Raw genomic sequence first — 57,671 nt, 5'->3', positions numbered from 1 at the left:
GCAGCCATAATTTTATAAATCCGTTCTTGCCTTTCGAGCGAAATCTGACCAATATATTCATTTAGGTGTAACCTTAAGGCCTTTTCCTCTTCGGATAAATCCACAGCTTGAATATCTGATATAAATGGATGTCTATTAATTAGGGCAGCGATCTCAACATCTCCTAGAAATTCAAAAACTAAGGGGAGTTCTTCTTTGTTTAACTGCCCGTCAAACAGTACGTCTTCCAAATCGTCAAAGGATTTTACCCTTTCCTTTATAAGGACCAGCTTATCGGATGAATATCGGCATAATAGCAACTCATCGATCAATTTTCTGTAGTCTGAATCGTCCATTTTCACACCGGAAGAAAACATGATCTTAGGCTCTAAATCCGGATTAATCTGAGAGACAAATACTTTTTCCAGGTTGTTCATTTTTATTGCATGTACAAGATTAGTTGTTATTCTTGGCAAGCTTTTATCAATGTATTTTCGGAGGGAAGAACTTGTTATATTCAGCTCCTCAATAAGTTTTTCTGATGCTTGATAAATTAATAAATCCAATGTATGGGTAGCATATCCTGCTATATCCTTATACAAATCATGAATTTCCTTAGGAGAAATAGCTAATTTCTCAGGGTTGCGATGGGTAAGCACACAGCCCAATGCGGTGGTCAATACCTGTTCAAAAATATTAATCAGCAGTTCCTGATAGCTCTCATCATAGCCACAAAGCAGATAGTGAATATCTTTTGCTGAAAATTTTGAGCAAAATTCATTTTCAAGATACAAATTTTTAAGATATTGCAGAATAAATTCTACTCCCACCAAATCCGAAACAGGGTTACACAGTTGATAATCAATTGATGCCGGGAATTCATGGGCTTCGTACTCAGGATCATATGCTTTGAAAAAGATCCCAATACCTTTATCGCTAAGCGTTGCATTATAGGTGTAATTTTTGGTGATTAATTTATTGCTTTGGTTTAATTTATAGAAATGTTTTGCAGCTTTAACTTTGTTATCAACTAATTTTCTGCCCTTTTGATATATATCAGTAATACTCCCTTTTTGAAGCTCATTAACCGCACACTCTGTATCCGGTAATGATTTTAAGTAGGTACCAATTGTGTAAAGGTTTGATTTCATTATGCTTTCGGCAACATCCACCTTTATGGAGCTGCTTTCACCGTTATTGTATCTCTCACATTTATATGCTAAAAAGTTAAGGCATTGCAACTGGATTTTTTCCATTTCAGAGTCGGATATAAGTCCACAGCTATAGGCCTCTTGTAAAAGTGAAGTAAAATAGGCTTGGCTGCTCAGATTATTGTTGTTAATAATCTGTCGTTTTTCAATATTCACCATCATTGTCCTCCTCCTCCTCTGCCATATTATCAGAATAATCCATGGAGTAACCATAGCGTAAATTACGAGCCATATTAGCCAATTCTCTTCCTGCAAGCAATTCCAGTGACCCCTGACATTTTCCGTCAAAATTTGTTTTCATGAATTTTATTAATTCTTCGTCACTCAACAAATCAAGGGTTTCATTTTTATAAAAATAAAACATTTCAATGAGCTCGTGCAGTGTTTCAGCGTAGTTGTGCTTTGAAACATAGGGGGAATGGCAAAATTCCTTGATAATTTTATTGGTGACACCACCGCCAAATTCAATTCTTCCGTTACTTTGCAAAGCTAATGACCGTGTTTCAACAAGTTCAATGGCTTCCTGATGCGACAGGGTTAACCCAAATTGACTGGTATAGGAGTTGCATTTTTCAATCTCTGTCACGGCCTGCTTTAATATTAAGGATGGGGATATACCCATGATTGCAAATGACAATATTGCTCACCTCCACGATAAATAATTTTAGTTTTTAATCACATAACTCCTTGACATAAGTGTTTTTTTGTGATATATTAATTATGTGTGAGTTTATTTATTTATTTTTTGGTTTAATATTTATATTATCATTAATAACCTCAAAAAGCAATATGATAAATTTTGAAATTTAAACGAACAAATTGTTCGTTTTTCTTTTTAGGGTTAACTAATCAAAAAGACTTGCCTAAAGGCTTGTAGTATTAAAACACATTGATATACTGAATATAGCGGCGCCGTAAATAAAATGATAGGAGATTTATTTATGGTACAAATTAATCTCAAATCAATTGGTAAAGTTTGTGTAGATGACCAGGGAATGCGATTAATATTAGATAAAGAATATATCCCAGCCCTTACAAATCTTGAGGATTTCAGTTATATTAATGTGCTCTGGTGGTTTAGTAAGTGCGATAACTTGGAATCCCGGTCAAAACTTACCGAGAAAAGTCCTTACAAAAATTCCCCAGGGATATTAGGGACTTTTGCAACACGTTCTCCAGAACGCCCAAACCCCATTGCTTTAACAACTAGTTATGTAACCTACATCGATTCCCAAAATGGTATTATTGGTTTAGCCTACATCGACGCTGATGACGGAACCCCTATTCTGGATATTAAACCCTACACTCCTAGTCTCGATAGAGTAGAAAATCCATCAGTGCCAAAATGGTGCCTCAATTGGCCAAGAAGCGTGGAAGAATCCGGTGACTTTGACTGGACTACAGTCTTTAGCTTCTAATCCTAAAATAAATATAGGGATGTGCTGAAACTTAACGTTTCGGCACATCCCTGAACCTTTAATTACTATCAGTAATTATTACTACAAATATGTATAAAAAAGTTCCCTCGAATCATTGGACCGAGGGAACATATAACTAATATAGGATAGATATTGCCACAAGAACTAAGTTCATGCCTATGCTGGGCGCACAGGCTTAAGCGGAACAAGAACTTTTTCTACTCCGTTCCTGCTTTTAACGCCTCGCTCATGGAAACTGCGTTCACCTTCTTTGCACACAGCAGCTTGCTGAACTGATAAGTCAGCATAATTACTACAAAACAAACAACCACATAAAGGGGGCTAATAATGGTTGGCAGCACTAAGTTAATCATAGTGCCAAGATAGCCATACATTGCACCCATTGACGCCGCCATAACAGGAATGCTGATTATAAATGCGGCCATTATGACAAAGGTCGAGCTGTCCAATATCAGTGACCTGATTTCACGGGGTCTGTAGCCAAATATCTTAAAAAGCGAAATGGTGTTTTTATTTTCCTCGATAATCAGCGAAGTTACTAGATATAGGATAATCACTGCCACGACACTGGAGACGAGAGTCATCCCTGCCACCATGGAAATCATCGACCCCAGCAGTTCATCCATGGCGTTCGGCATCTCACTCAGCGACTTTGTTCCTGAAAGCTGCCCGTCGGGAATATCAAGCTTCTTTGTGCTCCAAAGCCCCATGTAGCTGTTTTCGGGAAGCCCGAGCTGTGCGTTAAACTCGTCAATCGGCATAAAGATAAACTGCTCCGCGTAGGAGTCGGCGACAGCGTCAATATGAAAGGTGTACAACTTCCCATCCTGCTTGTTTATGAAGCTTACGCTGTCGCCCGCCCTAATGCCCAATCGGTTTGCCAAAGGCTCTGTAATATTTGTCTGATCATTGGGAAGGGGATTACCCTTGCTATTGTTCAGCGTCAAAATTGTCGACCCAGGCTCTACGCCGGTTATATAAAACTCAATTCCCTCGTTATTTTCAGGATAAAACCTTCCGGCAGAGAAAACCTCCGCCCCTTCCGGTGCTTTACCGTACTGCAGATCCTTAAAGGCATATTCATATTCAAACCGGTAAGTTTCCGTGATGCTGTTATTGAATACATAGTTCATAGAGTTCATAACCGTGAAGCCAAAAAGCATGAGCACAGACGCGCTGGTAACACCCAAGAACAGAAACAAAAGACGTGAAATGCTTCTCAGTTGCTCCCGCAACTTAAATTTTGTACTGAACTTAAACCTTTCCAGTTTAAGCGCGCGCTCTAAGGCGTTAACCTTGGTTTTTTGTTCGTCACCCTTCATAAGCTCCGCCGGAGATCGTTTCAGCTCCGAACGTATAACAAGATAACTGCCGAGACCCAAAAATAGTATTGGTGTCAGTATTCCGATTAAGACATTCAAAAAGCTCAGTTCAATGTCAATGACGGGAACATTATAGTATGAAACCATAGCCATAACCGACGGCGCGATGGACGGCAGCGCCAACAAACTTCCTATCACTCCGCCCGCAAAGGCCAGCAACAAAGGAATGGCCATATAGTGGCGCATTAACTCACGCCGCCGGTAGCCTTGGGCGTAGAGTGTTCCTATAATCACCGATTCATGGCGAATCATACGCCAGATCATGATGCTGATAATTAAGCAGCACAGGAGAAACATTGCCGCTGGTAGCGGTACGCTCATCGTTTTCAAACCTGTTATGGAAGCCCAAGCCATTCTTGCGCGTTTGTTGTTCATAATGTCAATCCAGTCAGACTCTGTTATGCCTTCTGCGTGTAAACGCTCCCGAAATTGCGTCGCCTGTTTATTGAGGCTCTGGGTTCTGTCATTAAACCTAACGGAATAAATGCTGGCAGCATTGTCTATATCCGCAAATTCCTCGCGATTTATAACTCCCACACCAAAATTATCGGGCAGTACCATGATATCGTATACATTTTTTAATGGATAGATATAATGGGGCAGGGACACAAAACCCACGACAGTGAAGTTTTTACCTGCTGCGCTGATACTGCTTCCTACAGGATAGCCATTCGCTTTGGCAAAGGCCGGATCAAGCAGTATTTCTCCCGGGCCGGAAAGTGCCTGACCCTCTATAACAGCCGGTATGTTCAGCTTTTCTGTTTTACTGAGCAGCCGCAGGGTAAGCGAGTCGGACAGGGTGGCGTCAAAGCTCATGTACTCCTCGATGATGGCATCAGACGCTTTCTCTAATTTCGCGCTGTCAGAAATAGCCTTGTCGGTTGAAAAGGACAGATCCTCCTGCATATGTTCTTCTGTAAAAGTGGTGACCAGGACAGCAAGATTCTGAGAAATCCCCGCCGCCACAATAAAGCTATAGCTTCCAAGGATTATAAGCAAAAGAACGCCAAGGTATCGCAGCAGGTTTTCTTTCAATATCCGAAAAACTCTCTTGTTCAGCGCCATTACCACTCAATCCTTTCTGCCGGAACAGTCACCTCATTAACCGTTGCCTCTACGATTTCCCCACTTCTCACCTTAAACACTCTATTGGCCATAGCGGCGATGGCAGCATTGTGGGTTATCATCAAAATGGTTGTTCCGTATTTTTTGTTTACTTGCTGTAAGAGCCTCAAGATACTGCGGGAAGTCTGATAATCCAGTGCGCCGGTTGGCTCGTCGCAGAGGAGCAACTTCGGATTCTTGACAATCGCCCTGGCAATGGAGACTCGTTGTTGCTCACCGCCGCTCAGTTCCCTGGGGAAACGACGTTTTTTATCCTGCAGTCCTACCGCCGCTAAAACCTCGTCGATATTTAGAGGTGATTTGCTGATGTTGGAAACAACTTCAATGTTTTCTCCCACTGTAAGGTTAGGAACCAGATTATAGAACTGGAATATGAAACCGATATCCTCACGCCTGTACTCGGTCAACAGATCACTACTTAAATTGTTTATCTCTACCCCGTCAACGACAACCTTTCCGCTATCGCCACTGTCAATGCCCCCAATGATATTCATCAATGTGGATTTTCCTGAACCCGATGGTCCAAGGATAACACCGATTTCCCCCTTCTCCAGCTTCATTCCGATCCCTTTTAATACTTCCGTTTTAACCAGTCCTGATGAGTAGCTCTTCTTCAAACTGGATATATCAATAAACATATTATTGTTCCTCCTTTTTATAGAAACACCGTTTCAATATATCAAAATACTCATCCCATTCCCCAAGTACTTCCAAGTTGATATCTTCAAAGGAATTTACTTTATCCCTTTGCTGCTCGGAAAAACTCAGTATCGTCCAGGTAATAATATTCATCGCTTTTTCAATATCAATATCTTTACGGAATTTTGAGAAATCTATATTTTTATAACCTCTTTCTAAGCCGCTTGAAATGAGATACTTACCTATTTTATCGATTTCACTTTTCACTTCGGCAGCATCCTCGTGGGCAACAGTCTTTAGAAAATTAAATGCTTGTGGATACTTTTTATAAATCTTAAATTTAGCTAACCCAATCACTTTCATCCTTTTAAATAAATCTGTTTCTTTCCAATCTACTTCATCATAGATTTTATCGATAACCTCAACAACATAGTCAAATAAGAATAAATACAGTTCCTTTTTATTGTTAAAATATTTGAATAATGATCCTTTAGATATTTCTGCTTCTTTTACAATCTCGTTTGTAGATGCCTTATCATAGCCACTTCTTGCAAACTCTTTAAGAGCTGCGTTAATAATACGTTCTTGTTTCTCCTGTTCTAAACTATAAAATTTCGGATAGATAATATTCACCCCGTTTATGCTTAATAACCAACACAATGACCACAGCGGTCACCTCAATTATATTGAAAGTGACCACTGTGGTCAAGTTCTTGATACGTTAATATAAACTAGTAAAAAAAGGGGCTGTTGTCAAACGAACCTAATTGTCTCGTAGCAATACCCAATGATTTTGCCAAATCAGTAGTTGTGGTCGGTGGGGGGCCAGGCGGACTTGAGGTAGCATGGGTTGCAGCGGCGCCTCCTCCCTGAAATGTCGCGGTGTCGCGGGTGTCGCGGGGACGCTTTGTTTGACATGTTGTGGTGTCGCGGTCGCGGGGACGCTTTGTTTGACATGTTGTTATTTAGCATTCTGAATAATGCTCCTGCCAATACCCAGAGCTCTCTCTAATTGTCGGATACTGGCTCCTGTTTCTTTTTTTATTCTTTTTATCATACTATCCCTTTCTTTAGTCTCCATAAACTGCAATTTTTGTATTTCTACTATGCCTTTTATTTCTTTTTTTAATTCTTCATCTGTATATCTCTTCTTCTCTTCATAACCTAAACAACTATCGGTATTATCTTGATTATGAAATTCTTTAAATTTTTCCGTATTGTTAAAAAACCCCATTGCAATATCCTGGTCGGTTATTCTGCTCTGAAGTTTCAAGTAATCTAAATAGCTACTCCATTTATAATCACCTATAACCTTAACAATACCTGCTTTTATTGGATTTTGATGAATATATCGTAATACAGTTAAAAGATATTTCTCATCATTTACTGGCTCACTATTATATCTGTTTTGAAAGAGATGTCCAGTTCTTCCATATTTTCTGTTATGATATTGGGCATAACCAACACTTATCCTTTTAATAGAGTCTCCTATTTGTTCCTTGCCCTCTTTTATAAGTAAATGCAGATGATTTGTCATTAAACAATAAGCTAATAGGGTTATACCACTTTTTTCCTTAGCCTTTTCAATATAATGTAAAAACTTTTCATAATCATCATCCTTTATAAAAATGTCCCTCTTATCTATCCCTCTCATCATTATATGATATATTCCTGTCTCGCTTCTTTCTCTGGCATATCTTGGCATTTTATCACCCATCATAATCTTACCACTTTCAATGTTACCCGTCAAACAAAGCGTCCCTTTGACACCTTTCGGAAATGAAAAAGCGCTATGAGTTAAACTTATAGCGCTCTTATCAATAGTCTGCTTTTATGGCAGCAATGATTTTGGGAAATTATCCGCCCTTTTGTACCGTAGCAAGCTGATACAAGGGCCGTAAAGCCTTTTACATTATAATCCTGTTCCATCGTCTGTATTTACCCATATTACCCTGCGAAATAGCCGGCTACAAAAACATCAAGATCATTCACATTTACCGAACAGATACCTTCTGCATAGGAACCACTTCCTCCGTTTCCGTTAGTACCATATTTGAACAATAGGTCTCCTGTAGATTTATCTACTAATATCTCATAGGGTCCTTTCAGTATCCAGTATCCAGCCAGTTCATCCTTATATTCTATATCGTCTATTTTTTGTCTTATTTCATTCAATACTATATTTGAGGTATCACTACCATCCACATATCTATTATTTTTTAAAAATGTTTTATATGCTCGTTCCATGGCATCACTAGCTAACTTCACAGCCTCTTCCTTTGTCACCTTTTTTGTCCTAGTATCTATAGAAATCAAAGGATTGCCAAATGGCATAATATCTATATTGTAACTAATGTCCGCTCGAAAAATCTCTGCCAGTGCCCTCAAAGGCGCATTCATTCTGTCATCAATCATTTGTACAGCTATGGGTAAAACTACTACTCTATCGTTAATGACAGCATTTTTATCCCCAGTACTCATTTTAATTTTATTGTTTTTATATTCTATAGATGCTGTATTTTTCTGTTCATCCCATTCCACCTGTCCTCCTAATTCTTCAACAATTATTCTGACAGGGGCAAGAGAATATCCATATTCATTCTGAATATCCACATTAGGAATAAAATTATTGTTTTTCATAATAAACGAAAATTTATCTACTGGATTGATAGTAGTCGTTTCACCATTTTTATAGGTAATTTTTTGTATCCAATATTTTCCGTTATCAAAGTCTGTAAGATTTGAATCAATAGTACAGTTATAACAATTATTATTTTTAATTTCTCCGAAAACTTTAGCTGGAGCAAACACTACTAACAGGCCGCATAAAATAAGTAATATAAATTTGTTTTTCATAAGGTCCCCTTTGCATCACTAATTTCCACTTATTTTTATTATATGCGTATGATTGACTAAGGACAATTTATATCTGATACCGCTGAACTTGATGTCAGTACAGGAATTAACCCAATTTGAATCCGCGTCTTTTGACTTGGTTACTTCAGCGTACTGCCTGCACGATATGGATAATGGCTATAGGTTTGATGATTTGGAATAAATGCAACGGGTGGCCTGTTTATTTGTGAAGTATAAAATATTGAACATCTTTTTATCTATTCTCTTATTTCAGCCATATAAAAAAATTTATCCTCATAGTCCTTCACAAAATGCCTTTTACCCTTTTGAATTATTGTGTGACCTTCCATCTCAAGATGAAGTTTTTGTCCATCAATACCTTCCGGATATTTTTCATTAAGTTCGCCGTCTTTTTTAAGTGTTCTCCAATAAGGTGTTTCATCATCTTTTCTCTCGGCAGAGGCATTGGCTGCAATATTTATAAATATTCCGGCAGTAAGCTGGCAGGTGTAATCCGCACCATGCTTTTTAGCTAAATAGCTTCTTATATAGTCTGATGTTGTTACTTTTCCCTGTGGTACTTTTTTCATGATTTCATCATAGGCAAGTGGAGGAGCAATAAGCATTTTAGTCCCACCATACCTAAAAATTGCCTTTTGGTCAGTAACCTCAACGATCTTTGGCATATTTTTATTGTCATGCAATTTCTCGTTAAATGATTTCCTTGCCATAAAACATATTCTCCTATCTTTAAAAGTAACCCTATACTAACTATTATTTTCAAAAACAAAGCACTTTTAGTCAATTCCTTAATAAAAGCAATCATTTAAAGAGAAAATCAGTATTTTCCGCAAATAAAGCAGACTGGAAGTGTGAACTAATTCTGCTCCTCGACTTCTGTTTTCAGCTCTAAAAAAATCCGGCTTACTCCTATCCACCACTGTGTATCCTCAGCGTACATCCGGTTAATCCAGGCAACTGGGTGTACGTCCTCTGGCCTGTCCTTGCTCAAAACAGCCACCGTCTCCGCGGCAATCCTTGCTGAGTCCCGGATGTTCGTGTTGTATTTTTTCCAACTGTGATGTACATTAAAGGGGTTATTGGCAATAACTCGGGCATCCTTGTCTGTACTAGGAACAAAAGACTGCTCTTGACCAGTGATGGCGATTAGGAAAAGGGGATTCACGTTAAATTCCTCACCAGCCTGGATCAGCGCCGAAAGGTATGGTTCTCCGGCAAGGACAGAATTTCTTTTTCTCAGTGAACTCTCCAGTTTCGCCGGGTCAATGTCCCTGTAAAACAAGTCGACCGGCAGGATGGTCTCGCTGTATTTACCCATTTCATCTACTTTCGCTGCTGGCTTCTCCCCGGACCTGCCTGAAATTGCTGGAGCAATGGACGTGTAAAAAAGGTCTTGCGGCAGTTGAAACAGCAAGATAACCATTATAATGAGGAAAGCAGTCAGCAGCCGGGAGGTAGTCTTATGACGAACTTCAGCTGTAGACCATGAGACGGCGGCAGCTGACGCCACAGTTTCAAAATTCGTTCCCTGATTGATAGGGACTTCCGCCGAATCGTTTGTTGTCAACCGTCCTTCTACTATTACTGTCGAAACAGGCACCTGCTTTTCAGCAAGACAACTCAAAACCGCGGGGTCCTCCACCGCACTGTGGCAAAACTCGTGCGTTAAACTACGGAGTATCTCCCCGGTTACCGGGACCCCCTGCAAACGGCTCACCCACCGGGCAAGGGATTCCATGTCCTGGCGGTCATTATCACGTACTTCAAGGCAGGCACGGAAAACCGCATCCGCGTATATATTATAGTTGTTTTCCAAAACGGCGTTACGGAGAACATCTGTCCTGATCCGGTCCCTTTGTTTTTCCTCAAATTCCTGGATGTGCCCGTCAATGATTTTATGAATGGCCCGGGCAAAAATGATAGCCCTTTCTCTCTGGCTTTTAGCAGAAAATTTCTTCTGAATATTATCCCTTATTGCAAAGACATGTTCATGTTTCAGTATCGGTTTAGTTTCCAAATCCCGGAGAATAACCTGCATTTCTTTCCCGTCCCTCTGTCTTCTTAGTAAATTCTACCATAAGATGATTTGTTCCGGGAGAGAAAAATTGTATAGATACCCCATTATCCGACCGAAGAGATAATCCCTAATAACCTTGATGTTCTTTGCTTGCATAGCTTTTCTCAAATGCAGGGCCATAGCAAAGTCAACTATAGCCTTGAAACGTCATTCTTTAGTTCGTTTGTAAAGTAATATAGCTCACCTTTAAATAAAATTTGATTGGAGCCTTCCTGAATATGAATCCAAAAGTTTCGAAAAGGGAACTGATCTGAAAAGTATGATTCAACCTTAGCCCCATAACTGCCATTTAATACCTTTTCAGTAGAGAAATCAGGCCATTGTGCTAAGTAACGTCGTTCCTCTTTCGAAAAGGTTTTATCAGGTAGGGCCAGGTGCAATATAAACATAGCAAGTATAAACAAAAGTGGAAACATACACATTATATTCTGTATAATAGTGCAGTTTTTGTTGTTATTTATCCGCATATCAATCCTCCATGTTAAAATCGAAAATAGATAAATGGGTTGTAGGTTGAACTAACCATATATGTTGTTAAAAAAAACATTAGTACAGAATAGTACACGTTTACTGCTAATCTGTAAATATTGCAATGAATTCTTTTAAATAATAATGCCAGCATCTTCGGCCAAGGCGAAGCGGCAATGATACAAACAATATATAAGACGGCATAGGCTTTTAGCTTCACAATTGCTTGATTATCAATAAGCCCGTTGCCTCCCACTCCGAACATGATCCATAGAAAACCCAACCCATCAGTCAGGTTGGAAAATTCAAAAAACACCCAGCCTATAACAACAAACAGCAATAAATATACATGATGGACAATCTTTGGCCATCGTGTCATGCTTTTCTGCAAAAACAATTTTTCTATTAATATTAAAGTTCCAAAATAAAGGCCCCATAAAACAAAATTCCAGCTTGCACCATGCCAGAGCCCTGTGAGAAACCATACCATGAACAGGTTCCGTATCAGTTTCCACTTACCGACACGGCTCCCGCCGAGGGGAATATATACATATTCCTTAAACCATGATCCGAGGGAGATATGCCACCTCCGCCAAAATTCCGAGATACTTTGCGAAGTATATGGATACCGGAAATTTTCCTTGAAACGGAACCCAAACATTTTTCCCAATCCGATGGCCATATCTGAATACCCGCTAAAATCGAAATAAATCTGTAATGTAAAGGCAATAATCCCGGCCCAAGCCATGAGCACTGAAATTTCCGTACCGGGCATGGCTTTTACTTCGGACCATAGCAGACCTATATTATTGGCAAGAAGTACTTTTTTCGCCAGACCACACAGGAATCGCTGCATTCCGGAGTAAAATTTTTTGAAATTTATGCTCCTGTCAGCTAACTGTGATTCAATGTCTCCATAGTTCACAATAGGCCCGGCCACCAACTGCGGGAACATAGTAATATAAAGAGCAAAGAGAATCAGGCTTTTCTGCGGCCTTATTTTTCCCCTGTATACATCAATCACATAGGAAAGTATCTGAAAGGTGTAAAACGAAATTCCTATGGGAAGCGCCGGTGTTCCCGCATTCAAATTCCAACCGCCAATTGGTGCTATTGTATTTATGATCATACCAAAGTATTTAAAATAAGCGAGACAGCCTAAATTGAACACCAGGCTTATTATTAAAAAAAACTTCCTTTTTTGTCTGCTGGCATCATCTCTAACTAAGAGAGTACCTATACAGTAATTAATCATTATGGAACTGCACATCAATAACACATAGACAGGTTCTCCCCAGGCATAGAAAAACAGGCTTGCAGTAAGCAGGACAATATTCCTCAATTGCTTTCCTAACGAATAATATAGAATTAATGTAGCCGGCAAAAAAGCAAATATAAAAAACAGACTGCTGAAAACCATGTGTCCTCTCCGCTACATTAATTTTGAAAGCCTCTCCAGCCAAAGCCAATAAAATTCTTTTTTGAAATGAATGCCATCTTCAGCATATAAATCTGGGTTCTCCTGTGCCAATGTCCCTATGTCTACATAGTTGACTGACAATTTATCCGCTAATTCCTTCAAAAGCTGGTTATATTCCTCTATTCCTTTGTAACGGGGCTCTTCTTTTAACGCACTCTGTGTCACAGGTGTAACAGACAGGAGATATATTTTACTGTCAGGCAGCCCTTCCATTATCTTGTGAATCAGTTTCTTTAAATCATTTCTGAATAACTCTTTGGGGTCATCGACCGGCATCAAAAGGTCGCATGATCCCAACATAATAAAGATTTTATCAGGCTTTTTCTCAACCAAAGCATCAATGTTAGCATAAATAAAACCGGCTGTGGCTCCCGCTCCAGCTATTACACATTCTTTCGGCAGTATTTCATTAACGGCAAAACCTTCGGTAATGGAATCTCCCATAAATACACTGTTCTTAAAATTAGCTGTAACATCTTTTGCAGCTGTTGTATTCCCGCAGGCAGTCATACCTAACAGAAGGATACCTATCAGGAAACTGAATATTAATTTTTTCATAAAAATACCTCTTTTCTTTATTTGATACACAGATATTACAGCAGCAAAATGCAGAACAGGTGCAGATGAGATAAAAGTTCGGATATTATTTTGGTTCTAATTTTTTGCAAAATAAAAAGCCATGAAGTATCCTTCATAGCTGTTTCACCGGTAAAATATTAAATTATTTGAATAAGAGTATCTCAAACAAGGCATATATCTTTCTCTGAAAATATAACTAATGCTTTATGGTTGTACAGGCAGCGAAAAGAAAAAGCGGACGCCATCTTTCGTATTTTCTACACCATAAATTGCATGATGAAGCTCCAGTATTTCCCTGGATATGGAAAGTCCAATACCCGTACCTGCTTTGGATGTCCGTGCCTCGACACGGTAGAATTGGTCCCATATCTTTTTTCTGTCTTCCTCTGATATCGGGTTCCCCTGATTTTCTACGCTGATTTCCGCCGTCTGTTCATTGCACCTTACAGCAATTACGATTGCATGTCCATCCTCCGTATGCCGGATTGCATTACTGAGGAAATTAATAATAACGCGACTGATTAGACCCTTATGCCCCACTACCATTTGAGAACAAAGTCTTAATATAACAGAGAGATTTTTCTCTTGCATTTGCTCAGCCAGCGACCTGCATACTTCGGTAATCACTTTATCTATTTTAAAAGGAGCCATTTCAGGTTTATAAGTACCAGATTCAAATTTAGCCAGATCCAGCATATTAACAACCAGCAAGTCCATCCGTTGTATTTCGTCTTCCATCGCCTGAAAATAATGTTCCCTTTTTTCAGCTGCGATTCCGTCTTTTAAAATAGATAGACAACTTTTCATAACGGCAAGAGGCGTTTTCAGCTCATGAGATACCCCTGCAATAAATTCCTTCCTTGTATTTTCCAGTTGCCTCTCCTTATCAAGATCCTGCTTCAGTTGACCAATATACGCTTCCATCTGGTTCGACAGGTAATTGATATTTTGGGATAGCTGACCAATTTCATCGGCGGAACGCACCGGTAACTTTTCCGTAAAATCCATGTTAGCTATTTTTCCGGTGAGCCGGTTGATGGATATCAGCGGTTTCGCCAGCCACTTAGAAAAAATAAATGCCAAAAATATAACACATATAAAGGCAAATCCAAAAAAGTAAGGATAGAATTGCCGTATGACCGATATTGCTTCATCTACCGGCTGAAGAGAAGTCATGGCAAAAATATATCCCGCTACCCCGTTTTCAATAACCGGCTCAATGATTATCCTATATTCCGCAAAATTTTCTGTTGCACTAAGTTCTTCTGTACGTTGAAGAGGTTTAGCATTATCAGCTAGCAGACCGGCTTGAAATTCTTTTACCTGTTCTAAAAAAAATCGTTCCCGGTAAGGAAACGAAATACCCTCCGCCCGTTCCGTAAATACAGTTTTCGTTATAGTTCCCCTGGATAAGCCGGTTACAAGGTGACTATAAGCATTATCGGCATGAGGACCGTGCAGCTTGTTTGCAATGTTTAAATTTACGACCCCCGTCGCATTAGTCTGAATCAGATAGGGTATCCTTTCATCTGCAATATTTACTGTATCAATAATTACCTCATCGCCGACTTTTAATGAAGAGCTTACATCGGAAGAAAATTGTCCTTCAAAGGAATACATTGGAATTCGCAAATTATCCTGGGATTCATTTTTCAATTTCACTTCGATATAGTAATTTTCTACATCGCAGATTCGTCCATATTCATCTAATTTTGTAATCCAAATATGGTTATTTTTATATAGTTCTCCCGCTGCTGCTTCCACTCCCTTTTTCTCTGCCATCTCTGAGTATTCGTTCATATACACTTTGAGAGCATCCGATTTCTTATTAATGTAATATTTCTCAAAAAAGTAATTTTGCGTGATTCCAATGAATAAAAACATCGTTGAGAATATCAAAACTGTCAGCACAAACCATTTAAATACAATGCTTTTTTTCATAGCTGCTCCTCTTCGAATTTATATCCAGAACGGATAACCGTAACAATGCAGCTACCTTTACTACCCAACTTAGCACGCAGATTTCTGATATGGCTGTTCACTGTCTTTTCATCACCATAAAAATCATACCCCCATATCTTAGAGATTAATCGCTCTCTGGTAATTACATTTCCTTTATTTTGCATTAAGTAAGCGAGAATTTCAAATTCTGTATGAGTCAGATTAATCGTATTACCATTTACAGAAACAAGTCTTGATCCCATATTTAAAACGATATCGCCAACTGATACCAGCATTCCGTCCACATTACCTGAGTATTTTTCAAGAAACCGTTTCACTTTTGCCATTAAAACGCGAGGACTATATGGTTTGATCAGGTAATCATCCGCTCCCAGCTCATATCCCAGAAGAGAATCGTCCTCATCTGAACGAGCAGTTAAAATGATTATAGGGATACTGGATTTTTTCCGTATTCTGCGGCATACTGACCAACCGTCAACCTTTGGCAGAACAATGTCTAATATAGCCAAATCAACAGAATTTAATTGAAACAGTTCTAAAGCTTTTTCACCATCTGCAGCCTCTAATACCTGATATCCATCCTCGATTAGATAGTCAATTATCACTTCACGTAAAATATCTTCATCTTCAACAACCAATATTTTATTCATCTCATACCTCCATCTTTGTCCTTATAAACTTAATTAGAGTTAATAATCATAAATAGTAGTTTCAAGGTTTGCTATTTACATTTCAAGTATGCCTTTACAAGTAAAATCTTTTGTATTTACACATATATATAGATACTCAATGGAAGAGAAATATTTATTAACGGCATACAAAGCCAAGTAATCACTTGAAAAAAAAATCCCTCTTGAATTCAAGGGGGTTATTGAATGTAGGTTAGATTTAAAGATATTATTCTGTCAATGATCTAAAACCAAATTCTGATGTTTACTTTTCAAGATTATTAAATATCTTCTCTGCATCCCAATTCCACCATTTAAGCTTTAGCACTAATTCTAGGAACGGAGCCTAAGGGTGTGGGGTAAGTGAAAATCGAATCCGCTAGGTATTCCTACCGCTCAAGCATTTTCTTTAAGTATCCAATATTCAATAAATGTACCGTTTCGAATTTATCACCGTAAAATACAGCCCAATTATTGAAAACGCACGGGATCGATTTTGCCTTTTCCAATGTATCAACTGCTATTAAGGTGAGTGGTATATTATTGGCTTTGCAATAGCCTTCAATTTGTTCGATACAATTCGGAATATAAGGACACTGCACACTATAGTAAATAGTCAAGCCGTCTCCTTTGATTGTTTGCTTTTTTACATCTTCTGCAAATCGCGGCGTTGTTCCATCAAACGACATAGCCATTAAAATGTATTCCTCGCCAATCTTATCAACAGTGTCAAAACCGAACAACTCCATAAACCTCTTATCGGACAGAAACGGCTTTTTCTTTTTTGAACTAATAATACAAACACCTGACTTGCCCTGTGCTTTCGCGTCGGCGATACAGTATTCGATCAACTCTTTTCCATAACCTTTCCCTTTAAAACTTCCCGAAACCCATAAGCAATATATGTAAATGTAATTATCGCCGAGAACAGGTGCCCAAGCCTTATCTAGAGGCGCGTACTCTATGAAAACCTTGCCTTTCTCATTCAATTTTCGGAATACATGTCCTTCGCTGATTCTTTCTTTCAGCCAAGCTTTTTTAACGTCAACCCCGTATTGATGTTTTTTATCGGCGATGGCGCAACACAAATGCTCACACTCCAGATTGTCTACTGTCAGGTTTACATATTTAGCTCCCAAGCCTTTATCTCCTCTGTTTAAATTTACGACTTATTACAACTCTCTAAAAGAAAATAGTGGTAAAATCATCAAAGGTAATTTTTTCATTAGATCTTATCATAAAAATGTACTTACCTTCTGTTACACTATCAATCGGATATATTTCCATAGGGTAATCTTCTATCCTTCTATCTGTAATCCCTAAGTAAATACTTGAGGAATGTATCATTCCTGACCTCGTATATAATTCACTCCCCTCAAAAACTACTCCATTTTGGATGTTTTCATCATCGTTATAATAACCATAGTTACGAAAAAAACCTTCAACAAAAGTCATATTATTAGGGTCAACTATATATTTTCTTTCTACATATGGTATATGCGCCATATTAAAAGGTGCTATGGCTTTACCTTTAACGGTACAAAAATTTACAAAAGATTCATCAAGGTATACAATATATCTTTCATCTTTAGGAAAATTCGCATTTCCAAATACACTAAAGATTATTTCATCACTGCCTATTTTATTTACTAATATTTTCTCATAATACATATTTGTCATAACACATATCAGCATGTATACTGTTATTATAATTACAATGTTCTTTCTTATATTAACCTTTAACATGCAAATACTCCCTTTTACAATTGGTTTTAGTAAGTTCCTTGTATTGTAGATATTTCAATAAAATATGGTATATTAACTGATTTGGGTTCTGCCCTCAATACGATATCTTAGTGTTCCAATTCTAAATGTTTCTCTCATAATATCATTATTATGGTATCCTGTCGCTAGTCTATTAACATCAGCATAATAACCTTTCCCTTTAAAACTTCCCGAAACCCATAAGCAATATATGTAAATGTAATTATCGCCGAGAACAGGTGCCCAAGCCTTATCTAGAGTGCTTTAAAATCAAATTTAGCAATAAAATCGGAAGATAATTTAACTACCAATGATGGCTATCCGCCTCTGGTGAAACGTTCCCACTATTACAGAGATCGGTTAGCTCAAGCAATATAGAGACTTTGACTGTACTACCATCTTTAGCTTCTAGTCCTAAAAATAAATATAGGGATGTGCTGAAACTTAACATTTCGGCACACCCCTGAACCATTCTTAATAAAAACTCTTAATAAAAACAGGTTCTTGATAAATCCTTTTCGAAATTTTTATCAAACCGGAAGTGAGAATCAATAAAGATGTCCATCTGCTTTTGACACTAAAGTTTAACCAATTTCTCATCACTCAATCTCATTCAAAAAATCTATCATTATTTGAATAAATTCATTCGGCCTTTCATCATGAACTCCATGCCCGGACTCAATATTTATCAGTATATTATTTTTGATAAGTGAATGGGCCCTTTCTGCATCAGCACCATCCATTGCAGCTAAAAGAATACCATTGTCATCATAACTCCAGCTTGCATGTATTAAAACAGAGGGACAGTTTATCCTTGACAAGGTTTCTGCGTGGTCAAAGTTTTCCATCCATGAGCAATCATAAAAAGTATCACCGAATCTAGGATCATAAGACTCCATATAATGAAATATCTTATTGATGGAAGGAGGAAGGAAAAAAAACTCCAACTTCTCATTTGGATGTTTCTCCCGATAGGAGGCAGCATAATTGATAATACCTTCTTTACCATTGCCAAAGTAGTTTACCCAATAACTATTTTTTAAATAGTAAAGGGTATAGTCCTTCTCCTCACTCTGTCTCAAAAATCTATGAATAGGTTCGAATGAATCAACCCATGCAAAGGTTTTCTCAGCCCTAGAAGTCTCTGAAGAAAAAAATGGTGGATCTTCTAATACAATACCGAGAATATTTTCAGGTGAATTCGCTGCAAGCCACGCAGCTAACAACCCTCCGGAAGAATGTCCTGAAACAACCACCGGCTCTCCTACCACTTTTTTTAAAAACCATACAAAGTCTTTTCCCATTTCTTCTGCACTATATTTTTCTGGATTTTTGCTGGATTTTCCATGTCCGTGGCAATCAACGGCAAAAATATGATAATATTCTGAGAGCTCCGGTAGTACTACTGAATAGTTTTCCCATGTCACCCCCTGTCCGTGAATCAACAAAAGGGCAGGGCCGTTATCAGGGCCTTCAGCATAATTCAGTGTTGTTCCATCCTCCAGAGTTGCCCGTTTTTCTTCAAAGCCTGCTTTAATCGTTTCCCGCAGGGGAGTCTTGTAATAATTCAGATTATTGTACACATAACCACTAGCAACAACTAGCAGTACACACATAAGGGTGCCTATTACTATCAGTAGTCTTCTCATATCTTTTTTCCTTTGAATAGTTTAGTAATTATTAGCATTATAGATTCTTAATTTATCTTAATTATTAATTAGGTTTTCCTTAATACTATATAATTACAATCTAAGTATACGCAGAAAATATTGCCTCGAGCTATTTGTCCGGTGGTAATATTTATATCACTAATGATAAATGCTATACCATAACCTATTTTTTGAATTGAGAGGTGCTGTAAATTGTTTGCAAATGTTTTAAGCAAGGGAAAAATCGGAAGTTTAGAGCTAAGAAATAGATTCATCATGCCTGCCATGGGTTCAAGCCATGGTGAGTCCGATGGAAAAGTCGGCCAAGAGTTGATAGACTACTATGCCGCCCGATCACGTGGTGGTTTTGGATTAATCATTACTGAATTTGCATGTATAGATCTACCGGGTAAAGCATTACCAGGGCAGTTGATGATTGATTCTGACGAATTTATTCCAGGTTTAACAAAATTAGCAGAAGTGATTCACAAAGAAGGCGGAAAGATAGTAGTTCAAATCCAGCATTCCGGGCGCCAGACAACTAGCTCCATTACCGGCGTGCAACCAGTTGCCCCATCACCAATCCCCTGTCCAGTTAACCGTGATCTACCAAAAGAACTATCAATCGAAGACACATATCAATTAATAGAGAAATTCGGTGATGCAGCACTAAGGGCTAAAAAGGCTGGCTATGATGGCGTGGAAATACATGGTGCCCATGGCTACCTAGTGGCACAATTTTTATCCAGTTACACTAATCGACGTGTTGATGAGTTTGGTGGGGATTTAGCCGGAAGAATGCGCTTTGCCATTGAATTAATTAAAAACATTAAGTACAAATGTGGAAAGGATTTTCCTCTTATATTTAGGATTAGCGGAGACGAACGGGTAGAAGGCGGCAGAAAAATTGATGAGACTGTTATAATATCAAGGGCACTTGCCGAAGCAGGCGCCGATGCAATTCATGTATCCACAGGAGTTTATGCGAGTATGCCCTGGATGGTGGCCCCCTATAATGTTCAGAACGGCTATCTTCTTAATGCCGCTGCAGCAGTTAAAAATGCTGTTAATGTACCTGTCATCGCAGTTGGCCGCATTAATGATCCCACTATGGCCGAAGAAGTTGTGGCCAGAGGAATCGCTGACTTTGTTTCATTAGGTCGTGGGTCCCTTGCTGACCCAGAATTTCCCAATAAAGTTGCAGAGAATAGAATACACGAGATTTCCCCTTGTGTAGCCTGTATGACAAGATGTCAGGGCACACCGGGTATTATCCCCGGCGATCGGGGTGTATCCTGTATGATAAACCCCTTTACAGGTCATGAAAGTACAATGAAAATCACACAAACAGGACATCCCAAATCAGTAGTTGTGGTCGGCGGCGGTCCAGGTGGGCTTGAGGCGGCATGGGTTGCAGCGGCAAGAGGCCATAAAGTCACCTTGTTAGAAAAGAATAATAAGCTTGGAGGCCAGTTCATACCAGCAGCAGTGCCTCCCGGAAAGCATGAACTTGCTCGAGGTATTCGATATTACATTGAAATGTGTAAAAAATATGGGGTAGATATTAGGCTTGGTATTGAGGCTAATGCTGATCAAATAACGACATTAAACCCCGACATTGTTATTTTAGCAACAGGTGCAGTTCCAATAGAAGCCCAAATACCAAACGAGGGAATTCCAATCGTACAAGCAGTAGATGTATTGTCCGGTAAAGTAATGTTAGGACAAAATATACTTATTGTGGGTGGAGGTTTAGTCGGCCTTGAGACATGTGAACATGTGCTCAGTCAAAACCGTAGAGCAGCCATTGTAGAAATGCAAGATTCTGTAGGTAAAGATATTCATCCAAGTATAAAGTATTTTATTTCAAAATCACTGGCCGAAAACCACGTTGAAATATTAACCAATACAAAGGTAGAGAGTTTTAAAATGGATGGAGCAATATGTACCAATCAGTCTGGCCAAATTAAATTATCAGGCTTTGATATGGTTTTATTGGCACTTGGTGCTAAATCTTATAACCCCTTAGAAAAGGATTTGGAAGGTAAGGTTAAGTCCTTACACGTAATTGGTGATGCAGTAAAACCACGCAGTGCTGTAGTAGCAATTGAGGAAGGAGCAAGACTGGCACTGGGGTTGTAAGCAGCACCCACATAGATCAATAAATCCCACCTTGACGTGTCAGGAGTGTGTCATAATGAAGGGGGTTTCGTCACAATATACTCTTTGTGCATAACAAAGGGACGGTTCTAATCCTTGTCACTGGAACCGTCCCCCAAGCCTCTGTAACTATTCAATTAGGGAAAATAGTTTCTTTTTTCAAAGTTCATGCTATAATTTATATGCATTATTTTCCTGGGAGGTATCTCTTGTGGATAAAAACAAATTAGTTCAATACTGCTTATCTAAAAAAGGCTCATTTGAAGACTACCCCTTTGGCTTTGACGTTTTAGTAATTAAGGTTGGTTCAAAAATGTTTGCTTTGATTTCTGAACGGGGTGATAAGCTTAATATCTCTCTGAAATGTGATCCCTTCTTAGTAGATGTATTAAGGCAACAATACCCTGCAGTAACACCAGGCTATCATTTAAATAAGAGACATTGGAATACCGTTGAAGTAGGCGATTCTATCCCTGAAGAGAAAATAATTTGGATGATTGACCATTCTTATGATTTAGTTTTTAAGAGTCTGACCAAGTCTGAAAAGCAATTAATCACTTCGAAATAATAGTATCGGCACTTTTCCCTTTTCATTTTAAATTCACCCACTATCAACTACCACGTCAACTCAATACCTTCCTCAGTAATCTTAACTGCCCCTTCTTTTAGTAGTCTCCCAACGGCCCTTTTAAAGGCACGTTTGCTAATATTAAGCTCATTCTTTATATGTTCAGGAGAGCTATTGTCATTGATCGAAAGAATACCACCGCCTAATTTTAAGCGTTCCATTATCATTTGAGCATCATTTTCTATTTCATTGTAAGCCGCTTCTCTCATACTTAATTCAAGCTTGCCATCATCCCTTACTTTTTTAACTCTAACCTCTATTTGGTCGCCTTCCTTATAATTGCCGAACAATTCATTTTTATGGACCAATCCATGGTATTTATTATCTACAGCTACAAATAATCCAAAATCACCATTCATGCTATAAACAGTCCCGCTGACTCTATCATTCTTTTTATACGGGGATTCACTGCTTAGCAAATTATATATATGCATTGTTGCACATATTTTATTGTTATTATTAATATATAATCCTACCAAACATAAGTCTCCTGTTGAAATCTTACCCACTTGTTCCTTTAAAGGTAATAACAAATCCTTGGGCAGGCCCCAATCTAAAAAAGCACCAAATTTTGTAGTTTCTACTACCCTTAACAGACCCAATTCACCAATTGTCAGCTTTGGCTTTCTAACGGTAGCCACGGTGTCACCTTCGGAATCTGTATAAACAAACACCTCAATTTCATCGCCAATATTAAATTCCCGTGGTTCCTGATTTCTTGGCAACAAAATTGCCGATCCGTCTTTACCATCTTTGAAATTTAAATACGCGCCTTCCGGGGTCCTTCTCATCACCTGGAGTGTCTGTATCTTCCCTATCTCTATCATCTTATACCTTCTTTTTATTAATTAAGTCTCACCCAGTAATTTTAAGTCCTCTGTTCCGGTCTTGTCAAATAAGCAGCATTTTTCCATTTGCTTTCCGTCACACATATTACTGGTGCTTCCCGGATAAGCCAGCATTGCTTAGATTCCGCCATATAAATTTCGTTGTTCAAGGGGTGTTGCAAGCGAACAATATTCAGAATTCTACTTGCACCTCGGGACAAGGAACCTGTCCCCCCCTGTCCGTCCCCTTGACAAGTAAACGATCGTTGACTATAATAATTTAATAATAGTGAACGGTGGTTTACTATATGGGGAGGATTTTCAGATGGCCGACACAAAAGAAAACATTTTGCATACTGCACTTCGTTTGTTTGCGAGGAAGGGATATGAGGCCGCTTCGGTCAGCGATATTGCGGGTGAGCTTGGCATGACAAAAGGGGCTTTATACAAGCACTATAAGAATAAACAGGATATATTCGACAGCATTGTGGAACGTATCTATCAGATAGATGTTGAAAGAGCAAAAAAGTATGAAGTGCCGGAGGAAACATTTGACAAATCACCGTCGTCCTATCGCAATACTGCTGTAAATAATATTAAGATTTTCATCGAAGCACAGTTTCATTTTTGGACGGAGGACGAATTTGCCAGTAATTTTAGAAAAATGTTGACTTTGGAGCAATACAGAAACCCGGAAATAATGGAACTGTATCAAAAATGCCTTGTAAGCGGGCCTGTCAGCTATATGGAAGATATGTTCCGTGAAATGACTGAACAAGGTATTTGGAACAAAAGCAACCCAAAACAGCTTGCACTTGAGTTTTATGCGCCATTTTATTTGTTAGTAAGTATTTCAGATACAACGCCTGACAAGCAAGAGGCCGCTAAGCTATTATCGGCACACATTGAGCGGTTTATAGAAAAGAACTCCGTCCCATGTACAGAAGAACTATCCGCTCATTGCCACTTTCAAAATTGCAGTCATGGGACCGAGCCGGGGTGCGCTGTAATCGCTGCCATTGAAAGGGGTGATTTATCATCAGAGCGTTGGCAGTTTTATCAAAAGTTAAAGGCAGGAAAAAAATCATAGGCTAAGGAGTATTAACAATGGAAGAAATAAAAATCAACGAATTTGAATTTGACCTCATCAATGAATTTTTCACAGAGCTTGAACGGCAGGGGCCGGGCAGTCCCAAAGAAACTATTAGGGCATTAAGTTTTATCGGCAACCTTTCAAGCAAAACTAAAATTGCCGATTTAGGCTGCGGCACAGGCATTCAAACAATAGTGCTGGCACAAAATACAGAAGCAAGCATCACCGCCCTCGACCTTTATGCAGGTTCGATCGACAAACTCAACCTAACAGCCGAAAAACTCGGTTTACAGAACAGGGTAAAAGGTATAGTCGGATCAATGGATAATTTGCTGTTTCAGAATGAAGAATTTGACCTTATATGGTCTGAGGGGGCTATTGCCAATATAGGGTTTGAAAAAGGCTTGAAGCACTGGAAAGGGTTCCTCAAAAAAGATGGTTATGTTGCCGTAACCTATGAGTCGTGGTTTACCGAAGAACGCCCCGCTGAAATTGAGAAGTGGTGGGTGGACGCAGTTCCTGAAATAGGAACAATAGGTCATAATATTTCCATCATGCAAAAAACAGGTTATATTCCTGTTGCCGCATTTACGCTACCTGAAAGTTGTTGGATAGACAATTATTTTATTCCCCAAAAAACAAGGCAAGAGGAATTCTTGAAAAAACATGCAGGAAATAAAACTGTTGAGGATATGATTTCATTTTTGAGGCGTGAGGCAGACTTGTATTCTAAATATAAACAGTATTATGGATATGTATTTTACATTGGGAAAAAGATATAAAATAATTGTGGTTTACTTCGCTTCACCCTATTCGCCATACGACTTCGGGCCACGTTGGCCCGGAATACTAAAAATCAAATACAGCAACACACCCGCCGCACTACTTCCTACATAATTTTGAAAAAAGCTTATAAATGACATGGTCGCCCAGTGCGGCCATTTTTTATTTCGACATCTTTTAGGAAGTTTCCCACCCCCTGTGTTATTGAAATTTACCGGCAGACTGGTCTTTCTTGGCCTGCTCAATTATATCCTCCCTGTTTTTTTCATCGCTCATGGTTGGTAGACGTCGATGATACAAATTAAATAAAAGAATCTATTTTCTTCTAAGTTGAGACAAGGGTTGGTAGAATAACTTGCCCGGGGGACGCTTTGATTAACACATTATTATTTGGCATTCTAAATAATAATATGTTAATTTCTGGGTCATTCACCTTTAAAATCCGTACACATAAGATATTGGATAAAAAAAATTGAGAAGGGAGAATAAAATGAATACATTCACAGTCACCAATGACAATGATAGTGGTGCAGGCTCACTTAGGCAAGTAATTTTTGATGCTGGGCCAGGTGATTCCATTATTTTTGATCAAGCCATTTCTAATATTACAATAACCACTGGAGAAATTCTTATTAATAAGAACCTAACCATTAACGGTACTGGTGCAAATAAACTGGCAATTAGCGGTAATGAGCAATTTCGTGTTTTTAATATCTCAAACGGTATAGAAGTAACTATCCAGAGTATATCCATCATAAGTGGTTCGGGTTTCTACGGGGCTATTTATAATGTCGGTACACTCATCGTTATAAATAGTACGCTATCTAACAATACGGCTAACTTTGGTGGGGCGATTTATAATGTCGGTACACTGACCGTTATAAATAGTACTCTGTCTAACAATAGAAGTTATTTAGAAGGTGGCGCAATTTATAATAATGGTACAGTCACCATCGCTAACAGTACGCTCTCTAATAATAACACTGATTTAAATGGTGGGTGTATTTGGAATAACTATTACGGTACCATCAATATTACAAAAAGTACGATCTCTAACAATTATGCTAACATTGGCGGAGCTATTTATAATGTCGGTACACTCACCTTTATAAATAGTACGCTGTCTAACAATACGGCTAACCTCGGTGGGGCTATTTTTGAGCTAGGAAGTCTTAACATTAGTTTTAGTACAATTGCAGAAAATCAGGCTATGGAAGGTGCAGGTATCTATAATAGGAGTGGTAATATAACTATCAAGAATTCGATTGTTGCCAATAATGTCGGGCCTAATTACTCTGACTTCGGTACATTTTCAGCAGTTGGAATAAATTTTGATACTGATGGTACTTGTCCAGATTTCACACAAGTTAGTCCTGAGCAACTCAAACTTGGGTCACTTGAATTGAATCCACCAGGGATTACGGAGACACATGCATTACTGAGCGGAAGTATAGCCATTGACAAGGCTACGAATTGCACAGACCTAGCTGGAGATGTAGTTACCATGGATCAACGTGGTGTTTCTCGCCCACAAAATAGTGCTTGTGATGTAGGAGCCTATGAATTTACCCAACCACCAACAATAATTCATCCTGACAATATCACCATACCAAATAACCCCGGTCAATGTAGAGCAAAAGTCGACTTCACTGTTACCGCAATCGACAGCTGTTCTGACGTAAGCATTACCTGCAAGCCGGTTTCCGGTTCTTTCTTTCCTGTAGGTACCACCCAAGTTAATTGTACAGCTAAAGATGAATGCGGAAATACTGCCTCCTGCTCCTTTTCTGTCAATGTTGTGGATAATGAACCACCAGCAATAACCTGCTCCGGTGACATTACAGTGTTTGATACTTCTGGTCTAAACGGTGCCAGGGTAAACTTCACCGTTATGGCAACTGACAATTGCCCCGGTGTTACTGTTGTTAGCAATCCACCATCTGGATCGTTCTTTCCCCTAGGTACCACTTATGTCACATCCACAGCCGTCGACCAGGCGGGTAATACTGCATCATGTTATTTTAAAGTAACGGTTGTTAGACAAACATTTCTCCGGCTACTTACAAGAAGGAATAATGTTATTAAGGTTTTGGCCCAGCGCATTTAGTAAAAGCTTATCATAGGGTAAACATCTATGCTTTATAGCTTATTTATAACTGACTATTTCTACCCCTTCATGCTCAACTATTCTGCTTAATTCCAGCAAATTCTTCCGTAATGGAGTTTTAAAGCTCCTTGAGGGCTTTGACAAACCAAGGGCCTCATATTTACCGTAACCCAGGGTATGGTATGGCAACAGCTCTATTTTTGGAGTAGCAAGGCTAGCTTTAACAAATTGGGCTGTAGCCCTAATGTTTTCAATGTCTGAATTTACTCCGTCTATAACCGGTATCCTGACTACCACAGGTACATTCAACTCATTAAATCTGGCTATGTTTTTTAAAATCTTCTCATTTCTGACTCCGGTATAAAGATTATGCTTATCCCCGTCCATATGCTTTATGTCAACAAATATCAAATCCATTTTCTCCAATATATCCTTAACCTCATCAAAATCAAAATACCCTGAGGTTTCTATGGCTAAATCCACGGCTTGGTCATAAAGCCTGTGTGCAAGTTCCCTAAGCAGGCCTTGCTGCAGCATTGCCTCTCCGCCGGAAAAGGTCACCCCGCCACCTGAATATTTATAAAATATTTTTTGTTTTTCTATCTGCTTAAGTATTTCTTCACTGGTATAAATATGTACTAATTTTTTCCTACTGCCGGTGGGACATGCCTCTACACAAAGCTCGCAAGACCTGCATTTTTCCCAATCAGGAGGATTATATGGCTTCAAGGAGGCTTGATATTGGCATACCCGAACACACCTTCCGCATCTTATGCAGGTCTTTTCGAAAAAGGAAATCCTATTTTTGTATAAACTTTCTGGATTAGAGCACCATTGGCACCTGAGGGGACAGCCAGCAAAAAAAAGGACGGTTCTTATTCCATCTCCATCATTAACAGAAAAATTCTGTATCTCCATTAAATATCCTCTGCCAGTATCCATATAATATTCCCTTCACTCCGGTCGAATGGATTAAAGTTGCTGTTTTCTTAGCGGTGCCTCAAACTGAGCTTAATAATTTTCATGGGCTGTTCTCGCTATTATCGCATCCTGCATTGACCTAGACAGATTGACAAATTGTGTGCTGTAGCCTGCGACCCTGACCAACAGGTCTTTGTAATTCTCGGGATTTTTCTGAGCTTTGCGCAGGGTCTCAGTAGATATGGTATTAAACTGTACATGAAATGCACCTAGGGAGAAGAAGGTCTGTATCATTGCTCCCAAATTGCTTTGTCCCCTTTTTGTACTTACCAGGTCTTCATTTAATCTCAGGTTCAGTAATGTTCCTCCCGAATGTACATCCTGATTTAGCTTAGCTGCCGAACGCATCGCTGCAAGTGGTGTGGAAGCATCTGAACCGGCAAAGGGTGATACCCCTTCGGATAACGGTTCTTTTGCTTTTCTGCCGCAAGGGGTTGCTCCTAGGACCTTACCAGTTGGTAGATAGTTTGATATGCCCATAAAGGCAGTGTTGAAATTGTTGCCGTTTATATCTTTATATTTGTGCCCTTCCTTATAGTAGTGATTTGCTATTTTACATGCAATATCATCTACATAGTCAATGTCATTTCCATACTTCGGTACAGCAAGTGCCAATTGTCTATATTCCTCATGTCCTTCCCAGTTAGCTTCTAGTACCTTTATGAGGGTTTCCATATCTACCATCTTGTCTTCAAATACAAGCTTCTTGATGACTGCCAGAGAATTTGATGTTACTGCCAGGCCTATACCTGTAAGAACCGGTCCCACATTGTATTTTGCACCTGCATCAACCAAGTCCTTACCGCTTGTTATGCATTCTTCTATACATGAAGACAGGAATGGCCTCGGCACCATTTCCTTATGAAGTTTTTGTGCCAACAAGGTAGCCATTACAGACTGTTCAATCAAATAGTCAAATTGTCTGTAGAATGCAGCTTCAACTTCTTCATAAGTCTTAAAATCAGTCGGAGCCTTTTCATCTAGGCCTATCTTATCTCCCGAAATCCTGCTCTTACCCCGGTTCAATGCAAATTCCAAGGCTGCGGTAAAGTTAATATTAACTGCTGAAGTCCATTCGTAAGTTTTGCGAAAATGTGGGACTACACAGCCACAGTTGTTCCAATCCCTTGCATCTTCCGGCTCATAGCCTGCATTTATAAGCATCTGGTACCCTGCACTGTCACTGTGTATGGCAGGAAAGCCTGTGCCTTTGCTAACCAAATGGGTTACAGCATCTAAGAATTGACTGGGACAATCTTGATGTATCCTGACACTTAGCCCAGGCTGGTGAGTCTTTACTGCTTCAGTTGCTTTCAAACACATATAGGATAGGTCATTGGTAGCGTCTTTTCCTTCTCTAGTTTTTCCTCCAACAGTAAGATTCTGAAACTGATTATACCCTGCAAAGAATTCGGCTGTATTTGCAGATATCGTCCAGACCCATTCTGATAGTTTTAGCCATAATGCTTCTATCAGCTCCTGAATCTGTTGCTTTGTCATAATTCCTTTTTCTATATCAGCTTTGTAATATGGATACATAAACTGATCAAATCTACCTATATTCAATGCCAACGGATTTTCCGAGATAATTCCCCCGATTTGTGTAAACCACAGGAACTGGATAGCTTCATAGAAATTATCTGGGCTATTCTCCGGTACCCTGCTGCATATATCGGATATTTTCAATAGCTCAGCTTTTCTGGCAGGTTCCTTTTCAACTGCCGCTAATTCCTTGGCCTTTTCCGAATATCTTCTTGCCAATGTGATAATGCCTTCTGAAGTTATAATTATTGAATTGTAGAAATCCTTTTTCTTCAGATCCTCTGCTGAAGTTCTCGATAGCTTTGAAAGATGCTCCTTAGCTTCTCTGATGATTCCGCCAAAGCCCTTTTTGAATAAAACATCCTGGTAATCCGGAGTTATTTCACCAACAGCCTGTCTCCATTTTGAATCATTGTCAACAAAGCCCGTATCAACAACAACCTTTGCAGTTTCCACAGGCAACTGCGCCAGAAATGCTTCCTCCAAGGATTTTCCTTTCCAATATGGGAAAATATGTTTTCTGGCATAGTCTCTCTGCTCATCGGTCATAACATATGGATCCTGGACTCTTTTATCGAAATTGTCCATCTCCCTGTCTACCCAGGTCCAGGAAAATTCAGGGGTTAGAATACCGCATTTTCTGAATTCGCCAATGACTCCTACAATAAGCTCTCCGTTGAATATATTTACATCAATCCGTTGGCAGGTATCTCTAAATGCTTTGGCCCTTCTTATAGGAACCGCTTCTCCTTCAGTCTTCTTGTGTGATTCCGTCCATATCCTTGCCCTCTCATAGGAAATAGCAGGCTTTGAATTGATATAATTTTGTCTTGCCCCTTCAATCCTCTCAGTACTCACGATTTTCCCCCTTTACTTTTCGATATGTTTTAACATATTTTGTTTGTTTTAACGCTCATTACTCTTAAAATAAAACCAGAAATTATTAATAATCTTCTGGTTCTATCCTTAATATTTGACTATGCTTTGAAAAACAACTTCGGTATCATATGGGTTACAATAGGTGTGTTCCTTATTTGCTTTAAATTTTAGAGCGGCTGGAGCAAGAAGCTCGAAGGTCTGGTCTTCCACAGTCATGACAAGGGTTCCTTTTGTTACCACAACATATTCTTCCGTCGAATTATAATGAGGTGTGGAGGTGTGTTTAGCACCGGGAAGCAATTTAATGAAAAAATATTCAAATCCCGATATCGGGTTAAAGGGAAATACATCATATAATATCATTTTACCGTCTGATTCACATACAGGCTCTATTTGATTTATTGATATTGCTTCATAATTATTGCTATCACTGCCCAACAACTCAGAAAATGAAATACGTAAGCCTGTAGAAATCTTCCATAGTACTGAAATTGTGGGGTTTGATTCTCTTCTTTCAATCTGTCCTAACATTGCTTTACTTACTCCTGTCAAGTTGGAAGCTTCCTCTAATGACAAGCTTCGTTCAAACCTTACTCTTTTTAAAATAGAACCTATATTTGAACTTGGATCAGTCACACATATCAGCCTTTCTAAATACTTTTGCTCGTTGCTATATTAGCATTTTGTGCGTTATAACATATTTTAAACAAATATATCATCCTCATAGCTGACTGTCAAGCTTCTTTGATTTCGCCAGATGGTAAGCATAGCAAGTATTTTTCTCAGCTCAATAACCACTACGGATATCTTTTTTCACGCCAAAAATTTTAAATGAGTTCTTACACTCTATGGTATAATGCTGCTCTAAAGGGGGCAGTTGACTAAATAGACAATTGCCCCAGAATACAATCATAAAATACGGCATACACCCGCATGGATTTTTTACAGACTGAAGATTATTAATTGTTTTTACTTGTATTGCCTCGCCCAGGTATAGGCCTATTGTTCGTATTTTCCATGTTCTTCATGTGCTCAAACATGGAAATTTCCTCGTCATTTAAACCAAGTTCTCTTAATTTTGTCTTGACTTCATCGCTTATTGTACCACTTGCGTCTTGAATAATTCTCATTGCTTTTTGCATTATATCCATGTCCAATGAGTTGCCCCTGGGAAATTGATTGCCGCCATTTAAACCACCTTGAGGTGGTCCCCCTTTGCCGCCCATCATTGATCCTAAATCTCTTATATTTAAGTCTCCAGCACTGATCAGTTTATCAGAGTTGACTTTTTGTTCAGCAGTTGTACTAGGAACAGTACCTTCAAGCTGTCCTTGTACACTTTTGGCACGAAGATTTCCAAGGGTTGTCAATGATTTTACTGCTTTTTGGTATTCTTCATATGTGCAGAAAGCCGTTGAATCTTCTTTTACATAATTAGAAATTAGTGTGTTTAATTCCTGAACCTTGGCTTCGAATTTACCATCAGCGAAGTAGCTGTCGATAAGCTCCTGCATATACTGATGATATTTTTCTAAATATTTGCTGTTAGCAAATAGCTTCTCCAAAAGTGGACGGTCTGCCATTTCTACACCACTAACAGGTGTATCAATTGGGAAGTTAATAACTGAGGCAGCATCACTGCTTTGAAAGCCACCCCAAGCTAAGTTATAGTCCCAAGGCAGAATAGTAATTTTTCCATCTTTCTCGTAGATATAATAGTTTTGCGCCATAGATGATGAATAACTATCCAGATTTACTACGATAGTATGAGCCGCAAGGTATTTTAATATAGCATCTACATCAAAATGTTTTTCGAGATCTGTTCCTGTTGATAAAGCTTTTAGCGCCATTATTACACGCTGATAATCAGCTTCCTCACTCTTACCAACGGCGTTATCAAAAATAGAACTATAACTGGATGATTTATCATCAATATATTGTAAAGAACCACCGCTATTGCTTGCGCCCATGTTTCCGCCCTTGTCTTTGAAAAACATCTCATTATTCATATTAGAGTCGCTACTTTTCGTATTGGCATCTTGTTTATTTTGACCGTCATACTTATTATAAATGCCTGATTCACCAGCATTACTCATATTCATTTTTACGTTGTAGAGCATACCAGAGGTGTCATCAAAAACTCTTTCTTCATAGCTATCATTATACAATTCAACCGCAAGATATAACCCCCATGATTTGCCATTTACAGTAATATTGGAGAATCCAAAGTATGGGCTTTCAACACCAATTGTTTTCATAAGGTCATAAGAAATATACTCCTTCATATACGAATTGTCTCCCAGCATATTGTTGACTACAAAGCTCTCCAGGCCAAAGCAAGTTTGATCTTCTACATATTTGTCAAATTTTAAACGGAAGCTGTAACGATCACTGTCTGTAGAAGCAACCTGTGTCAAACTTGAATTTCCCTTGGGACGAATACCAACATCTTTAAACTTTATACCGTTAACAACAACATCCACTTTAATATACTCTTCTTCTATAGCATTATCTAGCATGGCTTGCCACTCGGTATCATCAGCAATAATTTCAATGGAGATAATATCAGCTCCAAATATTTTTTCAGCATATTCAGAAGTATCACCTGTACTTTCTATACTTGATTTAGTACTGCTGCAGCCAGAAAGCACCCCTAAAATAATGGATAGACAAAGGGTTATTAGTACTGTAAAATGTTTTCTTTGTCTTACTGATTCAGTCTTCTTAATATTCATAATTATCTTCCCTTCTTTGTATGTTAATTTTAAGCATATAATGATGATATAACTTAAAGCTTAAATTAATCTTAAACAGGAGGCTGGAAAATATAAGTAGGCGACCTTGCAAATTTTAGCAGAGCTAAACAAACATGCAATATCCATAATTCTGGTATTTGTACAATATCCTAAAGCAAAATTCCCTCAAACCATTAGTCTGAGGGAACATAAAACATACTTAAATATTCACTTAGAATCCTCTGAAGATTCAAATTGGAATTATCAAGAATGGGGAGGATATGACCTATTGTCTGAAACAGGAATCGAATTAATAATGTTATAAAGGTTTTGGCTCATTTATTTTTGTGAATCAAGAATAAACATAGATGCATCATGTCCCATGAATATTTTACTTCCATTATAAAATGTTTTGGACTGAATATCTTTGTATCCTATTTTAGTCATAATATCGGCTAGCTTTACCTGTTCAAATCCGTTATGAACCATATCTGAGACTATCTCTTCATTTTTATTAAAATCTACGATTAGTAAATGTCCTCCGACATTTAAAACATCATATAACCTGGATAAAACTAATTCAACATTTTTAATATGGAGTAGAACCTGAGCCATAAAAATATAGTCAGTGTTTAAATCCGATAGACTATCTTTTTCAAAATCAAAGCATAATGTATCTGCATTCTGTATATTAGAACGGGAAATTTTTTGCTTAATTTGATGAATCATGTTTTGCGATGTATCCAAAAACAGTATAGATCGAAAATCATTCAATAAGTTCATACCAACAAGACCTGTTCCACATCCAAAATCAATGGCATTCTTGTTTTTAGCATCAACTAAATATTCACGAATAGCATCTGATGATACCTTTGCAATTTGGACCCTTTCAGGAGTGTCATATGTATTTGCTATCATTTCAAACTTATCTGTATTTCCTATTATTATCTCTCCAATCCTAAAGGAGCTATTTTTTATACTTGTTATTCAATTCACCTATAAACTTTCTTGCATTATACACCTATTTGATTATGGTAAAATTTTTAAATCCGTTTGGTAGTGTACCTAAAATTGAAGAATATAAAATTTATTCTGGCTGCAGTAGTTGGTGCTATTATGATTATTATATCCATATTTCTGGGCTACAGCGAAAATCTCAGTGCATCACTCTTTATATTGGGAGTCATTTTTGCTTCTTATTTCTGAAACGAGTATATCCTTGAACGCAGCTGCCGCATGAGATAAAGCTTTTTTTGAAGAATATACTAACCCAACCTGCCTAGGTTCGATTCCTTTTTCTAAATGGTAATAGCATAATGATTGATTGCTTGATATATCTCGTTCTGCGTAGTATTCAGGAATAATAGTTATACCAAGTCCAACTCCAGCTAAGGTTGCTGCAATTTCATGGCTTTTAGTTTCTATAACAACTCTAGGAGAAAAGCCGTAATGTTGACATAGATTGAAGAAATATTTTTTTAATTCTATGCCTGGTTTCATAGATATGAAATTATCATTTTTAAACAAAGAAAAATCAACCGGGGGGAACGGGCGCGTAAAAGAAACCGGTAAGATATTATTTTGGATAAAGTAGTGGTTTTTTGCTACCGCAACGACTATCTTTTCATCAAATAACCAAACAGAATTTAAGCTTTTAATATTTGTCGGTAATAGAACAATAGAAAAGTCGGTAATGCTTTGCTCCGCATAATATACAAGATTTTCAGTGACATCTTCTTCTATTAGAACGTCAACTTTGGGATATTTTTCTTTAAATATCGAGATAATTCGAGTTAAAAATTGCTTGCATCTGAAAACTGAAACACCAATCGTAACTTGACCACAGTCTAAATGTATCAAATCGTTAATTTGCCTTTGAGTATTCTCACGTTGCCGAACGATATTGCGTTCGCTTTCCACAAAGATTTTTCCCGCCTCAGTAAGAGAAACTGTATTGGCTTGTCGATTTAAGAGAGGTGTTCCAATTCTTTTTTCAGTCCTTTTAATGTATTCACTTAAAGATGGTTGAGAAATATAGAGCTTTTCTGCTGCTTTTGAAAAACTACCCTCTTCAAGCACTTTCAGAATATAATTCAATTCTTTTTGCGACACTTTAACAACCTCCTCTCATAGGAAAAATACTATACTTGCAATAACTTTTCAAGTATTTACATTAATTCTGTGAAACCAATAATAATTTAAGGCATCTGCCTTATTCTGGTGTTAATGCATTCAATAACCCAAACCGCATCTGTTCCCATATAGAGTCACCTCTTTCCTCGATAGTTAACTAATAGTTAAGGGTAGGGAGTTCATCTCCCTACCCTTAACGCCCTTTGATTTAATTCTTAATCAAGTCAAATTTCTCTAATAAGACCTTTGCTTCTTCCTGTTGTTGCATTACATACTTTTCAAACTCTGGGCCGTTTAGATAATCATGGGGCTGACCAGCTTTTTCCATATCTGCAATATAGTCTGGGTCATTGGCAATCTTATTAAAAGTTTCACGTAAGAAGTTTAACTGGTCTTCACCAATTCCCTTGGGTGCAACAAAACCACGACGGACATCTGAGATAATATCAATGCCAAGTTCCTTTACGGTAGGAACATCTGGTAGAGGCTCGTATCTTTCATCAGTAGTAATACCCAGAATAGTCATTTGCTCCAGGTTGCGCATTACGTCATTGTAGAAGCCCATCATTACATCAATTTCGCCGCCCAACAGTGCAGCATTCTGATCGGCAGTACCCTTATAAACAATCTGAGCCATTTTAGTGCCGGTTTTATCTTGAAAGTCTAACAAGGCTAAATGTGAACCTGTATAAGTTCCTACAATACCTGTTTTAAGCTTTTCTGGGTTAGCTTTAGCAAAGTCAATAATTTCTTGCACAGACTTAAACTTGCTGTCTTTCCTAACGGCTAACACTAGAGGATCATTAACAACCTGGGCAATGTAAGCAAAGTCTTCGGGCTTGAACTTGGCACCCTGTCCAATGGGCTGTAGAACCATGTGTGGTATGTTTACACCACCAATGGTGTAGCCGTCCGGCTTAGAATTTGCTATTTCAGTAAAACCAATGGCTCCGCCAGCACCGGTTTTGTAAACAAATGTCCATTGCTGATTAACATATTTGTTCCAATATTTTTGCATAATACGTGCCTGCACATCACTGGAACCACCAGCAGTAAAGGCAATGACCATGTTAATGGGCTTTTCAGGATAGTTAGAGTCTGCTTTTTTAGCTTGGTCTTCACCATTTTGACCGCATCCAGTAACAAATGAAAGCATCATAATTAAAGTCATCAATATAGCAACTAACTTGATTTTACGCACGTGTATGCCTCCTCTAATTTTGAACAGATATACAAGCCTATTTCGCAAGTAAAAATATGTTCATAATATTCTGGAATTTTCACCAAGATCACACATGGTTTCTACGGTTATGGGGTTAGCACAAACCTTAATTACTGGAATTATGGGGGTACCACACCTCCTTCTTTTTTTGACTACGTATGTAGTGTTATTTATACCAAAGTATGATTCACGGCCACCCCAAGGTGGTGTTCCTAGCAGGATGCCAGAATCCGTCTAACAATATCATCTCCAACCTCCCAGGTTTTCGCAGTTCCTCCCAGATCCGGAGTTAAAACCTTCTGCTCAGCGACTTGCTGTTCAATTGCCTTACTAACTAATTCGGCCATATTATGCTCACCATGGTGTTCAAGCAACATCTTTGCAGAGCCGATGGCCGCTAAAGGATTGGCAATTCCCATCCCCATAATATCTGGTGCTGAGCCGTGTATGGGTTCAAACATCGAAGGATATTTGAAGGTGGGCTCAATATTTGCAGAAGCCCCCAGACCCATACTACCCATAATTGCGGAGCCGATATCCGTTAAGATATCCCCAAACATATTCGAAGCAACTACAACATCGAACTTTTCTGGATGCAATATTAATGAAGCAGCCATGGCATCTACGAGGTACTGGTCAGTGAGAACATCAGGGTAATCCTTTCCGACCTCTTTAAACACCTCATCCCAAAAAACCATACTGAAACAACAAGCATTGGACTTGGTAACTGAGGTGAGATGTTTCTTCGGACGCTTCTGAGCAACTTCAAAGGCATAACGAATAATTCGTTCTGTACCATATCGTGTAAAGACGCCAGTTTGCAAAGCAACTTCGGCAGCTGTGCCCTGGTGCATTCTCCCCCCTACACTTGAATACTCACCCTCCATATTCTCCCGTACAAAAACGATATCAATATCCTTTACTCCTTTGCCGCGCAGTGGGCTCTCAATCCCAGGGAGAAGTTTTGAGGGACGAAGATTAACATATTGTTGAAAACGCTGTCTAATAGGTAAAAGCATTCCCCACAAAGTAACATGATCTGGCACAGTTGGATCTCCTACAGCCCCAAGCAAAATCGAGTTAAACCCAGCAAGGGTATCTATAGCATCCTTCGGCATCATCTCGCCATGCGCTAAGTAGTATTGACTACCCCAGGGGAACTCCTGAAATTCAAAATTAATCCCACCATCAAGAGCTGCCACTGCTTTTAATACCTTCACCGCTTCAGCTGTTACATCAATTCCTATACCATCACCAGGTAAAACAGCAATTTTGTAATCTCCCATTGCTTCAACCTCCAAATTTCTTTAGCTAAGTAAATAAATGCTTGTTAATTTTTTCATTTATTATTTTAATTATAGACGTCTAAATATTTCGAATCAAATACTCAAAATATTATACCAACCATAGTATTGATCCTATGAAAATCTGGAGTAATATCGTTTTCCGTTGTTTTACAACAACTTAAATATTATAAATGTGTTGTGTATTGTCTGTATAATTATTATTTATTTGGATTTAGATGATTGATTTAAAACATAAAATAATATATAGTAGTATATAATAATTTAAAAAGTTATCACGTAAGCGTTCACGTAAGCCAACGCACTGTCTGACCTATCTGGTTGGAGAGTGCGTTTTTTCGTCTCTCCAGCAGGTATGAATGAATTTTTAATTTTAAGGAGAGATGTAAACTATGAGCAAAAAAACAGTTTTAGTCACCGGTGGAAGCCGAGGATTGGGCAAAAACATGGCGGTTAAGCTCGGCCAAAAAGGTCTGGATGTAATTATCACCTACCACAGTAAAAAAGAGGAAGCTTTGCAGGTGGTGGAAGAAATCCAGAAAACCGGCAGCAGGGCAACCGCTCTGAACCTAAATATCGGCGACATCCGGTCGTTCGGCGCATTTTTTGAGCAGGCTGCAGAGTTGATGAAAATGACCTTTAACACGAAACAATTTGATTATTTAGTCAACAACGCGGGCGTTGGTATAAATGTTCCTTTTGAAGATACCACCGAAGATCAGTTTGATGAGCTGATGAATATTCAGTTTAAAGGCGTTTATTTCTTTACACAAAAAGCACTGAACTACCTCAGCGACGGCGGAGGTATCATCAATATCTCAAGCAGATTGGCACAGGCGAGTATGCCGGGATACTCCGCTTATGCGTCCATGAAAGGGGCTATTGAAACACTCACGCGATACCAGGCAAAAGAACTGAGTTCAAGAGGCATTCGAGTAAATGCAGTAGCTCCAGGTCCCATAGCCACCGATTTCGCAGGTGGTATTATCCGGGATAATGCTCAGTATAAAGCGAATGTTAAAGCAGCTACGGCACTTGGACGTGTCGGTGAGCCAGATGATATTGGAGGAGTGGTTGCATTTCTTTGTACGGAAGATGCACGCTGGATTACGGGGCAACGAATTGAAGTTTCCGGTGGAATGAACCTCTAAATAAAGAATATTTCCACAACTCCTCGTGGAACAATCACAACAATTGAATTTGACAATACTGCAACAGAACAGGCAAAGCGTAATTTTGTGCTCTCAGGTGTGGATGATACCATACAAATCAAGCTTGGTGAATTCGGATTTTGAGATCAGGCGGTGTTTTTATTGCGGTCGATGCGCTATTTCCGGTAATGGATTTTGACACAAAGTGGAATGACCTGGCGAAATCAATGAGTGAGTTTAACCATCTTGTCGCTGTTTCACCGGATTCTTTTTAGTTAGATCCATAAATCTGGAAATTCTAATGTTATCTATAAAAATTCAAAAACGGGCCGAAAATACACTTTTTCAGCCCGTTTTTTTGCTCTCTAACAACTACATTTAGTGGTTGACTCGCCTTATTTGCCCTTAGGATCTCAATACGTCATCATTATTATACACTCCACGTGGATGGAATGTATCTGCGCCGCAACTGGGGCGCGGAGAATACGAAAATATGGCGATTTTGGTAGTAATCGCCGTCAATGAGGACGGCTACCGCGAGGTTTTAGGCGCTGCTGAGGGCATGAATGAGGACAAGGCCAGCTGAGTCGGCTTCTTCCAATGGCTCAAAGGGCGCGATGGAGTCGAGCTGACAGCAGAAAATCTTGACGCCAGGCCAATGATGTAGAAGCTTATAACCTATGATTATTGTGCAAAAAAGCCTGATTGAATCTATTGCTGTTCGGCAAACCTCCACCATGCGACTGTTCCAACAAACCCCGTTATTCCTGTAATAGCAAGTATGGCGATGCTGGCGAAGCCAAGAGGAACATTTGAAATGAACAATGCCGGAATTGTCCAGGGAAAGTAAGCGGCAAGCCCAGCCTGCGCAACGACATTGGAAATGATCACAATAAGGAACGCAAGCCCAATAGGGGCTAAATATCCTTTACTGACATTCGCCAACAGGGCACTTATTGTGCTGACAACCATAATTAGCAGTGATGTTCCCATAAAAACAAGAAAGCTATTCATGATAAGCAATCCTGTCCCACCATTAAGACCAATCAAAATACCCATAATGAACACAACCGCAAACATGAAGAAGGCCAACAGTACATCCCAAAGAAAAATTACGATGAACTTTGACAGCACCACATAAAGTTTAGATACAGGCTTCACAAGCAACTCACTGATCGTTTTATCTGTATATTCCCGTCCGAAAACCCAACAGGCGGTGAAAGAAAAACCAATCACCAAAAGAGCAGTAATGGAACCAAGTAAATCCGTTAAATAAGGCACCCAGCCGGCATCAACAGCATTGATATAAGTGACTAAACCAAGCATAATTGGCATTGTGGCAAATGCAGCAACAACAATCCAAAAAACACTTGAACGCAATACTTTAAGGGCTTCGCAATGTACAAATGAAAATATCTTCATCAGTGTATCCTCCTTGTGCTTTGTATGATTCGCAAAAAATAACCTTCTAGATCTTCGGTAACAATGTTTAGTTGGGTTGGGGGATGACCCAAACGAACCAGGAGTTCTGCCAATCTTTCGGGTTCTTCAGTCGCGGGGCCTTCCGAAAGCAACAAGCGTCCATCTGTGCTTTCCTCAAAACTATATCTATGTTCCACGAGTATATGTTTCATTGCATTTTTATTGCGGCCATCCAGAACCATGTGTTTTTGTAAAGACTGTTCCAAATACGCCATTTTGATTTCCTGGATTAACTGTCCTTCATGGATTATTCCAATTCGATCAACCAGTTTTGAAAGTTCTTCCAGTTGATGACTAGATATAAAAACAGTAACACCGAAATTTTTCGATAAATCGAAAAGCATCTCCCTGACTTCCACGACACCAGCGGGGTCAAGACCGTTGATGGGTTCGTCCAAAATTAAAATCTTTGGATTGTGGATCATTGCTTTAGCTAACCCTAACCGTTGTTTGTTTCCCAGAGATAGATTTTTAGCTTTCTTATTTTTATGAGCTTCTAAACCGAGCTTCTGTATCACGCGAGTAATTGATTGGCGGTCAGATATCATTTGCATCCGGCGGACAATGTCTAAATTTTCTACCACATTAAGCCCTGGATAATAAGTAGCTTCCTCCAAATAGCCAATTTTCTCCCATAACTTGTGACTTCCGGAGTCAACTTTATTCCCCAGCATGTAGATACTGCCGGATGAGGGTTTTAGCAATGAAAGCATCATCTTGATTGTGGTCGATTTACCTGCCCCATTCAGACCAAGAAACCCGAATATTTCACCACTACTCACGTCAAGTGAAAGATCGCTAACTGCGCGATAATTACCGAATTTTTTTGTGAGGCCATCCATCTGTATTGCAACGGATCCGCCACTGCTTGTTTTGTCCATTTGCGACACTCCTTTTGAGATTTTCTTTTTGCGTCTTTATTTTGACTAACGCTATAATGAACTTTAATTTTGAAACATCAACTGAACCTCAATTTTCACAGGAAAGTTCGTTGATGTTCAGTTTACTTTATAGGTGATATACTATATAAAATGGAGGTGACATAACTACATTGTTTGATATTTTAATTGTCGAAGATGATATAAATACTCAAAAACTAATGTGCGCTGTTCTAAAACGCTACGGATATAACGTCTATACTGCAAAAGATGGTCTTGAAGCACTTGACAGGATGGAAACACAGCGATTTGATTTGATTGTTTTGGATCTGATGATGCCCCGCATGGATGGCTATGAATTTTGTGAGCAATTGCGTAATGTTGGTGAAAACATTCCCATACTGATGGTAACCGCTAATCAAGAAACAGAAGACAAACATAAAGGTTTTCTTGCCGGAACTGATGATTATATGACGAAACCTTTTGATGAACAGGAAATGCTATTCCGAATAAAGGCGCTCTTGCGTCGGGCGCAAATTACCAGTGAACACAGAGTAGTCATGGGCGAAACCACAGCAGACTACAATACTCTTACCGTTTCATGGAAAAATAAACAATTTACTTTACCAAAGAAAGAATTTCAGCTTCTTTTTAAACTCATGAGTTATCCTAATATAATTTTTACTCGCAATCAAATAATGGACGAAATTTGGGGGCTTGAGACTGAAACAGACGAACATACCCTGAATGTCCATATCAACAGATTACGAGATAAATTCAGAGACAACCCCGATTTTGAAATTGTGACTGTGCGCGGCTTGGGGTATAAAATTGGAAGGCGTGTATGAAGCGAATAAAAAAAAGGCTTCCCCCGAAAATCAGTCTTGCTGTTTCTTTGGTAGCTTTGGTTTTTCTAGTCATGCTTTTGTCCATTTTATCGGCTGGTTTTATTGCCTATATGTTATCTGAAATGGGCATCTTGGATTTAAAAAGCACCTCAAGTCCAAGCAGGGCAATTTTTGTTATGGTGTATATCAGTATTTTTATGGGTGTTGTAATTGCAGCATTATTAAGTCAGCGTTCTGTCAAACCTATTCGAGACATGATGAAAGCCACCGATAAGGTGGCTAAAGGTAATTTTTCAGTCAGTGTAAAAGGCAGTTTCGTTTTTGAATTAGATGCGCTGGCTGTTAGTTTTAATAAAATGGTACAGGAATTAACAAGTATTGAAACTCTGCGCAGCGACTTTGTGAGAAACTTTTCTCATGAATTCAAAACGCCAATAGTTTCAATCAGTGGTTTCGCAAAGCTGTTACAAGCGGGGGATGTCAGCGCTGAGGAAAGGCAGGAATATCTAAATATTATTGTACAAGAGTCCGAGCGACTAGTTGACCTTTCTACTAACATTCTTAACCTCTCAAAAATAGAAAGCACGGAAATTATTAGTAAAAAATCAAATTATTACTTAGATGAACAAATCAGACTGGCAATTGTAATGTTAGAACCGAAGTGGAGCAGTAAAAATCTTCACGTTGACATTAAACTTGAAGATGGAATTGAAATACTCGGTGATAAAAATTTAACTCAACAGATTTGGGTTAATCTACTTGATAATGCCATCAAGTACACTAACAATGGCGGGGTATTAAAAGTGGGTCTATGGAGGAGCGGGCAAAAGGCCACCTTCTGGATTGAGGATAACGGATACGGCATGAGTGATGAAACCATGAGGCATATATTCGACAAATTCTACCAGGGTGACAACTCACATTCATTGGCTGGAAATGGACTAGGGTTAACTTTAGTCAAGAGAATTATCGAACTATGTGAAGGAACTATTGAAGTACAAAGCCAACTTGGAGAAGGTAGTATTTTTATTGTACAACTGCCATTAGGGGTGAATGCAAAGTAAGCGCTTAATATTCAGGTGCATTGACATGACGAACCCCGGTACAACTTAAATGTTGACACCGGGGTTTGCGCAATAGATGCAATTTTAATTATTACGGTAGTAGTAAGGCAGTTTTTCCGACCAGGGCATAAAATCCTCAAGTAGTGTCGGGTCGTTCTTAAAGTCTGATTGACCATGCACCGAGTTATATTGAAACTTTTTACAACACCGTTAGAATTCATGAACATTGTGGTATGATGTCACCATATGACTTTGAAAATACTTTAGCTTGTTAAATAAATAAACCAGGATTGTTTCTACTTTTAACTTGTCCGATATCTTGACTGAAGACCAGTTGTTCTATAGCCCATTTATCAGAGGTAGTTACAAATACAACCATTACTTCCCCCCGGTTGTATGTCCCCGGCGAATCATTATATTCCTTAAGAATCCCTTTCTCCTTCCCCAATGATAAGGAGTTACTTTATACTTGTTAATCAATTCATCCAGAGTAGTGACGATCTCGTTAATTTTATCATCCACTTCTTTCAAGGGCTGTCTGACAAGCTGGCTCTATTCGATTATTACTTTTCTCGATAATATCTATGAGCTGGGCTCGAGCAAAGGTTTTTTTAATCTCTTTGATTGTCGCTCTAACCTTTTCGCCAACCAGTGCACCTGGTACAAAAACCACCATATCATGCAGCCTTCCGATACCTTCGCCTGAGTGCCCCATACTGTGAATATCGAGTTTAATCACATCTCCAATTCGAACTGGTATAAACTTTTCTTGCATTATTACACCTCTTTGAGTATGATAAAATATTCAAATCTGTTTGGGAGCTTACCTGAGATTGAAGAATAAAAATTTTATTCTGGCTGCAGTAGCTAGTGCTACATTTCTTGATACACTCATTTATGAAATTATTACTAACACCGCCTTTTCCCTAGGCCATCTTGCTGACCCATTAATAGGCGGTGGGTGGTTGGAATTATATCCCTTAAACTGGCTTATCATTATACAGCATAGTAATCCTTATAGGGATATTTCTACTTAAAAAGAATATTGGCGAGCATGTAAACCAGCTTACAGAGCGGGACAAGTTACCTGTCCCCCTGTCCCTATGAGGCTACGGCGTGACGGTGGATGTGGAAGCATAATGAAAAAGAACAAGCAAGGCACTCTACGATATTATAACGTAGGGTGCCTTGCCTGTCATTAACATTACATTCCGAGGAATGAATCAGCTGTTTTTGCATTATAGGCCGATGATGATCAAGTATGGATATCGGCTGGATTTTTTGTGCCAACAATCTCTAATTATTTAACGCACCATTCATGACGGGCAGATAAATACATGACGAAAGCAGTTGGTCATGGAATATTTGCTGTTTAGCTTTCACAAATGTTGTATCCTTGCCTATAGAGTCATTTGTTCCTAAATTGCGATTAAAACGTGGGAAAGAACCACTTGAAACCTGCAAACGTATTTTATGCCCTTTTAAAAAACGATAAGCGGTGGGGGCTAACTCTACGGTGATTTTGTATACTTCTTCTCCTTGATATTGTTTGTTTTCAGGAGCTACACGCAAAATCCCATCGCACACATTATAAGAGGCTCCGTTAGGATGCACATCACAGACCCTAACAAAGAAATCCGGACATGAAACACTTGATGAGAAAAATAATGTAACTTCACATCGACCAATGATCTCCAAGTCATTTATCAAGGCTTCTGTTTCATAAATAAGAACATCATTTCTAGCTTCCAGCTCGCTATTGTCAACTACTGATTTACCGCTTCCCGCCATACGATATGCACCACCGACACTTGGGGTTGGATTAGAAGGGTCATAGATATAAGTGTCTGGTTGTGAATCGGGTGCTTTGTTTTTACTTAACTTCTTGCCAGGCTGTAGAAACAGAGTTTGATCTGCTATTCCTGTAGGCGGAAACGAATCGTATTCGCGCCATTCATTTGCGCCCATAACATATACTTGTACAGGGTTTTTTCTTAATAATTTTTTTTCGCCCAGGAGCATGGCACGCATCCATATGATTGAGTGATGCAGGGATTGAAAAGAAGCTTCACCCTCAAAATGGGACCATGGACCAATGGTCAAAAATGGTCTTTTTCCGGACGAACACAATAAATCATAATCTTTCATAAGGCTAGGAAGCATAACATCATACCAGCCAGTTACCATATGATTAGGGACATCCACTTTACTTATATCCTTTTGAAAATTGGCAGAAATCCAGTATTTATCCTCTTTAGATGGATGTGCAAGCCACTCTCTCCAATAGTTTTCCTCTTTACCAGTTTGTGAAACATCTAGGCTTTCCAAAGGTAAGCTTTTTAAATTCTCTGACCTCTTTTTTGTTCCCAAAATGCTATTTTTCAAATGGGCAAAGAAAGATTTATTAAGGGCGTCTACCATCCCTATCCATGCATAGAATATTTCAAGATTAAATGCTCCGCCATCATAAATAAAATCATAAGCATTAGCTCCAACCAAACATGTGCTCATTGCTTTTAAACATTCGTCGCCGGTAGCTGCAAAAGCCCATTGTGTATATCCTAGGTAACTTGCCCCATGTGTCCCTAAGACACCATTAAACCAGGACTGCTGCTTCAGCCACTGTATTACATCTGTGCAATCTGAACGCTCCTGATGAAAGGGATTTAAGACCCCTGATGAACCACCGGTACCCCGACTGCTCACAACAAGTACCTGGAACCCTTGTTCCACCAGTATTTCGATATTTGATATGCCCATTTTTCTATTATTATAAACGGATTGTGTTACTATTGTTGGCCTGTTTTTCAAGTCCAGTGGATAGTAATGATCTGCAAGTAAAACAGCACCATCGGTCATAATTATTTCTAGATCTCGTTCCTTACCTATCAAACGTGTTTCTGCAGGTGGAAGCTTGGCGGATTTGCTCAGCATTTTACTCATTAGGCTCATAAAATCACTCCTCAATATTATGAACTTTTTTGTTTTTTTGAGTTCATTATATTTTAATATCCACTAGCATGTCAATATAATATGAACCAATGTATTTGAAATGGTTCATTATCTCTTATATAATATGATTAATATTTGTACTGTTTTTATTTAGAATTATAAAAGAGGTAGGTGATATGGTTGAATGGATACGAAAAAAGAAAGGAAATGAAAAAGGCTGCAATTGTGAATGCTACCCAGGAATTAATTTTCAAAAATGGAGTAGCAGAAACTAGCATAGATGCTATCGCAAGAAAAGCACAAGTTTCTAAGGTTACTATTTTTAAGCATTTTTCCAGCAAAGAGAATCTTGTTTTATCAGTTTTTACATCATATATGAATAAGTTGATGGATGAATTTGAGAAACTTATTGCTTCAAATTTGTCAGCAAAAGAAAAAATCTCTAAAGTCTTGATTGCTAGTGACAACGGTTCAGATGCGATAGGCAGCCATTTTTTTAATTCCATCATATGGGATGATCCTATGATCCAGTTTGAATATAGTAAAATTGCTTCAGAGCGGGCTTTGCCTGCTATTGTATCAATATTTATGCAAGGAAAAGCTGAAGGGGTAATTGATGAAGATATAACAACCGAAGCATTAATTGCGTATATTGGTGCATTAATGGCAATTTTCAAAGATCCTAATTTCTTGAAAAGTAGCCAAGAATATAAAAATAGTATAAGGAAGTTATATTTTTACGGGATATTTGGAAAGAAAGGCTGATTGCCTTCGGGAGTGTACGAAATTTTGTGTAATTGGTTTGTGACTTTATAAATTTGGGTAGGCTTATAATGGCTCTTACCTGCAAGAAGGATAGGGCAATGCTAAGGAGCAACCCGAGCGTCTTGCAGGGTTCTGCCGGAGATAGCTGAGGATATTATTCCCAGCTTTCTTCTTTTTATTGCTATCTCCGGGAGAAAAAATGGCGATAAACCTATTACCTAGCCACTAGATTTTAGGTAATTTCTGATTGAAGCCGATCCCCAAAATAGATTGCCAGTTGGGAAATACAACTTCTCCATTCCCGAATTGGCATGGTCCACTTTCGGGAGATTGAATCTGTTGCCAGGTAAATTATCTTCCTTAACGCATAGTCAGTAGGGTAGGCAGTCTTAGTTTTCGTAACCTTCCTTAATTGCCGGTGGTATCCTTCAATAATATTGGTGGTATAAATTATTTTTCTAATTTCATACGGGTAATCAAAATATGTAGTTAGCTCCAGCCAGTTATTCTCCCAAGACTTAATGATGATGGGGTGCTCATCTTACCATTCAGCATCATAACTAATAAAAATATTATCATATTTCGAGTACGTTGGTTTGCCTATTATGCAACCTTTTAACCCCAACATCCACCCTGCTCTGTCAACCTCGATAAAATCAAAAAACATCTAAATCGACCACTCACGAACCGCGAATAAGCCCCCTTTTGTGCCTTGGTAGAAAAGCCCCGAGTCTAAAGATGTTAATTCAATTGATCTAAGCCTAATTCTGAAGTAAGCATTTCAAGATTATTAAATATCTTTTCTTCATCCCAGTTCCACCATTGAAGTTTTAGCAAGAACTCAATTTGTTCATCTTTAAATCGTTTCTTAATAAATTTAGCCGGATTTCCGCCATAGATTGTATAAGGTTCAACATTTTTTACTACCGTTGAGTTAGCAGCAATAATGGCACCATCACCAACTTTTACCCCCGGCATTATGGTTGCATTTTGACCTATCCATACATCATTACCAATCACCGTGTCTCCCTTGAAAGGCAGCTGTTTTATTGTTGGAGTAACCTTTTCCCAGCCACCTCCAAAGATATTAAATGGATAGGTTGTTATGCCATCCATCCTATGATTTGCTCCATTCATAATGAATTTTACACCCTCTGCTATTGCGCAAAATTTACCTATGATTAGCTTATCTCCAAGAAATTCATAATGATGCTCTATATTATCATAAAATTTCTCAGGAGACTTTTTATTATCACTATAATAAGTGTATTCTCCAATCTCAACATTGGGTCTCTTCGGTAAATTACTTATATAACAAACTGTTTTGATGTTTTCATTTGGGTATAGTTTTTTCTTATCTGGTCCTTTCATATAATCTTGCCCCTTTCAAGCTTTTTTTCCAACCCTAAATTCTATTTCCTATTTTTATTTGAAAAGAATATTGTATCTAATAAATTAACTGAGCTATTTTATTAGATTCCTCAGCAAACCAAATCCCTCCGTCTTGTGCAAGTATAATACCATGGGGTTCTGAATTAGGCGTAGGGATCTTATATTCAGTAATTTGTCCACAAAGTGTGATACGTCCAACTTGATTCGCCTCCCACTCTGTAAACCAAAGATCTCCATCTTTGCCAGGTGTAATTGCATGTGGCTTAGCATTTTCTGTAGGTATTGGGTATTCCGTAATTTCTCCTGCTGGTGTAATTCTGCCAATCTTATTTCCGTTAATCTCTACAAACCAGAGGGCACCATCTGACCCTTTGGTGATTCCTACTGGTCCAGAGGCTGGGGTTGGTATAGGGTATTCAGCTATTTTTCCTGAAGTAGAAATCCTTCCTATTTTATTTCCTTGGTTTTCTGTATACCAAAGAGCTCCATCTGGACCTGCTACAATCATTGAAGGAAAGGATGCTTTGTCAGGCAAATCATATTCGATTATCTTCCCATTAGCATCTATTCTACCTATTTTATTACCTGTAATCTCTGTAAACCAAACTGCCCCATCAGAACCTAAAGCAATCCCAAAGGGACCTGAATTTGAAGTTGGAAGATTATATTCAGTAATTTTACCTTCTATTGTAATCTTGCCTATTTTGTTAGCCTTGTATTCTGTAAACCATAGTTCTTTTCCGACACCAGCTGCTATTATTGAAACTCCTGCATCTAGAGTTGGTATTACGTACTCAGTTATTACTCCACCCTCTGTAATTTTTCCTATCCTATTCCCTTGATTTTCTGTAAACCATACCTCTTGATCAGGGCCTAAGGTCATTCCATAAGGTCCTGATTTAGCTGATCTCAAACTGTATTCATTAATTTTTACATTCATCATATATTAATCACTCCTTTAAAGTATTTATACAAAAACAAAAAATGGATCGTCAACAGTAAATTAGACAATTTTCTTAAGTGCCATATTTTTGAATTCCAATGGACTAAAGATAGCCTAATGTAGAATGAATCCTTTTCTTATTGAACCATTTAACATATTCATCCAACTCTTTTTGCAGATCCTCTAACGTCCTAAATTGTCGATTTCTAACAAACTCCGTTTTGACAACTTTGTAAGTTGCCTCTGAGACTGCATTATCATACGGGCATCCTTTCATACTTAAGGATCGTTTTATGCCAAAGGTATTAATTACTTCGTCAATCAATTGATTTTTAAATTCACTGCCACGATCTGTGTGAAGAGCTGAATATCAAATAAATTGCCTTTAACCTTAGCAAAGGCCTGATAAACAAGTTTTGCATCCTTGGCCTGTCCACAACTATGTCCGATGATTTCTCGATTGAATAGATCTATGAGCAGACAAATATAATTCCATCGGCCAGCTACTCGAACATAGGTTAAATCACTATAAGGGGACAGTTCCGCAGTTAAGTAAAACATAAACGTACTAAAGCGAACTAAAACTTCTCGCTGGGTTACCCAGGCAAGGTGTTCACTTAAGTAATCAAATAAAATAAAGAAGCCTTTGTTCCCCTTACTGCTGATTGGGGTGAACAAGCCAAGTTAGATATAATAAAATACATGCTACAAAAAAAACGGCTGAGCAGTCAGTGGATATATTTGAAAAAGCAGTCAATCATAGTAATTTGCCTACCAAGTGAAAATTGCGTTGGAAAATGGTAGGCAAATCAGGTAGGATTGATATTTTTATTGCTCTGAGCCCTTGATTTTCCTGGTCAAAAGGCAGACAGTTTCCACATGCCTTGAGTAGATAAAAATGATGCCGCCTTGAGCTGGTGGGGCCTTGGCGGACATTCATCCATGCTGGGCGAGGATATCATTCTCCATTTTGAGTTGCTGAAGCTCCTTGCGCAGCTTGGTTAATTCCTGTTCCTCCGGGGTTCTGTTATAATTGTTAAAGAAATGGATCGACACCTGCTCATAGCACCATCTATAAAAATAGAGTTATTAAAAAGGTTAACAATATAAAAACCATTCCTGCCATTGCTACAAGCAAAACTAAGGGGATTTTTCTACCTGCAAAACTATTAGTTAATGCCCCTTTCTTTGGACATACAACAATGCATTTTTTGCAGTTAAAACATTCAGCCGATATTACCTTCTTCATTTTATGCACCTCTAGATTTGAGGGACATTTCTTTGTACATAACGTGCAATTGATGCACTTATCTTCGAATCGGACGATACCACTGGGGCTAAACCGACCTGCAACTCCGGCGACAGCACCCTGTATGCAGATATATTTGCAGAAGAATCTATCAATAAAGAATGAGCCAATAATTGTTACAAACATCAACATAATACTTATCCAGGCTAATCCAGGCAATATTATGTCATATTGCTCAAACACATCGTCTACACTGACTTGTAGCAGTAACTTGCCACTTGCAATGGATAATACTGCAAAACCTGTAAGTATGATGTATTTCGCTGCTCTAAGATATTTATCGAGTGTTACAGGAACTGTGACCCTTTTTTTTAAAAGCTTGAATCCTATGTATCCAACAACCCTTTGCAGCGCCCCCACCATGCACAAAAAACCACAAAAGCTTCTTTTGAAGATAATGGCAAATAAAATAAATATTATTAGAACTGCCATAATGTTAAGTTGAACTGCCTTTTCGAAAGTCTCCTCAATAAGGGAATGAAAAACAAACGGGAATATTGTTAGAAAAAAAGGAATGGCTGCTTTTGCTAATTTCTTAGTATTAAGAATGGCTGTTTTTTCTAATTCCTTAGTATTAATATTCATTACATGACCTCCGTATATTTGAGCTTGCCCCGTTAAAGTAGACACATAGAATGGCGGATTTTCTTCAGAATTTACAAGATTTCATTCTTAGCTGTTTATTTAATTAGTCACCCCTTGACATGGAGCCTCTAGATCATTTCTTAATCAGGCTTTTGATGGAACTTTTGGAAGGCTTCACAATGAGTTTTCCTTTGAACTTTCTGAATGTCCATCCAAGTAAGTCGAATCCATCATCTATATGCGTGATTGTAGTCTTTTCTTCTGATAACATTAGTCCTCGAAACATCGTACTCAACTTTTGACCAGTCAATGGACTCCCACTGGTTGGAAAGCGATTTTGTGTCTTTTAGAATCTCGGTTTTGTCCGTCGTTGAATTACTAAAATTCATAGGTTTACAATCCTTTCCTGCCAAGAAATACCATTGGATAAGTCTGCACCCTTTCAGGTTAGGGCAAATTTTGAACCCCTATCCGATTTCATTACAAAATCAGCGTTCGCTTTTTATCCTTTTCGTCTGCCCTCTATGTCTTTTCATCCCCTTACGTTTAGATATCTCTTTATGGAGGAACATATAGGGTTTACCAAGTTCCGCGTAATATATAATTGTGAATGCCTTAGGAGCCACCTTTAAACCGGGAGTTCTTTATCCATTCGCATTGGTTTGACAGATCGCCTTTGCTCGACTCCTTACCTTTTGGTCAAAGCGTATCAGCCTATTTCGCTTTCTCCAGCGTAACGATTTCTACAGTGATTCACTTTACGTTCTCCATAGCATTCTTACTCTAGCAGTTGTTCCAGTTTTAGGCTACTCGAACTTCCACATTGTCTCGTGAGCTTTCTAACCCAGACGTTGCCATCCATGCTAGTCACGATAGAGTTACCCTGAATGGATGGGGTAGTTCTTTCGACAATATATTACGCGACCTCTTGTCGCACCTGGCTTCCACGATCCGAGTGGTGTATGAGACCTGGTGATGGTTTATAACGCCAAACTGCCTGGTGTAAAGAATCGAGTACTAACTGACGAGTAATTGTACTGTCCATGGCCCAACCTACTATCTTTCTATTAAATAAGTCCTCAATGGTGGCAAGGTAGAGCCATCCTTCATCCGTTGGGATGTAAGTAATATCGGACTTATTCTGATATCAGAATAAGTCCGATATTACCTGGCTTCCGGGAGAATCTATTTCTACCTGTATCTGATTTTGGATTTATACAGTCGCAAAATGCGGAGTCCATCTTCCGCACATGTAAATACCGCCCTAATTACCCAACTAAGGGGTTTGCTACACGAAATGGGTATTACAATTTACGTCATGGTACAATCAGGAACACCGACACAGTGGTCTTAATCTCCTGACCCCAAATCAACGACATAACGGCCTCTCACAGCAAATTCTGGAGAAAAGAAAACAAGTTTATGAAGAGGCTAAGTTAAAGCATCCAGAGAGATGGTCTAGATCTACCAGAAACTGGTCATTAGATGAGGCTGTTTGGCTAAACCCAAATACAGCGAAAGAGTCAGAATTGAGCGAAAATAACTCTGCTTAGCTATACATATTTTAGAGAATCACGACAACTAGCTTGACAAACACCGCGTTTCTCTTCACTGCCATTTGTCTTCGCGGCTTATCTTGGAACGATAGGGGTGATATATTCGCCGACCTTTAAAATTTTTGATGTGCTACTGGGCTCTGTGTGGTTACCGATAATTTTTCTAATTAGTGGGGCTTTATTGGGTTATGCTTTAATGGTACTTATCAAACATTTACAACTAAGAAGATAATTAATCTTATGAGTTTCATCCTTACTTGCTTCTTTTCTTACCTAATGTAAATCCACTAAGTTTATAAGCCATAAAAAATACTGTCCTAGTATTTTGGGGTCGCCCATTCTCAAAAAAAGAACATTAACAAGTTGTTCCTTCGACATATTTAGAACATGCTGCTTTCTTATTATTTTATTAATATCTGAACGCAATAATTGGCATGCTATTTTTTGGGTTTCCGAACAATCTATTTGTGACAAGACAATGCTAATATATTCTTCTACATTTCTGCACATAACCACACCTTCATTCAGTTTTTTTGATCTTCACAAAAATACCTCCTGTTTATTTATGTGATAATAATATCAAATCACATTAAACAAACAGGAGGTATAAAATTAAACAAATCCTAAACTCTCTTTTTTCAATTTAATTAATAATTATAATTTACTACTCTAACAAGTATTTCGAGCTTTTACTGCTATCTTCCTTATTTTTTTCCAAGAGGATACTTATCGAAGCCTCTATCTTCCATTGAATAACCTGATAACCATATAATTTTATCCTATCTATTCAACCGGTATCCCACACCCCATACTGTCTCTAAGATTTTTGGGTTTTTACTGTCATCCTCAATTTTTTCACGAATACGATTAATATGCACCATAACCGTCGCGCTATCCCCAACATAATCATATCCCCATATTTTTTCAAACAATTGTTCCTTCGAGAAAACAATATTAGGATTTTCAGCCATAAATTTTAATAATTGAAATTCTCTGTTAGGAAAATTAATTTCTTGCTCACCCTTATAGACCTTCCATCCATGCAGAAGAACTCGAATATTACCTATTAGTATCTCATCGCCCTTCTCATCCAACTCTATCTGATTGGCTTCTGTTAATCGACTATACTGTCTTATATTTGCATTTACTCTTGCTACAAGCTCAGCGGGATCAAAAGGTTTAGTAATATAATCATCTGCACCAAGTCCCAGACCACGAATTTTATCAACAGATTCCGTCCTTGCCGTTACCATGAGAATTGGAATATTAAGTTCACCTCTTATCTTTTTGCATATCTCATATCCATTCTTCCCGGGAAGCATAAGATCCAGTAGTATTAAGTCAAAATTTTCCACATGCAGAAGTGGAAGTACTTTATCTCCATCACTTACAATGAATGTTTCAAACCCACTAGCTTGCAGATAAGCCTGTACTATCATACTGATATCATCATCGTCTTCGACAATTAGAATTCTATATTTTGCATTCATCTAAATCACCTCATTCATCCAAAATTGGTAGTCTTATTCGAATAGTAAGACCGTTGCTGTTTTCTGCATCTACTGAGCCTCCCATAGCATCCACTAGATATTTTACAATATAAAGACCTAGACCATTCCCTTCTTTTATATTCCTTGACTCATCACTTCGAAAAAACTGTTCAAAAATATGGGGAATCTTATCTTCTGAAACTCCACAGCCATTATCAGAGATCTCAAGTACTGCATATGCATGTTCTTCAAAAATATTAATGGTAATTTCAAGCTTATCTGTTTCTGCATATTTTTTACTGTTTTCCAGTATATTATCGAGTATTCGTTTCATTTGTTCTCGGTCAACATTTGAAAACAAACCTTTTTTTACATCTTTTATTTTAATTTTTATAGATTCATTCTCTATCAATAATTCGTATCTTTTCACATAGGCTTCCAGATACTCACTCCACTCTGTCTTTTCAAAAAACAGTGGCATATTACCTGTTTCAAGCTTTGAAAAATAAAATAACCTTTCCAAAAGCCGATCCATTTCTATCGTTCGTCTATAAGCTGTATCAAGAAATTTTTCTCTTGATTCAGGTGTTGTAGCAACCCCATCCTTGAGACCTTTTATTGTTCCTCTAATTGCCGTTAATGGAGTCCTTAAGTCATGAGAAATTCCCGCCACCATTTCAACTCTCGCCTTTTCATAAGACTCCTTATCCGCATTAGCTTTCGTTATATGTTCCTGCATTTCATTAAATGCGTCACAGACATATTCAAATTCAATATCTCCTTTGTATTTAACAGGTTCAGAAAAATTTCCTTCTTTCATTCTTTTTGCTCCTTCTGACAATACATCTAAAGGATTTGTGATATATTCTATAAGTCTCTTAGTAAAAATCTGACTAATTATGATTAAGGCACCTATGCAAAATATAACATCAATCAGCAATAGTATAAGTATAGTAGTCAAACCATTTTTTGGAAACAAGAATTCATGATATTCTCCTGCAATTGCAAACACATTCATTTTCTCATTCATATTATTTAGTGTTAGCACAGTCATATAGTCTTGTACATAAACATGTACCTTTCCATCTGTTTCCAAATCATCTCCAATATAATTTATAAGCTTACTCACAGGAAAATCAGTATTTGAGTAAACCACTTCACTATCTATTTCAACGCCAAGAGAAAATCCATACCTATTCAGTTTTGTTGCAAGATTGTTTATCGCCTCTTCTTTTGGGGATGGATTCCAATCTGTCAGGATATTTCTTATTTGTTCGGTATTATCTGCTAACTTAGACGAACTAATCGTGCTGTTTTTATATTTGAACTCATATAAATTTATTACAAACATATTAACGAAAAGAAATAGACTTAAAGTTACAAGTACCATTCTGGTATTAGAAATAAAAATTCTGCGTTTCACCGTCTGCTTTTCCTTATTCATCGTCCTCCTCCTCATAATAGGTGTCACAGAAAAAATCGTATGAATATCTTTCCTTAACAACAGACCGTTGCTGGTGCTATGTAACCCCTCTTGGAAATAGGGCTTTATATGTGCAGCTTCAAGAACCGGCAATGTTTTTTCGCCAGAAATTGCACAACGCCTATGATATGCCTCCGTAACTAGAACTTTAAAAGTTCCTTGTCCAATTCTGGGGTAAATAATTTGACCTGAGCCATATCTGTTCTTCTTCTTTCACAATGTCAATTGTGCTATCTGCATGAATTATTCTTTGTAACCTCTCCTGAACCTGCTGATAAAGCCTTCTCCCAAGTAAAGTACTTGTATCATAAGATTTACCTTGCACTATATTGGGTTTCCAGTCTTCAGGAACGGGTATCCACTCACTCTTTTCGAAGAAAAAAGGAGCAGTAAGAATAATGCAACCTATTACCGGATCAGGTTCGCTTCTAAAATTGCTTTTTCGATATTTATGAATGGCGTTTGAGAAGCTATAATAATCCACCGTTCCATTTTTATTTCCAAATGCTTCCCATGCTAATGAAACTGGCAGAAAAGAGTGACGAACAAATAAGCCCCCACAAACATCTTCATAAATAAATTCACCCTTCAGCTATAATACTGATTTGATTATACCTCAATTAACTAATCAAGGCGTAATAATTTACCTAAATATTTAGTAAAAAGCACCTACCTCCCGGCAGATGCTAATAAATCATTATCAATTCTCTTCTAGAGCTTCCTTCATGGCTTCTACTAGGTATAACTGTGGCAACTTCATAATTACATATCTATTCAGCCTTACATAAATTAGAATTAGTTAAACAATATACTTTTTTAACCAATCTTGAAATACATTTAACTGTGCGTTAGTATGAAAAAAATGTTCACCTTGTTGCATAACTTCTAACTGACACTGAAACCGTTTAACAAAATTATCTATAGTTTCATATTCGCACAAATCATCTTTAGCACCATAAAGTACTACAGTAGCAACGTCCCATGTATCTACTGGATGTTCATTGACATAACAATAATAGTCCCAATAAAGAATTTGACCAATCGGAGTCTCTATTTCCTGTTCTTTTTGCAAACGCTCTGGAGTTACATTGAACCACATCATCATATTGCTAATGATACGTCCCATATCCACAACAGGAGATAAGAATAGACACTGTTCTAACACTTCTTCTTTATATGCTAAAAGGCTGAAGTATGCCCCCATGCTGCAAGCAAACAGACTTATGTTCTTCCAATGTTGTTTTGCATACAACATAATAGTTTTAAGATCTTTCACACAAAATTGTACTTTACAAGGAATATCTATTTTTTCCCGTTCACCATGTTGTGGCAAATCAAAACTTAATACCTGATAATCTTTTTCAACAGCCATTTCTGCAAGTAATTTAATAACCGTATCTTCCTTATTGGACATATTTCCATGGACGGCAATAAACACATGCTCTTTCTTCTCTCCCCATTCAACTGCTGGGATGCCCTCTATCTCAAATTTTCTCTTTTGCATTTCATTACCCTTTCAAATCTCTCTTAATTATTGTTTCCATGTACTTAAAACACCTAAGACTATAAGCCTTAAACCATTGACTATAAGTGCTACCTTCTTTCTATCCTTACCACGCACTCAACGTGCCCTGTCCAAGGAAACATATCCACCGGCTGAACCTTTAATGTTTGATAATTATATCCCGACAAAATCGAAAGATCCCGGGCCATTGTAGCGGGGTCGCAGGATACATAGACCACTCTGGGTATGTTGGCTAAGGCAATTGCTTCGAGTACTTCCTTAGCACAGCCTTGCCTGGGTGGATCTAATATGACAACGTTTGGCTTAAATTCCTTATCCAACATTCTGGGCAGAATAATTTCTACCTTTCCGGGGATAAATTCTGTATTAGTAATGCCATTTAATACGGCATTATGTTTGGCATCCTCTACTGCCTCAGCAATTACTTCTACACCGATCACCTGTTTTGCCTGGTGTGCAAAGAACAGAGCGATTGTTCCGATACCACAATAGGCATCAACTACAGTTTCGTTATTTTTAATTCTAGCTAATTCTAAGGCCTTATTATATAAGACT

Annotated in this window: 49 protein-coding genes and 4 pseudogenes (1 of these 53 running past the window's edge); 12 read left to right on the top strand and 41 right to left on the bottom strand. The window is 38.3% G+C overall.

Translation table 11 applies throughout. The features are described 5' to 3' along the window. Both P6N53_RS01375 and P6N53_RS01370 read right to left on the bottom strand, forming a co-directional pair. On the bottom strand, positions 1 to 1,352 hold the 5' portion of the coding sequence (locus tag P6N53_RS01375; protein WP_304540553.1) for a DUF6179 domain-containing protein. The gene continues 22 nt to the left of window position 1, outside the view; the window shows 1,352 of its 1,374 coding nt (coding positions 1-1,352); it begins with the start codon at positions 1,350 to 1,352; its stop codon lies beyond the left edge, outside the window. Then, positions 1,336 to 1,827 carry a DUF6323 family protein gene (locus tag P6N53_RS01370; RefSeq protein WP_304540551.1) on the bottom strand — a complete coding sequence of 164 codons (492 nt, stop codon included), beginning with the start codon at positions 1,825 to 1,827 and terminating at the stop codon, positions 1,336 to 1,338. Before P6N53_RS01370 ends, P6N53_RS01375 begins: the two co-directional genes overlap by 17 nt. A 304-nt stretch (positions 1,828 to 2,131) precedes the next feature. Here P6N53_RS01370 and P6N53_RS01365 point away from each other — a divergent pair, with 304 nt between their 5' ends. Then, positions 2,132 to 2,608: an SAM-dependent methyltransferase gene (locus tag P6N53_RS01365; protein ID WP_304540550.1), complete on the top strand. Its 477-nt coding sequence runs from the start codon at positions 2,132 to 2,134 to the stop codon at positions 2,606 to 2,608. A gap of 218 nt (positions 2,609 to 2,826) precedes the next feature. Here the strand turns inward: P6N53_RS01365 and P6N53_RS01360 are convergent, their stop codons facing one another. The 16 genes from P6N53_RS01360 to P6N53_RS01275 all read right to left on the bottom strand — a co-directional run bounded on the left by P6N53_RS01360 (position 2,827) and on the right by P6N53_RS01275 (position 19,233). Beyond that, the gene (locus tag P6N53_RS01360; protein ID WP_304540549.1) at positions 2,827 to 5,076 is read right to left on the bottom strand and encodes an ABC transporter permease; all 2,250 of its coding nucleotides are present in this window, start codon (positions 5,074 to 5,076) and stop codon (positions 2,827 to 2,829) included. Then, positions 5,076 to 5,774, bottom strand: coding sequence for an ABC transporter ATP-binding protein (locus P6N53_RS01355; protein ID WP_304540548.1), 699 nt, complete (start codon positions 5,772 to 5,774; stop codon positions 5,076 to 5,078). The genes P6N53_RS01360 and P6N53_RS01355 overlap by 1 nt, the downstream gene beginning before the upstream one ends. A gap of 1 nt (position 5,775) precedes the next feature. Further along, a complete protein-coding gene (locus P6N53_RS01350; protein WP_304540546.1) occupies positions 5,776 to 6,435 on the bottom strand; it encodes a TetR/AcrR family transcriptional regulator in 660 nt (219 codons plus the stop codon). 301 nt (positions 6,436 to 6,736) lie between these two features. Further along, positions 6,737 to 7,495: an REP-associated tyrosine transposase gene (locus P6N53_RS01345; protein ID WP_304540544.1), complete on the bottom strand. Its 759-nt coding sequence runs from the start codon at positions 7,493 to 7,495 to the stop codon at positions 6,737 to 6,739. A 227-nt stretch (positions 7,496 to 7,722) separates the two neighbouring features. Further along, positions 7,723 to 8,631, bottom strand: coding sequence for a stalk domain-containing protein (locus tag P6N53_RS01340; RefSeq protein ID WP_304540542.1), 909 nt, complete (start codon positions 8,629 to 8,631; stop codon positions 7,723 to 7,725). Positions 8,632 to 8,888: 257 nt separating this feature from the next. After that, on the bottom strand, positions 8,889 to 9,362 hold the full coding sequence (locus P6N53_RS01335) for an MGMT family protein (protein WP_304540540.1): 474 nt from the start codon (positions 9,360 to 9,362) through the stop codon (positions 8,889 to 8,891). A 146-nt stretch (positions 9,363 to 9,508) separates the two neighbouring features. Then, entirely contained in the window at positions 9,509 to 10,690 is a 1,182-nt protein-coding gene (locus P6N53_RS01330) for a hypothetical protein (RefSeq protein WP_304540538.1), read from the bottom strand. Between the two features lie 170 nt (positions 10,691 to 10,860). Further along, complete coding sequence (locus P6N53_RS01325; RefSeq protein ID WP_304540536.1) at positions 10,861 to 11,196, bottom strand: DHHW family protein; 336 nt, start codon at positions 11,194 to 11,196, stop codon at positions 10,861 to 10,863. Between the two features lie 14 nt (positions 11,197 to 11,210). Further along, on the bottom strand, positions 11,211 to 12,617 hold the full coding sequence (locus P6N53_RS01320) for an MBOAT family O-acyltransferase (protein ID WP_304540535.1): 1,407 nt from the start codon (positions 12,615 to 12,617) through the stop codon (positions 11,211 to 11,213). Positions 12,618 to 12,629: 12 nt separating this feature from the next. Then, positions 12,630 to 13,235: a GDSL-type esterase/lipase family protein gene (locus tag P6N53_RS01315; RefSeq protein ID WP_304540534.1), complete on the bottom strand. Its 606-nt coding sequence runs from the start codon at positions 13,233 to 13,235 to the stop codon at positions 12,630 to 12,632. 225 nt (positions 13,236 to 13,460) lie between these two features. After that, a complete protein-coding gene (locus tag P6N53_RS01310) occupies positions 13,461 to 15,197 on the bottom strand; it encodes a sensor histidine kinase (RefSeq protein WP_304540533.1) in 1,737 nt (578 codons plus the stop codon). Further along, complete coding sequence (locus P6N53_RS01305; protein WP_304540532.1) at positions 15,194 to 15,868, bottom strand: response regulator transcription factor; 675 nt, start codon at positions 15,866 to 15,868, stop codon at positions 15,194 to 15,196. The genes P6N53_RS01310 and P6N53_RS01305 overlap by 4 nt, the downstream gene beginning before the upstream one ends. Positions 15,869 to 16,275: 407 nt before the next feature. Further along, positions 16,276 to 17,025: an N-acetyltransferase gene (locus tag P6N53_RS01295; protein WP_304540530.1), complete on the bottom strand. Its 750-nt coding sequence runs from the start codon at positions 17,023 to 17,025 to the stop codon at positions 16,276 to 16,278. A 43-nt stretch (positions 17,026 to 17,068) separates the two neighbouring features. Further along, positions 17,069 to 17,632: a hypothetical protein gene (locus tag P6N53_RS01290; protein WP_304540528.1), complete on the bottom strand. Its 564-nt coding sequence runs from the start codon at positions 17,630 to 17,632 to the stop codon at positions 17,069 to 17,071. Positions 17,633 to 17,954: 322 nt separating this feature from the next. After that, entirely contained in the window at positions 17,955 to 18,101 is a 147-nt protein-coding gene (locus P6N53_RS01280) for a hypothetical protein (protein WP_304540526.1), read from the bottom strand. Between the two features lie 148 nt (positions 18,102 to 18,249). Next, on the bottom strand, positions 18,250 to 19,233 hold the full coding sequence (locus P6N53_RS01275; protein ID WP_304540524.1) for an alpha/beta fold hydrolase: 984 nt from the start codon (positions 19,231 to 19,233) through the stop codon (positions 18,250 to 18,252). Between the two features lie 279 nt (positions 19,234 to 19,512). Between P6N53_RS01275 and P6N53_RS01270 the strand changes: the two genes are divergently transcribed. Further along, positions 19,513 to 21,441, top strand: coding sequence for an oxidoreductase (locus P6N53_RS01270; protein WP_304540522.1), 1,929 nt, complete (start codon positions 19,513 to 19,515; stop codon positions 21,439 to 21,441). Positions 21,442 to 21,670: 229 nt separating this feature from the next. Beyond that, positions 21,671 to 22,027, top strand: coding sequence for an MmcQ/YjbR family DNA-binding protein (locus P6N53_RS01265; protein WP_304540520.1), 357 nt, complete (start codon positions 21,671 to 21,673; stop codon positions 22,025 to 22,027). 47 nt (positions 22,028 to 22,074) lie between these two features. On the opposite strand, the gene P6N53_RS01260 is transcribed toward P6N53_RS01265, so the two are convergent. Beyond that, positions 22,075 to 22,914 carry a CvfB family protein gene (locus P6N53_RS01260; RefSeq protein WP_304540518.1) on the bottom strand — a complete coding sequence of 280 codons (840 nt, stop codon included), beginning with the start codon at positions 22,912 to 22,914 and terminating at the stop codon, positions 22,075 to 22,077. Between the two features lie 325 nt (positions 22,915 to 23,239). Between P6N53_RS01260 and P6N53_RS01255 the strand changes: the two genes are divergently transcribed. The 3 genes from P6N53_RS01255 to P6N53_RS01245 all read left to right on the top strand — a co-directional run bounded on the left by P6N53_RS01255 (position 23,240) and on the right by P6N53_RS01245 (position 26,897). Beyond that, entirely contained in the window at positions 23,240 to 24,004 is a 765-nt protein-coding gene (locus tag P6N53_RS01255) for a TetR family transcriptional regulator (RefSeq protein WP_308447253.1), read from the top strand. A gap of 17 nt (positions 24,005 to 24,021) precedes the next feature. Continuing rightward, the gene (locus P6N53_RS01250; RefSeq protein WP_304540516.1) at positions 24,022 to 24,789 is read left to right on the top strand and encodes a class I SAM-dependent methyltransferase; all 768 of its coding nucleotides are present in this window, start codon (positions 24,022 to 24,024) and stop codon (positions 24,787 to 24,789) included. Between the two features lie 491 nt (positions 24,790 to 25,280). After that, positions 25,281 to 26,897 (top strand): HYR domain-containing protein, encoded by a 1,617-nt coding sequence (locus P6N53_RS01245; protein ID WP_304540515.1) that lies wholly within the window; start codon positions 25,281 to 25,283, stop codon positions 26,895 to 26,897. Positions 26,898 to 26,936: 39 nt separating this feature from the next. Here the strand turns inward: P6N53_RS01245 and P6N53_RS01240 are convergent, their stop codons facing one another. From P6N53_RS01240 to P6N53_RS01205, 8 genes are all read right to left on the bottom strand, one after another. Further along, the gene (locus P6N53_RS01240; RefSeq protein WP_304540513.1) at positions 26,937 to 27,815 is read right to left on the bottom strand and encodes a glycyl-radical enzyme activating protein; all 879 of its coding nucleotides are present in this window, start codon (positions 27,813 to 27,815) and stop codon (positions 26,937 to 26,939) included. A gap of 93 nt (positions 27,816 to 27,908) precedes the next feature. Continuing rightward, a complete protein-coding gene (locus P6N53_RS01235; protein WP_304540512.1) occupies positions 27,909 to 30,278 on the bottom strand; it encodes a glycyl radical protein in 2,370 nt (789 codons plus the stop codon). 108 nt (positions 30,279 to 30,386) lie between these two features. Continuing rightward, positions 30,387 to 30,935 carry a helix-turn-helix domain-containing protein gene (locus P6N53_RS01230; protein WP_304540510.1) on the bottom strand — a complete coding sequence of 183 codons (549 nt, stop codon included), beginning with the start codon at positions 30,933 to 30,935 and terminating at the stop codon, positions 30,387 to 30,389. Between the two features lie 323 nt (positions 30,936 to 31,258). Further along, positions 31,259 to 33,034, bottom strand: a complete 1,776-nt coding sequence (locus P6N53_RS01225) for a CotH kinase family protein (protein WP_304540508.1) — start codon at positions 33,032 to 33,034, stop codon at positions 31,259 to 31,261. 339 nt (positions 33,035 to 33,373) lie between these two features. Next, on the bottom strand, positions 33,374 to 33,976 hold the full coding sequence (locus P6N53_RS01220; protein ID WP_304540868.1) for a class I SAM-dependent methyltransferase: 603 nt from the start codon (positions 33,974 to 33,976) through the stop codon (positions 33,374 to 33,376). A 222-nt stretch (positions 33,977 to 34,198) separates the two neighbouring features. Next, positions 34,199 to 35,146 carry a LysR family transcriptional regulator gene (locus P6N53_RS01215; RefSeq protein ID WP_304540505.1) on the bottom strand — a complete coding sequence of 316 codons (948 nt, stop codon included), beginning with the start codon at positions 35,144 to 35,146 and terminating at the stop codon, positions 34,199 to 34,201. A gap of 229 nt (positions 35,147 to 35,375) precedes the next feature. Next, on the bottom strand, positions 35,376 to 36,368 hold the full coding sequence (locus P6N53_RS01210; protein WP_304540504.1) for a tripartite tricarboxylate transporter substrate binding protein: 993 nt from the start codon (positions 36,366 to 36,368) through the stop codon (positions 35,376 to 35,378). 233 nt (positions 36,369 to 36,601) lie between these two features. Continuing rightward, positions 36,602 to 37,675: a tartrate dehydrogenase gene (locus tag P6N53_RS01205; protein WP_304540502.1), complete on the bottom strand. Its 1,074-nt coding sequence runs from the start codon at positions 37,673 to 37,675 to the stop codon at positions 36,602 to 36,604. A gap of 410 nt (positions 37,676 to 38,085) precedes the next feature. Here P6N53_RS01205 and P6N53_RS01200 point away from each other — a divergent pair, with 410 nt between their 5' ends. Then, complete coding sequence (locus P6N53_RS01200) at positions 38,086 to 38,844, top strand: SDR family NAD(P)-dependent oxidoreductase (protein WP_304540500.1); 759 nt, start codon at positions 38,086 to 38,088, stop codon at positions 38,842 to 38,844. Between the two features lie 428 nt (positions 38,845 to 39,272). Next, a pseudogene (locus tag P6N53_RS01195) lies at positions 39,273 to 39,427 on the top strand (transposase); the annotation flags it as partial. A gap of 128 nt (positions 39,428 to 39,555) precedes the next feature. On the opposite strand, the gene P6N53_RS01190 reads toward P6N53_RS01195, so the two are convergent. Together P6N53_RS01190 and P6N53_RS01185 are read right to left on the bottom strand one after the other, a co-directional pair. Continuing rightward, positions 39,556 to 40,266: an ABC transporter permease gene (locus P6N53_RS01190; RefSeq protein ID WP_304540498.1), complete on the bottom strand. Its 711-nt coding sequence runs from the start codon at positions 40,264 to 40,266 to the stop codon at positions 39,556 to 39,558. After that, positions 40,266 to 41,207, bottom strand: a complete 942-nt coding sequence (locus P6N53_RS01185) for an ABC transporter ATP-binding protein (RefSeq protein WP_304540497.1) — start codon at positions 41,205 to 41,207, stop codon at positions 40,266 to 40,268. Before P6N53_RS01185 ends, P6N53_RS01190 begins: the two co-directional genes overlap by 1 nt. A gap of 170 nt (positions 41,208 to 41,377) precedes the next feature. Here P6N53_RS01185 and P6N53_RS01180 point away from each other — a divergent pair, with 170 nt between their 5' ends. Both P6N53_RS01180 and P6N53_RS01175 read left to right on the top strand, forming a co-directional pair. Further along, positions 41,378 to 42,052, top strand: a complete 675-nt coding sequence (locus tag P6N53_RS01180) for a response regulator transcription factor (RefSeq protein WP_304540496.1) — start codon at positions 41,378 to 41,380, stop codon at positions 42,050 to 42,052. Then, a complete protein-coding gene (locus P6N53_RS01175) occupies positions 42,049 to 43,116 on the top strand; it encodes a HAMP domain-containing sensor histidine kinase (protein WP_304540495.1) in 1,068 nt (355 codons plus the stop codon). Before P6N53_RS01180 ends, P6N53_RS01175 begins: the two co-directional genes overlap by 4 nt. A gap of 514 nt (positions 43,117 to 43,630) precedes the next feature. On the opposite strand, the gene P6N53_RS01170 is transcribed toward P6N53_RS01175, so the two are convergent. Then, the gene (locus P6N53_RS01170; protein ID WP_304540494.1) at positions 43,631 to 43,891 is read right to left on the bottom strand and encodes a TRAM domain-containing protein; all 261 of its coding nucleotides are present in this window, start codon (positions 43,889 to 43,891) and stop codon (positions 43,631 to 43,633) included. Between the two features lie 58 nt (positions 43,892 to 43,949). Here P6N53_RS01170 and P6N53_RS01165 point away from each other — a divergent pair, with 58 nt between their 5' ends. After that, positions 43,950 to 44,153 (top strand): hypothetical protein, encoded by a 204-nt coding sequence (locus P6N53_RS01165; RefSeq protein ID WP_304540493.1) that lies wholly within the window; start codon positions 43,950 to 43,952, stop codon positions 44,151 to 44,153. A gap of 259 nt (positions 44,154 to 44,412) precedes the next feature. Here the strand turns inward: P6N53_RS01165 and P6N53_RS01160 are convergent, their stop codons facing one another. Next, positions 44,413 to 46,068 (bottom strand): CocE/NonD family hydrolase, encoded by a 1,656-nt coding sequence (locus P6N53_RS01160; RefSeq protein WP_304540492.1) that lies wholly within the window; start codon positions 46,066 to 46,068, stop codon positions 44,413 to 44,415. 180 nt (positions 46,069 to 46,248) lie between these two features. Between P6N53_RS01160 and P6N53_RS01155 the strand changes: the two genes are divergently transcribed. After that, complete coding sequence (locus P6N53_RS01155; RefSeq protein WP_304540491.1) at positions 46,249 to 46,833, top strand: TetR/AcrR family transcriptional regulator; 585 nt, start codon at positions 46,249 to 46,251, stop codon at positions 46,831 to 46,833. Positions 46,834 to 47,065: 232 nt separating this feature from the next. On the opposite strand, the pseudogene P6N53_RS01150 reads toward P6N53_RS01155, so the two are convergent. The 10 genes and pseudogenes from P6N53_RS01150 to rlmD all read right to left on the bottom strand — a co-directional run. Further along, positions 47,066 to 47,368, bottom strand: a pseudogene (locus tag P6N53_RS01150) (transposase); the annotation flags it as partial. A 206-nt stretch (positions 47,369 to 47,574) separates the two neighbouring features. Next, positions 47,575 to 48,204 carry a Vat family streptogramin A O-acetyltransferase gene (locus P6N53_RS01145; protein ID WP_304540490.1) on the bottom strand — a complete coding sequence of 210 codons (630 nt, stop codon included), beginning with the start codon at positions 48,202 to 48,204 and terminating at the stop codon, positions 47,575 to 47,577. A gap of 76 nt (positions 48,205 to 48,280) precedes the next feature. Further along, positions 48,281 to 49,165, bottom strand: coding sequence for a Vgb family protein (locus P6N53_RS01140; protein WP_373322969.1), 885 nt, complete (start codon positions 49,163 to 49,165; stop codon positions 48,281 to 48,283). 63 nt (positions 49,166 to 49,228) lie between these two features. Beyond that, positions 49,229 to 49,696, bottom strand: a pseudogene (locus tag P6N53_RS01135) (transposase); the annotation flags it as partial. Positions 49,697 to 50,240: 544 nt separating this feature from the next. Further along, positions 50,241 to 51,062 carry a 4Fe-4S binding protein gene (locus tag P6N53_RS01130; RefSeq protein ID WP_304540486.1) on the bottom strand — a complete coding sequence of 274 codons (822 nt, stop codon included), beginning with the start codon at positions 51,060 to 51,062 and terminating at the stop codon, positions 50,241 to 50,243. A gap of 937 nt (positions 51,063 to 51,999) precedes the next feature. After that, positions 52,000 to 52,197 (bottom strand): annotated as a pseudogene (locus P6N53_RS01120) (transposase); the annotation flags it as partial. Between the two features lie 1,200 nt (positions 52,198 to 53,397). After that, on the bottom strand, positions 53,398 to 54,108 hold the full coding sequence (locus P6N53_RS01115; protein WP_304540483.1) for a response regulator: 711 nt from the start codon (positions 54,106 to 54,108) through the stop codon (positions 53,398 to 53,400). A gap of 10 nt (positions 54,109 to 54,118) precedes the next feature. Continuing rightward, a complete protein-coding gene (locus tag P6N53_RS01110; protein ID WP_304540481.1) occupies positions 54,119 to 55,552 on the bottom strand; it encodes a HAMP domain-containing sensor histidine kinase in 1,434 nt (477 codons plus the stop codon). 838 nt (positions 55,553 to 56,390) lie between these two features. Further along, positions 56,391 to 57,095 carry an alpha/beta hydrolase gene (locus P6N53_RS01105; protein ID WP_304540479.1) on the bottom strand — a complete coding sequence of 235 codons (705 nt, stop codon included), beginning with the start codon at positions 57,093 to 57,095 and terminating at the stop codon, positions 56,391 to 56,393. 89 nt (positions 57,096 to 57,184) lie between these two features. Then, positions 57,185 to 57,671: 23S rRNA (uracil(1939)-C(5))-methyltransferase RlmD (gene rlmD, locus P6N53_RS01100; protein WP_304540477.1), on the bottom strand; the 487-nt coding region annotated here is incomplete at its 5' end.

The organism is Desulforamulus aquiferis (assembly GCF_030577015.1).
GTDB lineage: Bacteria > Bacillota > Desulfotomaculia > Desulfotomaculales > Desulfotomaculaceae > Desulfotomaculum > Desulfotomaculum aquiferis.
The sequence above is the reverse complement of the archived record's forward strand: the minus strand, read 5'-3'. Positions and strand labels throughout refer to the sequence as shown.

Coding starts and splice junctions, on each gene's coding strand:
- P6N53_RS01170 (WP_304540494.1), bottom strand. CDS start 43,891: ATGCAAGAAAAGTTTATACCAGTTCGAATTGGAGATGTGATTAAACTC.
- P6N53_RS01310 (WP_304540533.1), bottom strand. CDS start 15,197: ATGAAAAAAAGCATTGTATTTAAATGGTTTGTGCTGACAGTTTTGATA.
- P6N53_RS01315 (WP_304540534.1), bottom strand. CDS start 13,235: ATGAAAAAATTAATATTCAGTTTCCTGATAGGTATCCTTCTGTTAGGT.
- P6N53_RS01245 (WP_304540515.1), top strand. CDS start 25,281: ATGAATACATTCACAGTCACCAATGACAATGATAGTGGTGCAGGCTCA.
- P6N53_RS01260 (WP_304540518.1), bottom strand. CDS start 22,914: ATGATAGAGATAGGGAAGATACAGACACTCCAGGTGATGAGAAGGACC.
- P6N53_RS01250 (WP_304540516.1), top strand. CDS start 24,022: ATGGAAGAAATAAAAATCAACGAATTTGAATTTGACCTCATCAATGAA.
- P6N53_RS01290 (WP_304540528.1), bottom strand. CDS start 17,632: ATGTTAAAGGTTAATATAAGAAAGAACATTGTAATTATAATAACAGTA.
- P6N53_RS01335 (WP_304540540.1), bottom strand. CDS start 9,362: ATGGCAAGGAAATCATTTAACGAGAAATTGCATGACAATAAAAATATG.
- P6N53_RS01105 (WP_304540479.1), bottom strand. CDS start 57,095: ATGCAAAAGAGAAAATTTGAGATAGAGGGCATCCCAGCAGTTGAATGG.
- P6N53_RS01330 (WP_304540538.1), bottom strand. CDS start 10,690: ATGCAGGTTATTCTCCGGGATTTGGAAACTAAACCGATACTGAAACAT.
- P6N53_RS01225 (WP_304540508.1), bottom strand. CDS start 33,034: ATGAATATTAAGAAGACTGAATCAGTAAGACAAAGAAAACATTTTACA.
- P6N53_RS01140 (WP_373322969.1), bottom strand. CDS start 49,165: ATGAATGTAAAAATTAATGAATACAGTTTGAGATCAGCTAAATCAGGA.
- P6N53_RS01305 (WP_304540532.1), bottom strand. CDS start 15,868: ATGAATAAAATATTGGTTGTTGAAGATGAAGATATTTTACGTGAAGTG.
- P6N53_RS01360 (WP_304540549.1), bottom strand. CDS start 5,076: ATGGCGCTGAACAAGAGAGTTTTTCGGATATTGAAAGAAAACCTGCTG.
- P6N53_RS01145 (WP_304540490.1), bottom strand. CDS start 48,204: ATGAAAGGACCAGATAAGAAAAAACTATACCCAAATGAAAACATCAAA.
- P6N53_RS01325 (WP_304540536.1), bottom strand. CDS start 11,196: ATGCGGATAAATAACAACAAAAACTGCACTATTATACAGAATATAATG.
- P6N53_RS01320 (WP_304540535.1), bottom strand. CDS start 12,617: ATGGTTTTCAGCAGTCTGTTTTTTATATTTGCTTTTTTGCCGGCTACA.
- P6N53_RS01205 (WP_304540502.1), bottom strand. CDS start 37,675: ATGGGAGATTACAAAATTGCTGTTTTACCTGGTGATGGTATAGGAATT.
- P6N53_RS01110 (WP_304540481.1), bottom strand. CDS start 55,552: ATGAATAAGGAAAAGCAGACGGTGAAACGCAGAATTTTTATTTCTAAT.
- P6N53_RS01200 (WP_304540500.1), top strand. CDS start 38,086: ATGAGCAAAAAAACAGTTTTAGTCACCGGTGGAAGCCGAGGATTGGGC.
- P6N53_RS01255 (WP_308447253.1), top strand. CDS start 23,240: ATGGCCGACACAAAAGAAAACATTTTGCATACTGCACTTCGTTTGTTT.
- P6N53_RS01190 (WP_304540498.1), bottom strand. CDS start 40,266: ATGAAGATATTTTCATTTGTACATTGCGAAGCCCTTAAAGTATTGCGT.
- P6N53_RS01340 (WP_304540542.1), bottom strand. CDS start 8,631: ATGAAAAACAAATTTATATTACTTATTTTATGCGGCCTGTTAGTAGTG.
- P6N53_RS01345 (WP_304540544.1), bottom strand. CDS start 7,495: ATGATGGGTGATAAAATGCCAAGATATGCCAGAGAAAGAAGCGAGACA.
- P6N53_RS01160 (WP_304540492.1), bottom strand. CDS start 46,068: ATGAGCCTAATGAGTAAAATGCTGAGCAAATCCGCCAAGCTTCCACCT.
- P6N53_RS01355 (WP_304540548.1), bottom strand. CDS start 5,774: ATGTTTATTGATATATCCAGTTTGAAGAAGAGCTACTCATCAGGACTG.
- P6N53_RS01115 (WP_304540483.1), bottom strand. CDS start 54,108: ATGAATGCAAAATATAGAATTCTAATTGTCGAAGACGATGATGATATC.
- P6N53_RS01130 (WP_304540486.1), bottom strand. CDS start 51,062: ATGAATATTAATACTAAGGAATTAGAAAAAACAGCCATTCTTAATACT.
- P6N53_RS01365 (WP_304540550.1), top strand. CDS start 2,132: ATGGTACAAATTAATCTCAAATCAATTGGTAAAGTTTGTGTAGATGAC.
- P6N53_RS01175 (WP_304540495.1), top strand. CDS start 42,049: ATGAAGCGAATAAAAAAAAGGCTTCCCCCGAAAATCAGTCTTGCTGTT.
- P6N53_RS01240 (WP_304540513.1), bottom strand. CDS start 27,815: ATGGAGATACAGAATTTTTCTGTTAATGATGGAGATGGAATAAGAACC.
- P6N53_RS01185 (WP_304540497.1), bottom strand. CDS start 41,207: ATGGACAAAACAAGCAGTGGCGGATCCGTTGCAATACAGATGGATGGC.
- P6N53_RS01280 (WP_304540526.1), bottom strand. CDS start 18,101: ATGTTAAGTTTCAGCACATCCCTATATTTATTTTTAGGACTAGAAGCT.